The 57,671-nt window shown below is 57.1% G+C and carries 46 protein-coding genes and 1 pseudogene (1 of these 47 running past the window's edge); 31 read left to right on the top strand and 16 right to left on the bottom strand.

The window, feature by feature from the left end; all coding sequences use genetic code 11:
- The first annotated feature begins 399 nt into the window (after positions 1-399).
- Complete coding sequence (locus QP093_RS07555) at positions 400-660, top strand: integrase core domain-containing protein (RefSeq protein WP_257590358.1); 261 nt, start codon at positions 400-402, stop codon at positions 658-660.
- Between the two features lie 87 nt (positions 661-747).
- Here QP093_RS07555 and QP093_RS07560 read toward each other — a convergent pair whose 3' ends face one another.
- Positions 748-1,164, bottom strand: coding sequence for a 4'-phosphopantetheinyl transferase superfamily protein (locus QP093_RS07560; RefSeq protein WP_257525629.1), 417 nt, complete (start codon positions 1,162-1,164; stop codon positions 748-750).
- 6 nt (positions 1,165-1,170) lie between these two features.
- Positions 1,171-1,449 (bottom strand): annotated as a pseudogene (locus tag QP093_RS10065) (hypothetical protein); the annotation flags it as partial.
- Positions 1,450-1,543: 94 nt separating this feature from the next.
- Between QP093_RS10065 and QP093_RS07565 the strand changes: the two are divergent.
- From QP093_RS07565 to QP093_RS07605, 9 genes are all read left to right on the top strand, one after another.
- Positions 1,544-2,101: an ECF transporter S component gene (locus QP093_RS07565; RefSeq protein ID WP_157843532.1), complete on the top strand. Its 558-nt coding sequence runs from the start codon at positions 1,544-1,546 to the stop codon at positions 2,099-2,101.
- A 16-nt stretch (positions 2,102-2,117) separates the two neighbouring features.
- Positions 2,118-4,157, top strand: a complete 2,040-nt coding sequence (locus tag QP093_RS07570) for an ATP-binding cassette domain-containing protein (RefSeq protein ID WP_285015983.1) — start codon at positions 2,118-2,120, stop codon at positions 4,155-4,157.
- 15 nt (positions 4,158-4,172) lie between these two features.
- Positions 4,173-5,759: an AMP-binding protein gene (locus tag QP093_RS07575; RefSeq protein WP_074026238.1), complete on the top strand. Its 1,587-nt coding sequence runs from the start codon at positions 4,173-4,175 to the stop codon at positions 5,757-5,759.
- Positions 5,756-11,488 carry a non-ribosomal peptide synthetase gene (locus tag QP093_RS07580; protein WP_058237729.1) on the top strand — a complete coding sequence of 1,911 codons (5,733 nt, stop codon included), beginning with the start codon at positions 5,756-5,758 and terminating at the stop codon, positions 11,486-11,488. The genes QP093_RS07575 and QP093_RS07580 overlap by 4 nt, the downstream gene beginning before the upstream one ends.
- Positions 11,485-12,498: a saccharopine dehydrogenase family protein gene (locus tag QP093_RS07585; protein ID WP_058237730.1), complete on the top strand. Its 1,014-nt coding sequence runs from the start codon at positions 11,485-11,487 to the stop codon at positions 12,496-12,498. The genes QP093_RS07580 and QP093_RS07585 overlap by 4 nt, the downstream gene beginning before the upstream one ends.
- Positions 12,499-12,529: 31 nt before the next feature.
- On the top strand, positions 12,530-13,195 hold the full coding sequence (locus QP093_RS07590) for a class I SAM-dependent methyltransferase (protein ID WP_058237731.1): 666 nt from the start codon (positions 12,530-12,532) through the stop codon (positions 13,193-13,195).
- Between the two features lie 99 nt (positions 13,196-13,294).
- On the top strand, positions 13,295-15,007 hold the full coding sequence (locus tag QP093_RS07595; RefSeq protein ID WP_257525634.1) for an ABC transporter ATP-binding protein: 1,713 nt from the start codon (positions 13,295-13,297) through the stop codon (positions 15,005-15,007).
- Positions 15,004-16,758, top strand: coding sequence for an ABC transporter ATP-binding protein (locus QP093_RS07600; RefSeq protein ID WP_058237733.1), 1,755 nt, complete (start codon positions 15,004-15,006; stop codon positions 16,756-16,758). The genes QP093_RS07595 and QP093_RS07600 overlap by 4 nt, the downstream gene beginning before the upstream one ends.
- A gap of 297 nt (positions 16,759-17,055) precedes the next feature.
- Positions 17,056-18,906 (top strand): phosphoenolpyruvate carboxykinase (GTP), encoded by a 1,851-nt coding sequence (locus tag QP093_RS07605; RefSeq protein WP_371935779.1) that lies wholly within the window; start codon positions 17,056-17,058, stop codon positions 18,904-18,906.
- Between the two features lie 257 nt (positions 18,907-19,163).
- Here QP093_RS07605 and QP093_RS07610 read toward each other — a convergent pair whose 3' ends face one another.
- The 3 genes from QP093_RS07610 to QP093_RS07620 are packed head-to-tail and all read right to left on the bottom strand — an operon-like array spanning position 19,164 to position 21,086.
- Positions 19,164-19,925 (bottom strand): ABC transporter permease, encoded by a 762-nt coding sequence (locus tag QP093_RS07610; protein WP_257525638.1) that lies wholly within the window; start codon positions 19,923-19,925, stop codon positions 19,164-19,166.
- On the bottom strand, positions 19,922-20,875 hold the full coding sequence (locus QP093_RS07615; RefSeq protein WP_285015984.1) for an ABC transporter ATP-binding protein: 954 nt from the start codon (positions 20,873-20,875) through the stop codon (positions 19,922-19,924). Before QP093_RS07615 ends, QP093_RS07610 begins: the two co-directional genes overlap by 4 nt.
- Positions 20,865-21,086, bottom strand: a complete 222-nt coding sequence (locus tag QP093_RS07620) for a hypothetical protein (RefSeq protein ID WP_257525642.1) — start codon at positions 21,084-21,086, stop codon at positions 20,865-20,867. Before QP093_RS07620 ends, QP093_RS07615 begins: the two co-directional genes overlap by 11 nt.
- A 164-nt stretch (positions 21,087-21,250) precedes the next feature.
- Between QP093_RS07620 and QP093_RS07625 the strand changes: the two genes are divergently transcribed.
- From QP093_RS07625 to QP093_RS07635, 3 genes are all read left to right on the top strand, one after another.
- A complete protein-coding gene (locus tag QP093_RS07625) occupies positions 21,251-24,052 on the top strand; it encodes a Cna B-type domain-containing protein (protein WP_058237736.1) in 2,802 nt (933 codons plus the stop codon).
- 262 nt (positions 24,053-24,314) lie between these two features.
- On the top strand, positions 24,315-25,853 hold the full coding sequence (gene glpK, locus QP093_RS07630; RefSeq protein WP_058237737.1) for a glycerol kinase GlpK: 1,539 nt from the start codon (positions 24,315-24,317) through the stop codon (positions 25,851-25,853).
- A gap of 56 nt (positions 25,854-25,909) precedes the next feature.
- Positions 25,910-27,130 (top strand): DegT/DnrJ/EryC1/StrS family aminotransferase, encoded by a 1,221-nt coding sequence (locus QP093_RS07635; RefSeq protein WP_285015985.1) that lies wholly within the window; start codon positions 25,910-25,912, stop codon positions 27,128-27,130.
- Here the strand turns inward: QP093_RS07635 and QP093_RS07640 are convergent.
- Entirely contained in the window at positions 27,115-27,708 is a 594-nt protein-coding gene (locus QP093_RS07640; protein ID WP_058237739.1) for a methylated-DNA--[protein]-cysteine S-methyltransferase, read from the bottom strand. The genes QP093_RS07635 and QP093_RS07640 overlap by 16 nt on opposite strands.
- A gap of 64 nt (positions 27,709-27,772) precedes the next feature.
- On the opposite strand from QP093_RS07640, the gene hemH reads away from it, so the two are divergent.
- Entirely contained in the window at positions 27,773-28,804 is a 1,032-nt protein-coding gene (gene hemH / locus QP093_RS07645; protein WP_058237740.1) for a ferrochelatase, read from the top strand.
- 38 nt (positions 28,805-28,842) lie between these two features.
- On the opposite strand, the gene QP093_RS07650 is transcribed toward hemH, so the two are convergent.
- On the bottom strand, positions 28,843-30,111 hold the full coding sequence (locus QP093_RS07650) for a chloride channel protein (protein ID WP_082628653.1): 1,269 nt from the start codon (positions 30,109-30,111) through the stop codon (positions 28,843-28,845).
- 77 nt (positions 30,112-30,188) lie between these two features.
- Positions 30,189-30,806, bottom strand: a complete 618-nt coding sequence (locus tag QP093_RS07655) for a DedA family protein (RefSeq protein WP_074026239.1) — start codon at positions 30,804-30,806, stop codon at positions 30,189-30,191.
- Positions 30,807-31,179: 373 nt separating this feature from the next.
- On the opposite strand from QP093_RS07655, the gene QP093_RS07660 reads away from it, so the two are divergent.
- Both QP093_RS07660 and QP093_RS07665 read left to right on the top strand, forming a co-directional pair.
- Positions 31,180-31,503: a histone-like nucleoid-structuring protein Lsr2 gene (locus QP093_RS07660; protein WP_058237741.1), complete on the top strand. Its 324-nt coding sequence runs from the start codon at positions 31,180-31,182 to the stop codon at positions 31,501-31,503.
- 133 nt (positions 31,504-31,636) lie between these two features.
- Positions 31,637-32,374: a phosphoglyceromutase gene (locus QP093_RS07665; protein ID WP_058237742.1), complete on the top strand. Its 738-nt coding sequence runs from the start codon at positions 31,637-31,639 to the stop codon at positions 32,372-32,374.
- Between the two features lie 150 nt (positions 32,375-32,524).
- On the opposite strand, the gene phoU is transcribed toward QP093_RS07665, so the two are convergent.
- Complete coding sequence (phoU, locus tag QP093_RS07670; protein ID WP_058237743.1) at positions 32,525-33,169, bottom strand: phosphate signaling complex protein PhoU; 645 nt, start codon at positions 33,167-33,169, stop codon at positions 32,525-32,527.
- Positions 33,170-33,355: 186 nt separating this feature from the next.
- Here phoU and QP093_RS07675 point away from each other — a divergent pair, with 186 nt between their 5' ends.
- The 6 genes from QP093_RS07675 to QP093_RS07700 all read left to right on the top strand — a co-directional run bounded on the left by QP093_RS07675 (position 33,356) and on the right by QP093_RS07700 (position 40,014).
- Positions 33,356-34,531, top strand: coding sequence for a sensor histidine kinase (locus tag QP093_RS07675; protein WP_162272387.1), 1,176 nt, complete (start codon positions 33,356-33,358; stop codon positions 34,529-34,531).
- A 2-nt stretch (positions 34,532-34,533) separates the two neighbouring features.
- Positions 34,534-35,235: a response regulator transcription factor gene (locus QP093_RS07680; protein WP_058237745.1), complete on the top strand. Its 702-nt coding sequence runs from the start codon at positions 34,534-34,536 to the stop codon at positions 35,233-35,235.
- Positions 35,236-35,378: 143 nt separating this feature from the next.
- Complete coding sequence (locus tag QP093_RS07685) at positions 35,379-35,927, top strand: CarD family transcriptional regulator (RefSeq protein WP_092648182.1); 549 nt, start codon at positions 35,379-35,381, stop codon at positions 35,925-35,927.
- Positions 35,928-35,987: 60 nt separating this feature from the next.
- Positions 35,988-36,881 carry an IspD/TarI family cytidylyltransferase gene (locus QP093_RS07690; protein WP_285015986.1) on the top strand — a complete coding sequence of 298 codons (894 nt, stop codon included), beginning with the start codon at positions 35,988-35,990 and terminating at the stop codon, positions 36,879-36,881.
- A 61-nt stretch (positions 36,882-36,942) separates the two neighbouring features.
- A complete protein-coding gene (locus QP093_RS07695) occupies positions 36,943-38,391 on the top strand; it encodes an MFS transporter (RefSeq protein ID WP_082628655.1) in 1,449 nt (482 codons plus the stop codon).
- Between the two features lie 63 nt (positions 38,392-38,454).
- Complete coding sequence (locus QP093_RS07700) at positions 38,455-40,014, top strand: RNB domain-containing ribonuclease (protein WP_285015987.1); 1,560 nt, start codon at positions 38,455-38,457, stop codon at positions 40,012-40,014.
- Positions 40,015-40,222: 208 nt separating this feature from the next.
- Here the strand turns inward: QP093_RS07700 and ispF are convergent, their stop codons facing one another.
- Positions 40,223-41,014 (bottom strand): 2-C-methyl-D-erythritol 2,4-cyclodiphosphate synthase, encoded by a 792-nt coding sequence (gene ispF / locus QP093_RS10125; RefSeq protein ID WP_285015988.1) that lies wholly within the window; start codon positions 41,012-41,014, stop codon positions 40,223-40,225.
- 614 nt (positions 41,015-41,628) lie between these two features.
- Positions 41,629-42,138: an endonuclease domain-containing protein gene (locus tag QP093_RS07710; RefSeq protein ID WP_285015989.1), complete on the bottom strand. Its 510-nt coding sequence runs from the start codon at positions 42,136-42,138 to the stop codon at positions 41,629-41,631.
- An 879-nt stretch (positions 42,139-43,017) separates the two neighbouring features.
- Here QP093_RS07710 and cysS point away from each other — a divergent pair.
- The 5 genes from cysS (at position 43,018) to QP093_RS07735 (ending at position 50,632) form a co-directional block, all read left to right on the top strand.
- Positions 43,018-44,499, top strand: coding sequence for a cysteine--tRNA ligase (cysS, locus tag QP093_RS07715; protein WP_285015990.1), 1,482 nt, complete (start codon positions 43,018-43,020; stop codon positions 44,497-44,499).
- A 321-nt stretch (positions 44,500-44,820) separates the two neighbouring features.
- A complete protein-coding gene (gene rlmB, locus QP093_RS07720; RefSeq protein ID WP_285015991.1) occupies positions 44,821-45,804 on the top strand; it encodes a 23S rRNA (guanosine(2251)-2'-O)-methyltransferase RlmB in 984 nt (327 codons plus the stop codon).
- 387 nt (positions 45,805-46,191) lie between these two features.
- Complete coding sequence (locus QP093_RS07725) at positions 46,192-47,718, top strand: alpha-N-arabinofuranosidase (protein ID WP_058237751.1); 1,527 nt, start codon at positions 46,192-46,194, stop codon at positions 47,716-47,718.
- The gene (locus QP093_RS07730; protein WP_058237752.1) at positions 47,715-49,085 is read left to right on the top strand and encodes an MFS transporter; all 1,371 of its coding nucleotides are present in this window, start codon (positions 47,715-47,717) and stop codon (positions 49,083-49,085) included. Before QP093_RS07725 ends, QP093_RS07730 begins: the two co-directional genes overlap by 4 nt.
- Positions 49,086-49,354: 269 nt before the next feature.
- On the top strand, positions 49,355-50,632 hold the full coding sequence (locus QP093_RS07735; protein ID WP_285015992.1) for an adenylosuccinate synthase: 1,278 nt from the start codon (positions 49,355-49,357) through the stop codon (positions 50,630-50,632).
- Between the two features lie 109 nt (positions 50,633-50,741).
- On the opposite strand, the gene QP093_RS07740 is transcribed toward QP093_RS07735, so the two are convergent.
- The 4 genes from QP093_RS07740 to QP093_RS07755 all read right to left on the bottom strand — a co-directional run bounded on the left by QP093_RS07740 (position 50,742) and on the right by QP093_RS07755 (position 53,988).
- Complete coding sequence (locus tag QP093_RS07740) at positions 50,742-51,428, bottom strand: ABC transporter ATP-binding protein (protein ID WP_058237754.1); 687 nt, start codon at positions 51,426-51,428, stop codon at positions 50,742-50,744.
- Positions 51,428-52,642 (bottom strand): ABC transporter permease, encoded by a 1,215-nt coding sequence (locus QP093_RS07745; protein ID WP_285015993.1) that lies wholly within the window; start codon positions 52,640-52,642, stop codon positions 51,428-51,430. Before QP093_RS07745 ends, QP093_RS07740 begins: the two co-directional genes overlap by 1 nt.
- Positions 52,643-52,658: 16 nt before the next feature.
- On the bottom strand, positions 52,659-53,078 hold the full coding sequence (locus QP093_RS07750; RefSeq protein WP_285015994.1) for a DUF4418 family protein: 420 nt from the start codon (positions 53,076-53,078) through the stop codon (positions 52,659-52,661).
- Positions 53,079-53,379: 301 nt separating this feature from the next.
- The gene (locus QP093_RS07755; RefSeq protein WP_285015995.1) at positions 53,380-53,988 is read right to left on the bottom strand and encodes a hypothetical protein; all 609 of its coding nucleotides are present in this window, start codon (positions 53,986-53,988) and stop codon (positions 53,380-53,382) included.
- Between the two features lie 552 nt (positions 53,989-54,540).
- On the opposite strand from QP093_RS07755, the gene QP093_RS07760 reads away from it, so the two are divergent.
- The 4 genes from QP093_RS07760 to QP093_RS07775 are packed head-to-tail and all read left to right on the top strand — an operon-like array spanning position 54,541 to position 57,545.
- A complete protein-coding gene (locus tag QP093_RS07760; protein WP_285015996.1) occupies positions 54,541-55,284 on the top strand; it encodes a heme-binding beta-barrel domain-containing protein in 744 nt (247 codons plus the stop codon).
- Positions 55,277-56,467, top strand: coding sequence for a CAF17-like 4Fe-4S cluster assembly/insertion protein YgfZ (gene ygfZ, locus QP093_RS07765; protein WP_285015997.1), 1,191 nt, complete (start codon positions 55,277-55,279; stop codon positions 56,465-56,467). The genes QP093_RS07760 and ygfZ overlap by 8 nt, the downstream gene beginning before the upstream one ends.
- A 2-nt stretch (positions 56,468-56,469) precedes the next feature.
- Positions 56,470-56,895, top strand: a complete 426-nt coding sequence (dtd, locus tag QP093_RS07770) for a D-aminoacyl-tRNA deacylase (RefSeq protein WP_285015998.1) — start codon at positions 56,470-56,472, stop codon at positions 56,893-56,895.
- An 8-nt stretch (positions 56,896-56,903) separates the two neighbouring features.
- The gene (locus QP093_RS07775) at positions 56,904-57,545 is read left to right on the top strand and encodes a GNAT family N-acetyltransferase (protein ID WP_285015999.1); all 642 of its coding nucleotides are present in this window, start codon (positions 56,904-56,906) and stop codon (positions 57,543-57,545) included.
- Here QP093_RS07775 and QP093_RS07780 read toward each other — a convergent pair.
- On the bottom strand, positions 57,493-57,671 hold the 3' end of the coding sequence (locus QP093_RS07780) for a glycerate kinase (RefSeq protein ID WP_285016000.1). The gene runs 979 nt beyond the window's last position; the window shows 179 of its 1,158 coding nt (coding positions 980-1,158); its start codon lies beyond the right edge, outside the window; the stop codon is at positions 57,493-57,495. The two genes, QP093_RS07775 and QP093_RS07780, sit on opposite strands and share 53 nt — an antisense overlap.

Raw genomic sequence — 57,671 nt, forward strand, 5'->3', positions numbered from 1 at the left:
CATGTACACAGCGCTCAAATCCCTGACACACCGAACAAAAACCAACACCACGTACACACAATCCGGGCATTAACCCCATGACGTGCAGCCGTGCGCAATCCCCTAAAAAAGGCGTGCGGATGTGCACATACCCCTAAAAACTCTCGCCAAAATGCACATACCCCTAGATCTAACGGCGCTACATTCCACCCGAATTTCAAACATGCAGGTCACGGCGTAGTGCAGGTACCGGACGAGGCAGCACGCCCTCTTTATCTAGGGGTATGTGCACGAAAAGGCGAAGATTTAGGGGTATGTGCATCGGGAGGCCTTAAATCTAGGGGTATGTGCATCGGGAGGCGCAAATTCGGCACGCCACGCTCGCGGGGAAGTGCCGATTCACAGACCACCGTGTGCAGCGTGACGAGGTTCGAGAAGCTAGCGTTGAACGCCCATGCGTTGGCCGAGAACGTCAATGGCTCGTATGAGAACGAGTTGGTCCATACCCGCGCATGGCGTGATGTGCTCGAGGTTGAGGTCGCGACTTTCGAATGGGTGAACTGGTGGAGCCGCACCCGTCTCCACCAAGGCCTCGACTACCGCAACCCGGTCGAGATCGAGAACGACTACTGGAACATCGCGAGCACATCAAAGAAAATGGAAACCAGGGCAAACGCCTAGGAAGCAAACCCAGGACACGTCAGTTTCGCGCACCCCAAAGCCTTTTATTAAAATGAGGGTCTTTTCCTGATGGCTCTAACCGGCTTTTTAGCAATTAGGGGACATGGATGAGGCAGCAGTGACTCCGCTCATTATCCAGGCAGCACTGTGAATCAAGCCATTGGCGATGATCCAGGCTCCGTTAATGAGCGCTCTATCACGACCTTTCATCACTACACCGAAGCGACCGGAATCAATGCGGAGTGGGTCTTTTCCCTGCAGGTCTGTAGTTAACTCGCAGTCGAGGAAATCCAGGAAGCGACCGGTCGCTGGAGCATAGGCCTTGTAGGCGGCTTCTTTCGCACTGAAAATGATCCTGTCCCACGCTGAATTTTCCAGGGCTGGTGTTCTGCGAAAAATCTGGCACTCCCCGGGGGTGAGAATTCGGTCTCGTAGCCCTTCGGGTAGTGGCAACGCGCTCTCGGCATCAATTCCGATTCCTGTCACGTCCTGTGACGATGCCACGACTGCAGCACGATATTGTCCGGTGTGTGTGAGTGAACCAGTTGTCCCTTCCGGCCACTGCAATCCTCGAATAGCGTGCGCGATCAATGGCGGTCGGGACAGGCCCAGACATCTCAGGGCATCTCGTGCGCACGCTCGCACGCTGATGAATTCCTCGCGCCGTTGACGCGTCGCCCCTCGTAGATACGTGCGCTCTGACGCAAATAGCACTTCCTCGTGCATGCCCCACGCCACTCGCGCGTAGACCTGTACTGGAAAGAGGCCCTCATAGACCTGTCGGCACATTTTTAAAAAATCCTTGTTGCATAATTTTTAGGAATTAGGTTACCCTAACCTAACTATGTAAATAGTGCTTGGTTATACCGAGAGGGGTCGCTCTGTGAACGCGGAAGTAAAGAATGAAAAGAATCTATCGATAACGCAGGCACTCCTCGTCTCTGTCGCAGTTGGAGTCGCTGGGTCGATAGTTATTGTTCCGCTGACGTATCTGCAGATCTTCGCGACCCTTGCCCACACTTACCTTGTTGCCCTGACTCTGGGACTGTGGGTGATTCCTTGCCTTCTGCCCCTCGTACTTGTCAGGCGTCCCGGCTCAGCTCTGCTCGCCTGCGGCGCTATCGGCGTAATCTCAGCGGTTACAACCCCCTTTGGTCTGGCGGCAATTCCAGCTCTGCTTTTTGAAGGTTTAATTGTCGAGATTCCATTCCTGGTGACTCTGTACCGGTCCTGGCGAACCGTTCAGTACTACGTGGCCGGAGGTATCCTCGGTGCCTTCATGGGTTTCATGGTGCCCGCAAGTATCGGAATCAAAACGCCCGGCATCACGCTTCCGATCATCTGCATGCTGATCGCACTGGTTTCTGCGCTGGCAGGAACCTGGCTGTGCTTCCTCATCGGATCCAAGGTGCGTCTGACCGGCGTACTCGGCGAGCACTAGTGACGGTCCGCTGCCGATGCTTTCAGTGGAAAGTCTTGCCGTTATCTCTGATGGCGGGCAAACAATTGTTGGTCCCATCTCTTTCCAGGTCGCGCGCGGCCAGCTCTGCGTGCTCAGTGGGGAACACGGAAGTGGAAAAACTCTGTACGCCAGAGCCATGAGCGGGCTACTGCCGTCGTCATTACACGTAAGCGGTCACGTTCAGTGCGACGAAGTCGTCTACGTTGGAGAAGATGCCGACAGTCAGGTAGCGACACTGTCAGTACTGGACGAAACGGCCAGTTCGCTTGAATATCTCCTGTTACCACCGGTCGAGGTGAAAAAGCGATGCCAATGGGCACTCCGCGCGATGGAGCTGGAAGGACTTGAAGCGAGAAATCCGTGGACGCTTTCCGGCGGAGAGCGTCAGCGCTTGGCGTTAGCCTCGGCGATCGCCCGGAGACCCGACGTGCTGGTTCTTGATAACCCGTGCAGCAACATCGACAAAGCAGGTCGGGACACTGTCTACCACGTCCTGCGACAATTGGCAGATGATGGAATCGCAGTTGTCCTGTGTGAGAACCGGACCCTAAAGCCGCAGTGGGCAGACTCCCTCGTCGCTCTTCCTCGACCGCGACAGCCTCACCGCGCCCCAGAACCTGTTTCATTCGAACACGCACACGGTGCCCTGAAAGGCCCCGCCATCAGTTTGCGCAACATCACATGCGGTCACGATCCTGTCAGACTGGATGCTGTCAGCCTTGACCTTCAACCTGGACACATCTACATGCTGACTGGGCCAAATGGGTGCGGCAAGACAACGCTCATGGCCGTTATCGCCGGAGCTGTCAAACCTGACGGTGGGCAAATAACGGTCAATGGTCGACGTGTTCGCCGGCTTCCAGATGGAATGCTCGATTGGGCGCAGCAAAATCCTGAACGACAGTTTGTCCTGAACACTGTTGAAGAAGAACTGAATAGTGCCTTCGTTAGGAGCGACAGTAAGGGTCCTTTGAGTCCGCAGGATCTTGCTGTTTTGCCGCAACTTTTTGGGCTGACCGATCTTCTTGGCGAATCTCCATACTCGCTCAGTGGGAACCGTAAAAGAGCCTTGGGGATCGTACTGTGTTTGTTGTCAAACCGTCCTCTAGTTGTCCTGGATGAGCCAACGGCGAATTTCAACCAAAGCCAGGTGCTGGGAACAGTCCTGAAGGCCTATGCGCGCAACGGTGGAATAGTTGTTGTCAGCTCACACGACGAGGAACTGCTGCCGCGTGACGTCAGTGTCGATATGAGTCGTACGCACACGCGTGTGAATTCTGAAGTCAAATCCGATGAACACGGTCCTGTCCGTTCCCGTCGCCGCCCAGCAGATGCGACCGTTCCCCTGAACCCGGTCACCGCTATCGGAGTGCTCATCGGACTCATCGTTCTGGGGATTGTGCTTCCTCATGCGGAGGCTGTTGCGGCCCTCAGCGCAGGAGCTCTTCTGGCTGCTGTACCTTTCCACAGAAACTGGCGCACTTTCGTGTTCCACGCTGTCGCGGCAACGTGCGCAGGTCTGGCCTTTTCCCTCATGGCGCTGCGTGGCAGCTGGTATGTGGGAGCAACTCTTGATGTGGCGCGCATTGCTCGACACGGCGCACTGGGATCGCTGATCCTGGCTGCTTCGTTGTGGGCCGGATCGGCGACAACCGTCACCCAACTGGCGGATGCGGTATCGCAGCGGCTCAAAGTGCCGTACACATACTGCAGCATCATGTTGAGCGGCGTGTCGATTGCGCAGTATCTGCACAACACCCAGCCCTTCATAGCAGCCGCAGTACGACTGCGAAACGTCAAAGCGGGCAGCGCATTCAATGCAGCTCTGACGCGAATTCTGCTCCCTGTGCGCTATGCATTTCCACTATTCGTCGAGTCCATTAGGTACTCGAAACGTCTGAACGACACGTTGGAATCGCGTGGCTTTGGTCGATTCTCGAAAAAAACATATCGCCACACTTATTTATGGCGGCTGCGCGACCCAATAACGATTTTATTGATCTTTTTGGCCATTGTCATATCGATCTGGATTTAGAAAAGAGTATTGATTATGCGAAAATTCCTGTCTGTTTTAGAGGATCTGGAAAACGAAAAAAACAAAGGTATAACCTTTATTGTGCGCGGCGAGGAAAGTTTCCTCAGCTACTCTGATCTTTACCACCAGAGCCCGAGAGTCGCAGGGAAACTCGCTGCCCGGGGAGTGCGCCCAGGTCAGCACGTGGTCTTCCAGCTCACCGGTAATCGCGATCTTATTGATTTGTTCTGGGGCTGCATCTGGCTGGGCGCCATACCTGTAGCTGCACCGCCAGCCGTGTCCACCAACGATCAGGAACGTGTAAGCCGCATTGCCGACATGCTGCCGGACGCTGTGATTCTTACCGATGAACGTACTGCGCCGCATATCCACAGTGAACGGTGTCTGCCGGTTCAGACAGTTAACAGCACTGAAACATACGAAGAACTGCCTCTGTCTGAGACAAACGGCGAATCCATTCGGCTGGTGCAGATGTCGTCGGGATCAACAGGAGACCCCAAAGGCATCATCCTGACTGAGGAAACCCTGATGTCTGCAATGCAGGCGACCATTCCTCGACAGCCACAGCGTTTTGAGAACTGCATGCTCACCTGGTTGCCGCTCACGCACAACTTCTCACTGCTCGGCTTCCATGTCTATTCAATTTTCCGTGGTTATTCACAGGTTCTGATGCCGACGTCAGACTTCATCATGAACCCGCTGAACTGGTTCGAAGCCATTTCACGCCATCGAGCAACCGTAACAGTATGCCCGAACTTCGGGTTTGTTCATGTTTTGCGTTACCTCAAGGCGCGCGGGATTCCCGAGGGAGCCTCCTACGATCTGTCCAGCGTGCAGAAAATAATCAGCGCATCTGAACCTGTTGACAGCAGAGCAGCCCATGCCTTCTGCGAGGCTCTGGCGAAATTCGGGCTTCGGTCCAATGCCGTTGTCGTGGCCTACGGTATGTCAGAGGCCTGTCTGCAGATTTCCACCACTCAGATATATGAGCCGTTGACGGCAGTGTGTCTGGATCGAGCCCGTGTGGCGATCGGTGCGCGCTATGTCGATATTGCCCAACCCGACGGAGCGGAATTCGTATCGGTTGGTCAGGCAGTACCTGGGATGGAAGTGTCGATTCGTGATAACGCCGGTGAGCAGCTGTCCCTTGACACAGTGGGTGAAATCTATATTCGTGGAACCTCCTTGACACACGAGTCGATAGGCATGAACGGTGTTGTTGAACATGATCTCACCTCGGATGGATTCCTTGCTACCGGCGATATCGGGTTGATTCACGAGGGCAACCTTTACGTCGTTGCCCGCAAGAAAGACATCATTTTTGTTAACGGGAAAAACTACTATTCACCGGACCTGGAATCCCTGTTGATGACAAAACTGGAGATCGAGACAGTTGTCTTGGGACGAACAGACCCGCAAAGCGGTGAAGAACAGGTGGTTGTGTTTGTTCCCGTGACCGAAAAGAACGTCAGCGATAAGGACATTATCGGCGTGATGGCGACCGATGCCGGAATTCCGGTCAGCAGGATTATGCGTATTGACGCGATTCCGCATACTGCCAACGGCAAAAAGTTGCGTCGAGAGTTGGAGGTCCTCCTGTGACGGACGCACAGACTGTATGCGACATCCTTGAATCAATCGTGGATGTCACGTTTGAACCTCATGATCTGCTGCGGGCTCGTATACCCAATTCGATGATGCTGATGCAAGCTGTGCTCGGCCTTGAAGCGCGTTTGTCAGCCACCATAGATCTGTCCCGACTGGACTATGACGCAACTGTTGGTGACCTGGTTGGAATTATCGAAAAACGGGCGGAATCTGATCAGGCTGCCGATCCCGATCACGAAATCAGCCTGAGTCCGATCCAGATTGCGTATCTGCTGGGATCGGAAGAGGACATTGAACTGGGCGGGCAATCGACATTCATTTATGCTGAAGCCGCCTTTGAGACGAGTGCTCATGAAGTTGCTGCCGCTGTGCGTACAATCGCTCAGCGCCATGATGTCTTTAGCTACCGTCCCGACCTGGAGACAGGTACGCTGAAGCGCACCGACTCCAGCATTTCGATAGAAACTCAAGAGGATGATTCGCCATCAGCCCGGTCGCGCGTGCGAGAGGAGCTGATGGAGCAGGCACGGAAGTCGAATGAAGACGGGCCTTTGGTGGGAGTGCGCATTCTCGGCAACGAAAACGCTTCACTGTGTGCCTACTTCAACATGGTGATCATGGATGCCGGATCACTGTATGTCTTCTTCCGCGAGCTCCGAGACATTCTGACAGGAAAGGATCTTCCTGAAGCAATGCCCTTGAGGCAGGCTACCCGGCTCACTACTGAGCATCTTCAGGCATCTGTGCGGCAGCGTGACCTGGAATACTGGCGCACGAAAGTGCAGGACTTTCCAACGCCTACGTGTCCTGCCCACCGCGTGATGGGAGATCACCCCTGGCACACAGAGCGACTGAATAACCGTCTGGACGCGGACCTGTCACGCAAACTGGAACGCGTCGCTGAAAAGGCAGGTGCGAGCCTTTCAGCTCTGATCCTGGCTGCATGTTCTGCTGTTGTCTCACGATGGAACAATTCGCCGGGATTGATGTGCAACGTGACTGTTTCACGGCGAACTGCACTTGATCCGGGGAAGTCAGTGATGGGCGATTTTACGTCATCCATGCTGATGGGAATTGATGTCGACAATCCTGACACTATCGGTGAACTGGCATCAACGATTAGTCGAGACATGCATGACGGAATCGTGCACGGCAGCGTCAGCGGGGTGGAGGTGATGACTGAATTCCTGCGCACGGAAGAAAACCAGGAACAGGCCACAGCTTCGATTGTCTTTACAAGTTATCTGGGTGGCTCGTCCAATTCTGACCTGAAGATTGACTATCTGTACACTCAAACAGCGCAAGTCAGCCTCGACATGCAGGCAATGCCGGCGGGAAATGGGCAGATTAACCTGTCGTGGGACGTGGTGCCCGAATATTTCCCTTATGCCACAGACATGTTCGAGTGCCTTAAGTCGCTCCTGGCTCGCATCGCAGATGGTCACGATGCGTTGCCCGTGGTTGATCAGGCCACCGTCATTGAGTCCGAAAAATACAATTCGGTTCGGGCCGGCGACTCGGTGCGAACCATGCTCGACCTTGTCAGAGATTCAGTGCGGAAGTACCCGACGCACCAGGCAATCATTGCCGATCCCGGCTATACCTATCAGGAGCTGTGGGAAGCATCGGGTAACGTGGCAGCCTATCTGCGTGAAAAAGGTGCGCGCGAGAAAAGCACAGTCATTATTGAATTCGCTAAAGACTCTGCCGACGTTGTCGCCATGGTCGCGGCGTTGCGTCTCGGTGCCGCTTATGTTCCAGTTGCAGCACATCTGCCTGCATACCGTCGCGATGCGATCCGCCGCCTTATCCCAGGGTCCGTTACGATCACGACCGACGAGGCTCTGCGTGAAAGCCGCGTGAAGCGTGAATTCGTCTCAGATGCATCGCCATCGCGTGAAGATCTGGCATATATCATCTTCACGTCAGGATCAACCGGCGTTCCCAAAGGCGTGGAGATTTCCCACGGCGGTGCAGTAGGGACCATCAGTGACATCAACGATCGCTATGGAGTCGATTCACACTCGCGAATCATTGGTTTGTCGTCCCTGGGGTTTGACCTGTCCGTCTACGACATCTTCGGTTCACTTGCTGCCGGCGCCACACTTGTCATGGTTCACGATGAACGAGACGCCGACCGGATTATCGATGTTCTGCGCACTCAGGACATCACTGTGTGGAATTCCGCGCCGGCCCTCATGGAACTGGCACTGCTGCGCTGCGAGCAAACAGACAGATTCGACTCTGTCAGGACAATCATGCTCAGCGGTGACCGCATTCCGGCATCGATGCCGGCGCGTGCGCACGCCGTGTTTCCCAACGCTCAGATCTACAGTCTCGGGGGCGCAACGGAGGCCAGCATATGGTCGATTCAGTTCCCACTCGACGAGGACAGCCTCGATAACCGAATCCCGTATGGTTACCCATTGGCGGGCCAGGGAATTCACATCCTGGGATACGACCTGACGATGTGCCCACGAGGTGTGCCCGGTGACATCTGGATATCAGGGCAGGGAGTCGCTCTGGGATACGCCCGCCAACCTGAGCTCACGGCAGAGGCATTTCGTGACATACCCGGACTGGGACGGTGCTACAGGACCGGTGACATCGGGCTGTTCAATCACGAAGGATTCGTTGAGTTCCTTGGCCGTAAGGATCGACAGGTAAAGGTATCTGGACACCGGATTGAACTGGGAGAAATCGAATCAGTACTGAGCAGGTCCGGGCTGGTCATCACGTCGTGTGCGGCAATCATGGAAGGGGCGCACACCCCATCGTTGGTATGCGCCTACGTGCCGCGTGATGGTGTCCAGGGCACACAGATCCGCGACGAGCTTGCCCAGCAGCTGCCGGACTACATGATCCCGCGTGCGTTAATTCCCGTTGATTCCATACCGATGACAGTGAACGGGAAGCTCGACCAGAAAGCCTTGAAGGCTTTATTCGAAGGCACAATCAACGATAATTCGCCATCGTGTGATAGCGGGGAGAGTGTTGCCGGCACCCCCAGTGATTCAAGCCAGCTGAACATGCAAGAACTCTTCGAAGAAGTCTTGCACACCCGCGTCGAGGACCCGTCCGCCTCTTTCTTCGCTCTGGGTGGAGACTCTCTGAGATTCCAGATGCTGCTGAAATTGATTGGAGAACGAACCGGCAGACGTTTGAGGTTCCGCGATCTAATTCGCAATCCCTGTGTCCTCCAGGCGGCGCAACTGGTTGAATCGGCCCAGGCGTCTGAGCAGTCGCACAACGCTATGACTGCAATCGAACATGATCCATATGCGCCATTCCCCTTGACTGAGATGCAGATGGCCTATTACGTGGGGCGTCAGCAGGGATTCGATCTTGGCGGTGTAGGTGAGCACTTCTATATTGAATCTGTCACCCATGCTGACATGCAGCGCCTGGAAAACGCTCTCAATGCGGTGATTCAACGACATGAAATGCTGAGAGCCGTCTTTACCGATGATGGCCGTCAGCGTGTCTTGCCGGAAGTTCCCCGCTACACCGTTGACGTCAAGGATCTGCGCTGTGCCTCAGACAGCGAAATCTCTGAAGCCACAATGCGCGAACGCGAGGCGCTTAGCCACGAATGCTTTGATTTGGGTACATGGCCGCTGTTCCGACTGCAGGCACACGCGTTGCCGGATGGGACTCATCGGCTCTTCTTCAGCATCGACATGATTATTGGCGATGGGGCGAGCCAGCGTATCTTCATCAAGGATCTTGCCCGAGCGTATCGAGGCGAAGAGTTGCCTCCTGTGGCGGGATCGTATCGAGATCACGTGATCGCAATTAAGCGCATACAGGATCAAAACCGCGCCAATGCGTACAGCTCGGAAATCAAGCGCATGATGGAGGAATTCCCCCTCGGCAATGTCCTGCCGGCGAACACGAGCGTTGTCGCCAGGCCACATATGCGCAGAATGTCGTGGGACGTTTTCGAAGATCTGGTGGAAAAGATCAGGTCTTACGCCGCACAGCAGGGAGTATCCCTGTCCACAGTCCTGCTCTATGCATATGCCTCCAGCCTTGCTTTGTCTTCGAGGGAGGGCAAGATCGGCATCAATGTCACGACGTACAACAGGAATTACGACCTGCCTGGAATCGAAGAAATGTTCGGAGATTTCACGGGTATCGCCCTGATAGATTTCGATGAATCGGAGGGCCAGGACGCATTGCCACGGATCCAGCAACTCCTTCTTGAACAGATAGACGATTCCCGCTCAGGTGTACAGATGCTGGCAGAAATGGGGCGTCTCCAAGGGTTCGCAGGACAGGCCCTGGCGCCATTTGTGTTTACGTCCCTGCTTTTTGATGCGAAGAAAGCCGAAAACTCCGTGCTCGGGCACATTGAGTATGCGATTTCGCAAACTCCGCAGGTTCTGATCGACCACCAGGTTCTACCAACAGCACGCGGTTTGAACATCTCCTGGGACTTCGTTGAGCAGATCCTCGATCCAGCCCTGATGGAACAGATTTTTGCGTACTTTAAATCCTCCCTCCGTCAGTACGCTGAGTCAGGGAGCCTGAGTTCCACCGTGCCAGTCGAGGTATTGCGAACCATTCGGCATTCGTGGGCATCCACGCGAGGCGCAGATATCGACACGCGCACTCCAACGGTTCAGGCAAGCAACGATTCCACCGAACTTTCTGGAAGCATTCAGCAGATTCGCCGATGGCTTCATGAGGACTACGCGTTGGACTCGCAGACTGATCTTGATGAATCACTCTTCAACGTCGGCATCGACTCTCTTGGTTTTGTTCAGCTGGTTCAGAAGGTGCAGCGCTATGCGGGCGGCAAGATTCCACTCGCCCAGGCGCTGGCCAGTCCCACGATCCGCACACTCGCTCAGCTTTCGACCCGCGTGGTTCAACAGGATGAACGGTCTTCCTCGCTCAGCCTGCTCAGGCAGGGCGACCAGGAACTGGTCATCGTGATGGTGCACGGCGGGTTCGGAACCGTCGACATATATCGAGACCTGGCGCTGGGAATGAAGGCGGGGCCTCAGATCTGGGGATTGAAGTTTGACTACTTTGCCCGGCAATGGCCCCAGCACATCAGTGTTGAAGAAATCGCGCAGCACTACCGTGCCGAGATTGACCGACAGTTCGCCCCGTCGACGCGTTTTGTCGTCGTGGGGTGGAGTGCCGGCGGCACGTTGGGGCACGCTCTGGCGTCCCTCCTGGCGTCACGGTGCGAAGGGCTGGTGTTGTTGGACAGCCTGGCTCCGGGCGCCCATGCCCCCGTTGGAGAATTCACCCTGCAGGCCGATGAGACAGTGCTGAAACGAGCCGGTGTGGTGTATGAGAAGAAAGCAGCAGGCCTGCTGGAGCTGTGGAGCAGCGTCGAGAACGATCCGCAGGCGGTGTGTAAGATCGCCCAGACATTCTCCGACTCCCTGCTCGAAGACCTCGGTGTCTGCGCCGGCCAGGTACGTGTTCGCGACCTGTCCACCTTGCGCACCCTCATTGCTGCTCGAAACGAGTACGCGCCATCTTATTGCGCCATTCCAACCCTTATCGTCGTTCCCGACGACGGTGAAGCTTATAACTACGCGGACTGGGCGAAGTTTGCGGACTGTCGCCAGACAGAGAAAGTAGTGGGAAACCATTATTCCTTTGTCATCGGCCCAACGAGCGCTCCGACAGTTCAGGCAGTTGAAGAATTCATTACTCACACCTGTACACGCCAATCAGTGAAGGAAGCAGGCCAGGCATGAAAATTCTGGTGATGGGAGGAACCGGTGTCACCGGAACTCGCGTGAGAAAGCTGCTCGCTGACAGCGACGCCGTCGTTGACTACAGCTCGCGGCACGAAAGTGACGACCCGCATCAAGTGACGCTCAACCTGTCGGGGTCGACATCGAGAATCATCGATGTGCTCAGCACATATGACTGGGTGATCGCATGTGTCGGTCCCTTCGAAAAGATCCTCGACAAAGTAGCTCTGCTATGTATGAAAGCAGGCACCAACTACATTGATGTCAATGACTCCATCGATGCCAGGGAAGCGATCCTGGCGCTTCCTGCACGGGATGCCGGAGTGGTAATGGTAACGGGCGCGGGCCTGTGTCCTGGCCTGTCGACCGCTCTGATGATGAGCATTCCGACAGACGACATCACGCAGATTCGTGCAGAACTCACCATCGGGAAAGGGCAGCCATCCGGTGCGGCTGCCGTGCAGTCAATGATGTCGACAATGCATGGCGGCTATCGGATGATGCAGAACAGGCAAATAGTGACAATCCCGCATCAGGTACCTGCAGAACGATTTGTCGGGTACGAGTGTCCCGATATCGGTGCTGTGGGCAAAGTATTTCCCCAGGTGCAGGACTACAGCTACTTTGTTGCCTTTGAAGCACTGTCCGGGCAGATGGTGACAGCTTTGCAGCAGAAGAGGATTTTCTCTTTGCCGGTGATTTCCACCTGGCTTGCCAGGAAAGCATCACGCAGCGTGTCGAGGAAAGCCCTCGAGGCAAATCAGCCTCATCCTGCGTCCCTGTCGATCGCGATGCAGGGAAAGTCTGAACTTACCACTGTGTCGTTGTCAGGGTTGACTTCGTATGAATTCACTGCGGTGGCGGCGGCCAGCGCAGCGCGATTCCTCGTGTCGGACAAGATCAAACCAGGAGCCTACGAGGTTGCTGATCTGCCGAAACTTGCTGACTACCTGTTGGCGCAATCCCAGGAATATGGTGCGCGAATTTCCCGCACCCAGCGAGGCTTGTAAGACCAGTTCGCCAATCTTGAATGGAGAAACCGTGAAGTCGTTTTCGCAGTGGAGCATGGATCGCCCCAGAAAGCTCCGGCGGTATGAAGAGACAATCCACCCGCGTTTTCTGAAGAAGTATGCCGGTGAATCTCTGACATTTGACGAGATCTACCGTGAACTGTTGTCGCATACACCTCAGGGGTGGCAATTGCGTGCAGGTGATGTATTGCTTGATATCGGCTGTGGAACGGGCTGGTTTGCGCGAAAACTGTCGATGGAGCCGCATTGCGCTGGCACCACTATTCATGGTGTCGATATTTCGCACAACGCCCTGAACATTGCCCGCGCTAGGCAGCCAAAGCAGACCAGCGCTGCGCGAGTCACCTACACGCAGGCAGATCTGATGGATGGCTTACCTATGAAAGCCGCCCGTGGAATCTGGTTTTGCGGAGCATGGCATCAGATGGGAGATGTCAGGAAAGCTCTTCACCATGTCGCATCCGCGCTCGCAGACGACGGTCTTCTTCGTATTCAGACCTATTGCGAAGAAACGCCCAACAAACAGCCAATTGACACGGCACTTATGCGTCTTCTCGGCCACTACGTCTTCCGTCCGGGCGAGATTGCAAACATCGCGCATGCATGTGGCTGCGAAATTATCCGCGAAGTGCGCAAGGGAATGGTGACGCTATGCACCATGCGTCACGCGCACTAAAGGATCCGGGTCGTGTGGCCAGCCCCGTTCATCGAGATCCAGGCTCTTTGGTCACTGTGAGAGGAATGTGAAACATCGATGAATGTGCTGAGGGCTTGTGTGAAACCCCATCAGGGCAAGTATTTTCTTTCCGTACTCTTGGCAATAGTGGCGGTGCTGTGCGGATTCCTTCCGTACGTCGCTGCTTCTGCACTCATTGCCAGATTGCTCGCAGGACACTCGCAGGCAGGCTTTTACGTATTGTGGTGCGTGATCGCTGTTCTGGGCCACATCGCGAAAGCGCTTCTTTCAGGTGCATCCACACTTATTTCTCATCGCGCAACATTCGCTGTGCTTTCCGAAATGCGCCGGTCGCTTGCGGTCAAGCTCGATCGTGTCCCCATGGGATATCTGATCAATACTCCTTCGGGCGAGCTAAAGACGGCATTCGTTGAGCGAACCGAACAGCTTGAGGTGCCTCTGTCCCATGTCATTCCGGAGCTGACGGCAAACGTGATGGTTCCACTTGGAATAGTGGTGTACCTGTTCGCCCTCGACTGGCGAATGGCACTCGCTTCCTTGGTCACAATTCCAATCGGCATCTTCGCGTACATGATCGGCATGCGGAGCTACGCGGAAAAATACGGCCGCGTTGTGCAGGCGAAGAAACATATGGGCGCCGCCATTGTTGAATATGTAGGTGGGATCGAAGTGATCAAGGCCTTCAGCCGGACCGACTCCTCCTACCGGAAATTCACTGAAGCTGTTCAGGCTAATTCCGGTCTGATGCTGGATTGGATGCGCGCAACACTGCCATGGACTGCCATCATGATGAATGTGTGGCCGGCGGTTCTGGTCGGGGTGCTGCCGATAGGGTGCCTCCTCACAATCAACGGGACCTTGCCGGCTGCGACTTTCGTGACGGTCATCATCCTGTCGCTGGGAATCATCGAACCCCTTTTTACAGCCATTTTATTCACCAGTGATATTTCGAAGATCTCGACAGTTGCGAACGAGCTGAATTCGGTGCTTGAGCAGCCTGAGATGCAACGACCGTCCACCCCGGTCAAACTCGACGGATCGGAAATTGTCATGAAAAACGTTGAGTTTTCCTATGAAGACGAGCTGGTTCTAAAGGGGGTAAATCTCACGGTGGCTCCAGGAAAGGTGACTGCGCTGGTGGGGCCGTCCGGTTCAGGAAAGTCAACAATTGCCCGGCTGATTGCCTCGCAATGGGATGCGACAGGCGGAACAATCACAATCGGCCGGCAGAACATCCGCGACATACCGCTCAGCCAGATTTCTCAGACCATTGCCTATGTTGCTCAGGACAATTATCTCTTCAACGACACGGTTATGAACAATATCCGAGTCGGCAGGCCAGATGCCTCTGATGATGAGGTGATTGCCACTGCGAAGGCAAGCGGTTGCCATGAGTTCATCATGGGACTCGACCACGGCTACGACACGCGCGTCGGATTCTCCGGTGGGCATCTATCAGGCGGGGAGCGCCAACGCATTGCAATAGCCCGAGCGATGATGAAAGATGCACCGATCATCATTCTTGATGAGGCAACTGCCTACACGGATCCGGAAAATGAGGCGGTTATTCAAGGTGCCGTCAGCCGTCTGGCTCGAGGCAAGACCATGATCGTCATTGCGCACAGACTCTCTACGGTCATCGACGCCGACGCCATAGCGGTTGTGGATGACGGTCGCATTATTTCCTGCGATACTCACGACAATCTTCTGGCTCACTGTCCGCTCTATCACCACATGTGGGACGCGCATGAATCGGCACGCGATATGGCAACGGAGGTTGCGACGAAATGATCTCGATATTCGCAAAGTTCTTCCGTTTTTCGGGCACGCACCGACGCTCCTGGTACTGGGCAATTGCGTTGGAATGTCTACGGTCGCTGGCCACTTCCATTCAGATCGTTCCACTGTTCATGGTGTTGTTTGCACTTGTCAATGGCACAATGACAGCGCGCATCATGTGGATCAGCCTGGGACTTCTGATAGTTTCGGTCGTTCTGGCATCGGCCCTTCACTACGCCGGATACAGCCTCGAGATGCAAGCGTGCTACCTGATGCTCGATGACAAACGCATCAACATTGGCCAGCGGATGCGTTTCATGCCGATGGGCTTTTTCAACAAGCGCAGCCTGGGTAACTTGACCGCAGTTTGCACCTCGACGATGGAAGATCTGGAATCTCTGGCTGGCAACATCGTCGTGCGCGTGCTGACCGGCGTGCTTCATGCCACGATCCTCAGCTGCGGATTCATCATCATCGACTGGAGGATCGGTCTGCTGTATCTGTGCGGCGTGGCCGCCATGCTGGTAGTCAATTCCCGAATGATCGTCCTGTCGCGCAAATATTCACCTGCCCGCCTCGATGCTCAGACGAGGCTGGCAGATGCAGTGATGGAGTACATCCAGGGCGTGGGAGTCGTGAAATCATTCGGGATGTCCGATCGCCATAACACATCGATGGACACAGCTATCGGTGAGGCCGAACGTCAGAACTATCGGCTGGAAAAGGTCAGTATTCCGCCGACCATGATTCAACAGATAGTGCTCAGAACCTTCTCCGTTGCCGCGATTGCTGCATCCATATATTTCTATGTCGCAGATTCGATGAAGCTGTTTGTCTGTCTGCTCGTCATCGTTGGCGCGTTTTTTGTGTACAGCAAAATCGAGGTTGCAGGCGCTTTGTCCTTCATGTTGCCGTCGATCGACCTGGCAATGGACCGAGTCAATGAAGTGGAAAACACACCGCTGATGACTGAGGCAGGCTCCATTACGCATGCTGACACCAGTGATTTGGTCCTGAAGGACGTGACATTTTCATATGGCGAAGACGAAGAAAATGCAGTCATACACGGCGTGAACCTGACAATTCCACAGGGAACCAGTTGCGCCATCGTCGGCCCGTCAGGCTCTGGGAAAACAACGCTCATGAAGCTGATAGCCCGCTTCTGGGATGTGCAGGGCGGTAGCGTGACGCTGGGTGGGCACGACGTCCGGGAATGGTCCTATGACAGGTTAATGGATCACTTCGCGATGGTGTTCCAGAACGTCTATCTGTTCAGTGACACGGTCGAAAACAACATCACATTCGGCTGTCCGACAGCTACTCATGAGGACGTGGTGCGCGCTGCCCGACAGGCCTGCTGCCATGACTTCATCGAAGCCTTGCCTGATGGATACAGCACTGTGCTGGGAGAAGCGGGCGCGACACTGTCCGGCGGTGAGCGCCAGCGCCTGTCGATCGCTCGTGCCCTGCTGAAGGACGCGCCGATTATTCTGCTGGATGAGGCGACAGCCAACGTTGATCCAGAAAATGAAGCTGAGCTGCAAAGCGCGATCGAAACTCTCACTCGGAACAAGACAGTTGTGATGATTGCTCATCGCCTGAAGACTGTGAGGAATGCAGACCAGATTGTCGTTCTTGACCATGGGTGCGTTGTACAGCAGGGACAGCACGATGAACTGAGCAGACAAGACGGAATCTACCGTGACTTCGTGAATACCAGAGAACGAGCGATCAGCTGGAAGATTGCCACCGCATCCGACTAGGCCAGGGGACAGTTTCCATTCGGTATGAAGGCTGTTTTCAGAACGTGACAATTCGATTGTAGAAGGCGATTGATTGCCTCAGGTGCCTGCGGCGGGCAATGAGAGCGAAGCCGGCAGACCCGCCGCACCGAGGATGACAGAGTGAACCAGGTGTCAGGATCGGTGTGCCAGGCCCTGAGCCGGCGCGCGGCGCTTGGACGTGACTGTGGTCCCAGAAAGACTCTGTTGAAATCGCTATAGTTAGGATACCCAAAAGATAAAGTTGGGGTAGCCGAAATAAAGTTGGAGAGGGGTCCGATGAGGATGTGTGACGTTCAAGGAGCACTCCGCGCTGGCGGCGTGACAAATCCCTATGTGGTTGGTTTTGTGCGCGAATGGGCAGAAATCACGCAACCAGATGCCATTGAGGTGATCAGTGCCAGTGACGACGAGCGACTGATACAGGAGGCGCTGGAAGCCGGTGAGATCTTTCCGGCAGGAAAAGAAACGTACTATTCGCGCTCATACTACAAAGACACTGCGCGTTCTGAGGAACGAACGGTGGTTGCCACGCATAGGGAAAGCGACCAGGGTGTTTTCAATAACTGGCACAATGCTGATGAGGTGGATGAGCGTCAGCGGTCGCATATGCACGGTGCCCTGCATGGAAAAACCATGTACGTTGTGCCGTATCTGATGGCTCCTCCTGGCTCCGCGCTCGAAGTGTGGGCACGAGGCGTTGAGCTGAGCGACAACCGGATTGTTGTCCTGCAGATGATTCGCATGGCACGCGTCGGGGTCGAGTACGTCAACACTGACAATCAGCCTCGTGAGTTTGTGCGCGCCATCCATGTCACGGGAGATATAGAGAATCTGGGACAGGGAACTGCGGATGACCAGCGCTTGTTTGCCACCCTTGCGGATGAGCGCACCATTGAACACTTTGGTTCTGCCTATGGCGGTAACGCATTGCTGGGCAAGATCGCCCACGGCCTGCGTCAGGCTTCATACGACGGCTGGGTGTCGGGGAAGTTCCTTGCCGAGCAGTTCATGCTCATCGGAATTCACGATAAGGTGACTGATCGGACACGCTACGTGTGCGGCGGCTTCCCGTCAGCTTCAGGCAAGACAAATCTGGCAATGATGTTGGCGCCAGACGCCCTCGGCGATCGTTACGAAGTGTTCTTCTACGGGGATGACATTGTCTGGCTGCGGGTCGATCCCGACGACGGGCGCGTATACGGTATGAATCCAGAATACGGAGCATTCGGCGTTGCCAAAGACACGAACTGGAAGTCGAATCCGACCGCTATGGAGTCGATCCGTCCTGGGAGCCGTGCGCTGTTCACCAACGTTGCATACAACCCGGACAGGCAGGAAGTATGGTGGGAAGGTAAAACCCCTGACTACCCGGAGGACGTGACAGGATGGTACGACTGGACAGGTAAGCTGATCAGCGATCGTCCCAAGGAAGAGCAGCGCTCATCGCAAAAGGGCTGCGAATGGTCACACCCGAATGCTCGATTCACCACTTCGCTGCGCAACGTCCCGAACGTTGCTCCCGACTATGAAGATCCGAAGGGTGTGCCGATTGACGCAATCATTTTTGGCGGCAGGGTAGCCAACCGCGAGCCCCTCATTCGGGCAATTACAGATCTTGCTGAAGGCGTTTACGATGGTCTTACCCTGGGCGCTCAGGCAACGTTCGCGGCAGAAGGCAAAGAAGGTGTTCTTCGATACGACCCGATGTCGATGCGTCCGTTCATGTCCTATCCCGAGAGTGATTATGCAGCTCACTGGCTCAAGATCCTCGGTAAGGCGACCCACCAACCGGTTTTCGCTCACGTCAACTGGTTTGCCCGCGATGATGAGGATGGGCATTTCCTGTGGCCGGGGTATCGTGACAACCTCCGGGCATTGCTGTGGTTGCTTGACCTCAAGGATGGTCGAGTGACAGGGCGCTCAACACCCGTTGGAATCGTTCCAGAGGTCGACGAATTGAACCTCGATGGTTTTGAAGGATCGCGCGCAGACCTGGAGAAGATCCTGACTATCGACCGTGAACTATGGGTCAAAGAACTGGATAACCGCGAAGAGTATCTGAACCAGTTCCACGATCTTCCCGACGAAATATGGGAGGCGCACCGTCGAATCTGTCAGAATATCTGACAGGGCAAGGATACAAGAGCATCAGTGCCCGCTGGCGATCTGGGGTCCGGCGGGCACTGATCATAAGTTGGCCCGCATTTTCCTCCCTGGTGTTTGTCCGTGTGCTCATTGTCGTTCGTACCAGCTGTCACTGTCTGCAGATTGGCAGATGGTCTTCGCGTATGCCAGATGTCCTATAACCCGACTTCCGTTCGCCTCAACAGAAGAAACCTCGACCGCTGCGCTAGAGCAGCTCCATTTGCTGAGCGGATATAAGGTCAACGAGAGGAGACTCTGGGCGAACCCCATGTCATAGTGAGCGTGGCGAGAGCCAGAGTGAGCGCGGTGAGGCCGCAGACCACCAGAACGCTGGCGACTGGCCATGAGTCCCCGGAAAAGGAAGCGTGGACAAGCCGTGCCATGTGGTACGAGGGAGATGCGGTCAACCACTTGCGGACACCGGGTGCCAATGAATCAACGGGGAAGAACGCGCCCGATGTCATCATGAGCAGAATCATCAGCATATTCCCCAGACCTGTGGCTGCGCCGGGGCTAGGGAGCAATGCCGCCAGTGCGTAACCGAAAGCAAGCATCGCGACCTGGCACATGATGACTGCTGCGAGCAGTGCGACCGTGTTGCTCGGTGTTTTCGCCTTGAAAATCAGCACGGCGGTGATGAATGCGGTGACTGGCCCGACCATGCCGAGCACGAAATTGACAGTCATGTCGGATGCCAGGTAGGTGACGGCAGATAGAGGGGTCATGCGAAGTCGCGTGAGTAAGCCGGAGGACCGCATGAATGTGTGATTGTGAGGGATGACAGTTGTCCCGATAATGAGCGTTGACATCACCATCACACCAGGCAGCATGTAGTCGATGGGCCCTTGTCCGCCGAACTCAGGGATGCTCTGGTTGCCGAAAATAAGGCCCAGCACCAGCAAGAGTCCGGGAGAGAAGATGAGAAGAAAGAACACTGCCGCGGGTTCGCGCAGCTGCGATGTGAAGAGGGCGCGAGTGAGCGCCCGGTATCCGCGCATCATCGCCCGTCCTCCTTTTCAGTGGCGTGTGTCAGCAGCAGGAAGACGTCTTCGAGCGTGGGCTGTTTGAACGTCATGTCGGTGACGCTGATTCCTTCATTGACTAGATCTCTTGCAACCTGTGCGACCACATCCTCCTCGCCCGTAACTTCCCACGTGGTCTGCGAGTCGGATTGGCCTGCGTGAGGGGTGGCTCCATATCTGTGGAGCGTCGCGAGTGTTCCTTCGTTTAAGGGGATGTGGGTGGACAGTGTCAAGGTCTGGTGCGGCGCGTATCGGTTGATAAGTTCATTCGGACTTCCTTCAGCAAGAATGTGTCCCTTATCCATGATGGCGATCCGATCGCAGATCTGTGCGGCTTCCTCCATGGAATGAGTAGTCAACACGATGGTTTTGCCTGCCTCGCGCAGGGTGCGAAGAATGTTCCATATGGAGTGCTTCGTATGAGGGTCGAGGGCGGACGTGAGTTCGTCGAACAGCAGCAGTTCCGGCTGGTGGATGAGGGCGAGCGCGATGAGCACGCGCTGACGCTGCCCGCCGGAAAGCTTCTCCACACGTGCATCGGCTTTGTCATCGAGCAGGAGGTCGCTGATGAGCTGCGCTGAGTTGAGGCGGTGAGAGTAGAAGGCGGCGAAGAGGTCGAGGGTTTCGCGCACCGTCAGGCGAGGCGGTAGTGCCGCCTCCTGATGCTGACTCCTTAGGTGCTGAACCAGCTGCGCATGACTATCGGCAGGGTCGTAGCCTAGGACTTTCACATGGCCCGAATCAGGAGTGTCGAGGCCTTGAATCTGATTGAGCAGGGTGGTTTTTCCTGATCCATTTGGTCCAAGTAAGCCAAAAATCTGGTGTTTCTCAACGGTCAGGCAGATGTTGTCAAGAGCGATGACGTCGGCAAAGGTGCGCCGGACGTCTGTGCACACAATGGCGGGCATGGATTCTCGCTTAGGAAACATGTGGTGGTGTCTGGGGAAGAAGCTTGTTGATCTGATCGGCCGGCAGAATCGCAATGCCGCGTTCGGGGTCAGCAAGGAGAAGGACATCATCGCCCGGCTTGTATCCGAACATGTCGCGAGCTGGAATGTCGAGGGCTGTCGTGCGCCTGTTTCGAAATGTGGCCAGGGTCCGTGGCGAGTGGATGGGCTGTGAAGTCGGTAGATACCCCAAGGGAGTCCTTTTGCTCTGACGTTAAGCCAGGCTGGGTCAGACGCAAGCAATTTACCGCTATGCAGGAATTCACACACGAGAAAGGTGGAAAAGTGAGATGATCGAATAGTTTGAGGAATTTTCGCTGGGATCGGAATGACGACATGCGTAGTGTTTTAAGGCTTGTGACCAGTCTCCTTACTGTTTCCCTCGCTGTTGTACTGACACCCAGTGGGATTGCGAGGGCAGAGGAGCCCCCCTCATGGGACACAATCGTTTCCCAGGCAGCCCAGGCGACGCCAGGTGCTGAGACCACAGTCGCGATTGACAGTGATGTCAGTGCGACAGCAGACAAACCGCTCGTTGTTCCGGAGGGTGCGAGACTGACTCTCACGGGCAGTGGAACTGTCACGGGAGTGGGCGCCGACACAGTGACTGTGGCCGAAGGCGGGAGCCTCACGCTTGCCGGCCCCTCCTTCACGAACTCACGAATCGTTGTGAACGGTGGAACGCTGGACTTCACTGACGGATCCGTCCACGACACATCGCTCACCGGACCTGTCATCTTCGTCAAAGACGGCGAATTCAACATGACTGGGAGCGCTGACTTTTCGAGGAACAATGTCACTGATACCTCCGGCACCCTGCCTGAAGGGGTGAATGAGGGCCTCTACGCACCGATTACGATCTACGGCGGTGACGGTGTCAGCATTGCCGGCGGAACTCTTCAGGAGAACCACGGCTACCAGCGTGGTGGTGCGATAGGCATTTGGGGAGCTGAAGGTGCTCCTGTACCCGTTTCCTTGACCGGTGGGGAAATATCCGGCAATGATGCGGTTCATCCCAAATATAAAGGATTCGGTGGAGGCGTGTATGCGAGTTTTGCCAACGTCACGCTTGATGGAACGACAATCGCAAAAAATACCACCGAAATTGGCGGAGGAATCGCGATTGATAATGGAGATAGCTTCAACTTCACGAGCGGAACTGTCCAGGAAAACACCAACGGTGATTACGCCGGTCAGGGCGGCGGCATGTACATCCATGATGTCAAAGATGTGGAAATCTCTGGCGGCACGGTCGAAGGCAATACTGCTAAAGGTCTCGGAGGAGGGATCGCGCTCGGTGGTGGCAAAGATGTGGAAATCTCCGGCGGCACGGTCGAAGGCAATACTGCTAGTGGTCACGGAGGAGGAATCGCTCTCGGTGGTGGCGAAGCCACGATCAGCGGAGGAGAATTTGCGCACAACGTGGCCCTGAAAGCTGGAGGCGGACTCGCGTTCTACGGTGAAGCTAAGGTAACGATGAAAGCCGGCTACGTACACGACAACGTTGCGAAGGGCTTTTGGGGCGGTGGCGGTATCTACAACGATTCCGATTCGATTCTTACCATTGAGAACTCTCTGATCCGCGGCAATGCAACCAAAGACGCATTCCTTATCGGGGCAGGAAATCACCTTCCCAGCACGCAGGGTGGCGGTGTGTGGAACTGCGCAACGGGCACAACCACCTTGAACATCACCAAGGGCGTCGCGATTTTCGATAATTCTGCCCCAGATGTTGGGCGTAATAAGGAATACAAAGGTGCAGGAGACGATTTTGCAAGCGTCGCTGAGCATACTTTTGGCGCGGCTGAGCCGGAGAAAGGCCACCCTGTCTTCATAGGCGAGCGCATGCTTGGTGGTGCAGAGAGAATGTGGTACCAGGATGGCTCGATTTTCGGTAAGCGCTTGAACTGGCCGCAAGAGCAGCAAGAACCGCGATACGTGCAAGGCGGCGACAACAAGCGGGTGGAGAATAACAAACTCTACACAGTGAATAAGGCCTTTAAGTCGGTTCCGAGTGATCAGGCAAAGCGACTGGCTGAACGTCTTGCCACTGTCAGAATCGAAAATAACCTCGCCACTGACATGGGATTTAGCGGTGGAGGCATTGCCAACAACGGACAATTGTTCTTTGGTGAAGATGCCTGGAAACTCAAGATCAAGAAATCTTGGAGCAACGATGACCCGGGTGTGCGCCCAGACAGAATTACGCTGGACGTCCTCGTTGATGATGTAGAGGTCGTCAAAGGTATCGAGCTGTCGGAGGCAAATAACTGGGAAACAACTATCGATAACTTCCCCAATCCTCAGACCTTAGTCGATGCCGCAACAGGTGAACGCATCCCGCTTAAGTTCAAGGAAAGCGGCGCGGACGGTTACACCATGAAGGTCTCAGAAACTTCGGATGACAAGCAGAAGACCTACAGTGTTGCGCTGACGAACCGGATCCTCACCTCTGTGGGTGTGTCGAAGTCGTGGCTTGATGGTGAGGATGCGTTGGGTGAACGTCCTGGCAGTGTTGTGGTTGAGTTGTTGACTGGTGGGGAGCCGACTGGCACGACGTTGACTTTGTCGGCGGATAATTCGTGGTCCGGTGTGTTTAAGGATTTGCCGAAGTTTGACCATGGCGTCTTGGTTGAGTATTCGGTGCGTGAGGTTGAGGTTCCTGGGTATCGGTCGGTAGTGGCTGGTAACGCCGTGGACGGCTTCACGATCACAAACAGAGCCCTCACAGCTGTTCCCGTGACGAAGAAATGGGTGAACCACGACGGCGCAGCGCTCAGTGACGATATCCCACAGTCCATTGACGTTGAACTTGTGGCTGACGGTGAGCCAACTGGACAGAAACTCACTCTCTCAGCAGACAACTCCTGGTCAGGCACATTTGCCGACCTTGAAATGTTCAATGCAGACGGCTCCGCGCCCATCGTCTATACAGTCAAGGAAACACCAGTTGACGGCTTCAGTGCCCGCATCACAGGAACTGCGACTGACGGATTCACCATCACGAACTCGAAGAATCCGCCTCCGCCGGGTACACCACCGTCACCGCCGACCATCGTGAACACGGGGGCGACGGCTGGAGGTGCTGTAGGAGCGAGCATTTTGATGATCACCCTGGGCGCTGGCCTGCTCTGGTACCGCCGCCGAGGAATCCACTGAACTCAGGAGGTGCATCAGTTCTGAGCTGTTGAATCTCCGTGTCAGACGGGCGCGCGCTGGAAGACTCTGTGCTTCAGCGTGCGCCCGTTCCTCGTTGGCAAGACGGTTTTGGCCAGCCGCCCTCGTCGGTAAAACTGACCAGACGCGGCCTCCCTCGTCGCAGTACGGGCTGATTGCACGCGAGATGCGCTCTATCATGTATGTGCAGGCAGTGAGGCCTGAGGCTGTCACTGATAGGAAAGGGACGACAGGAAGAGACGCAATGACTGAGAAGACCGCGGAAGAACACTACGTACTTGCCATCGATCAGGGCACGACGTCCTCACGAGCCATTATCTTCAACCACGATGGGCAGATCGTGGCCGTCAGTCAGAAGGAACACGAGCAGATCTTCCCGAAGCCCGGATGGGTTGAACACGATCCACTCGAAATATGGAGCAACATTCGCATCTGCGTCGCGGACGTCCTGCAAAAAGCCGAAATCAACAGGCACGCGATCGCAGCCGTCGGCATCACGAACCAGCGCGAAACCGTTGTCGTGTGGGATAAGAACACCGGCGAACCCGTCTACAACGCGATCGTGTGGCAAGACGCGCGCACATCGCAAATCATTCGTGAGCTTGCAGGTGACGAAGGGAAGTCAAAGTACCGCGACATCTGCGGTCTCGACCTGTCGACCTACTACGCAGGCCCTGAGATCAAATGGATCCTCGACAACGTCGAGGGAGTCCGCGAACGCGCCGAAGCTGGTGACCTCCTGTTCGGCACCACCGACACCTGGACACTGTGGAACCTGACCGGCGGCGTCAACGGAGGTGCTCACAAGACTGACGTCACCAACGCGTCGCGCACCATGCTGATGGATATTCGCACACTCCAGTGGCGAGAAGACGTGTGCGAGGACTTCGGCATCCCTATGTCGATGCTTCCTGAAATCTGCTCCTCTTCTGAAATCTACGGATACGGTCGCAAGAACGGGCTGCTGATTGACACTCCGATCGCTGGAATCCTTGGTGACCAGCAGGCCGCCACCTTTGGGCAAGCGTGCTTCGACAAAGGCATGGCAAAGAACACGTACGGTACGGGCTGTTTCGTCATCATGAACACCGGTGAGGAGCCGGTCTTTTCAGAAAACGGTCTGCTCACCACCGTGTGCTACAAGATCGGTGACAACAAGCCGGTCTACGCCCTGGAAGGCTCGATTGCCGTAACAGGCTCACTGGTTCAATGGATGCGCGACAATCTGGGAATCATCAAGGACTCCAGAGACATTGAAGACCTGGCGAAAACAGTTGATGACAATGGTGGCGTGTACTTCGTACCCGCATTTTCCGGCCTGTTCGCACCGTACTGGAAGGACGATGCACGTGGCGCGATCGTGGGGCTGACGCGATACAACAACAAGGGACACCTGGCCCGTGCAGTTGAAGAAGCCACCGCTTTCCAGTCCCGCGAAGTCTTTGACGCGATGGAAGCGGACTCGGGTGTTGCGTTGAAGGAGCTGCGCGTCGACGGTGGCATGACGAATGACAATTTGCTTATGCAGTTCCAGGCCGATCAGCTGGGTGTGCCGATCGTTCGCCCGAAAGTCCTGGAGACAACAGCGCTAGGCGCCGCATACGCAGCAGGCATTGCCGTGGGCTACTGGGAGGGCGAGCAGGACGTCATCGACAACTGGTCGGAAGGAAAGCGCTGGGAACCAGGCGATGATCGCGACGAGTACGACCGCAACTACCGCCTGTGGAAGAAAGCCGTCACACGCACCTTCAATTGGGTAGATGAGGACGTCGAAAACGCCTGACCGCCATTCGCGCCTCACTTAATTGACGAGGGAGGCCGGCCGGAGCCCCATCTCAGGTGCAAACACGGGGAGAATTCGGTGAGAATCTGCTGACCCCTTCAGTGCTTGACTTCATACGGCGTGACCGTACTGCCCAGCGTCATGCAGGTGCGCCCGCACGCCACGCCATGCACCTGGCCTTTGATGCGATCCGGCAGGCGCGGCGCGCCCGCTACGTCGTGACGCAGGCGTTCACGCGCGTCACGGCAATTAACCCGATTGTGTCCGCGGGTATGCTCCCGCGGTACGCCGATATTTCGCCCGACACGCTCTCGATCGACCCACAGACCTTGACGTTCCCGCCCTCGACGGGGGCGATCGTCCTCCAGCACACCTTCGGTATCGTGGACGATGGCGCATCCAAGGTGATCGTGGATCAGGCGCACGCAGCGGACGCCTTTGTTGTTGAAGACAGCGCACATTGCGTCGGACGCATGGCCACCGATCCGCAGACGCGGCGTCCCCTCGCGGATATTTCGATTCACTCTTTCGGCGCGGAAAAGGTTTTGCCCACGAAATTCGGTGCCGCACTGTGGCTCAATCCCGACACGGTTGATGTGCCTGTGCGCCAGCTCCTCGTCCGTGCACTGACGAACCTGCCTCAGCCTCGAGTTACTCTCGACACGGCAATTCGGACCTATCGCCTGCAAGATCGCGCCTACTCTCACCTGCCATCAGGGCTCTCAGGCAGGTTGCGAAGTGCGGCTCAGGCCGCACACCTTTTCTACCCGCCAGTTGCTGACACGCAATGGCAGGGCGGATCCAACGGAAGACCGTACGCACCCTCACGCTGGGTGCTCGACCACATGAGCGAAGCACTCGCGGGTGTGGATGCCATTGAACGTGAACTGGCCGAGCGAACCGGCCACTACCTGCGTGCATTGTCAGCAATCCACACCGCCGCAACGGTCCCGGCTTCTGTCACCGCATCGATGCCGCTGATCCGCTTCCCTGTGATCCTCCAGCGCGATGGGTCCGGTCAGCCTATCGACCCAGAAGACATGTTCAGTGCGCTGCAGTCACAGGGCTTCTATCCGGGCAGGTGGTATCGGCCTCTCCTCTTCCCCGGTGTGCGCAGCCCGCGTACATACGAACTTGATTCTCACAGTGATGACCTTTCACGCACACGCCAGATCGAGCGTTCGATCATTAACTTGCGGACCCAGGAATCACGCGACCATGCTGAGCGACTGGCCGATGCGGCCGTACGCTGGCTCGCCGCTCATGAAGCGATTTGAGCGTCTTCCAGCTCAAGGAGCCACGCCTTGCGGTCAGTTCCCGCAGCGTATCCCGTCAACGAACCATCTGCCGCCACGACACGGTGACACGGGACGATGAGGGAGATGGGATTGCGCCCGACAGCCTGCCCAACAGCCTGAGGTGCCGGCCGGCCAGCCTGACAGGTCAGTTGACCAGCCTGACGTGCCAGCCCGCTGGCTCGCTGATCAGCAACAGCATCGGCCAGGTCACCGTACGTGGTCGTCTGCCCGTAGGGAATTGCGAGGAGCTCGCGCCACACACTGACCTGGAAATCAGTGCCGACCAGGCGCAGCGCAGGCACCTCGTCGGGAATGTGGCCGGCAAAGTAGGTGTCCAGCCAGCGCGTTGTGCAGGTCAGGTTGTTCTGCGTCTTGATTGACGAGGGTGGCTCCAGCTCACTGATGTCATCGGTGTGCGTCATGCCGGCGATGGTGGAGCCGAAATGCTTCGCCCCCTCACACCACAGTCCGACGAGGTCACCACCTATGAAAGCCAGTGTCCAGGTGCCGATGGGTGAACGGTAGCGTGAGAGAAAAGCCGGGGCTGTGGGGGTCATGGTCGTCAGCCTACTGTGGGGCGCGTGAGTTCGCATTGAACATAGTTTTTCCCGTACAGTACACATCGTGACGAAATCTTTAGCTGTGTCAGAAAACGCTCGAGCCGAACGACCCGCAGTGATCCTGGCCAACCTCGGAACGCCGCAGGCACCCACAGCCCGGGCTGTGCGCCCCTTCTTGCGTGAATTCCTCTCCGACCGGCGCATCATTGAAATGCCTCCAGCAATCTGGCGACCGATCCTCGAAGGCATCATCTTGCGGGTGCGCCCTGCACGGTCTGCAAAACTCTACGAGTCGATCTGGCACACCGAGTCGAACTCCTCACCACTGATGTACTGGTCGCTGCGTCAGCGCGACGAACTGGCTGCGCGCCTCGACCATGTTGCCGACGTGCACCTGGCCATGCGCTACGGCGAACCATCGATCCGCAGCGTGCTTGATCAGCTGCGTGATCAGGGAGTGCAGCGCGTCCTCATCATTCCCGCCTACCCGCAGTACGCCTCCTCATCTACCGCGCCTGTCATCGATGAAGTTGCCCGCGACATGCTGAACGCTCGCAATCAACTGGAGATCCGCACCATTCGCTCCTTCCATGACGCCCCGGTGTATATCGAGGCGCTCGCGGCCGCCCTCGTTAATCACTGGGATGCGCGCGGCCGGCCCGATTTTGAAGGTGGCGACAAACTCGTCCTGTCCTTCCACTCGATACCCGAGGCGATGCACCGCGACGGAGACGTGTACCGCGACGAGTGTGAAACGACGGCTGAACTGCTGCGATCGCGCCTCAACTTGGATCCACAGTGGGTACTCACCCGCTACCAGTCCGTCTTTGGGCCGGCCAAGTGGATTGGGCCCGCCACCATCGACACGATGGGGGAACTTGGCGCAGTGGGCACCACCAGAGTGGACGTGATCTGCCCCGGGTTTGTCGCAGACTGCATCGAAACGCTTGATGAGATCGCACGCCTGAACCGTGATGCCTTCATCGAAGCTGGCGGTTCGCAGTTCCACTACGTGCCATGGGGCAACGATCTGCCCGGATGCATCGACACGTTCGAGGAGGTCGCCCGCACCGGCTTGGCCGGCTGGGTGTAAGCCTCGTCGGCTACCCGTTTGAGTGTGAACCTCGTCGACTATGCGGTCGGGTGTGACGCCTCGCTCAGGCGCGTGAATGCGCAGGTGATGGCCCACGACAATCCGAGTGCAATGAGTGCCGGAACCAGGATAGTTGCCCCTTGATGCGTAAACTCCAGCACAAGGGCGAGTGCGGTGAGCGGCGCACGCATCGATGAGCCCAGGAATGACATCGCTCCGATCAGCGCGCAGGCAGTGATTGAAATGTCGGGGAACATCGTCGACCACGCCAGTCCACCGACGGCGCCGAATCCGGCTCCCAGTGCGATACCCGGTGTCAGCGTGCCACCCCATGCCCCTGATGCGATTGTGCCCAGCGTTGTGATGGCCTTGGCACACGTGATGATCAGGACAGGGACGAGGGCGGCCAGGGAATGCGCGTCGAATCCCGCCTGAGCAGTGGCCTGACCATTACCCATGACCTGCGGAATCCACACGGCGATGAGCCCGACGAGTGTGAAGATTACAGGCAAGGTGACTAGAAGCAGCGGGGTTGTCGGGCGCAGGTCTTCAGCGCGTTTCACCAGGCGACTGAAACCCCAGCCTGCTGTACCTAAGATCGGGCCGGCGATGAGTGCCCACAGCAGCAGTGATGGTGTTGAAGTGGGTGCGGTGACCGTGTAGAACGGTTCGGGCCGGATGGGGCCTTGGGCGACCAGGACAGACAGGCCCGAGATCAGGCATGCACACCACAATGCCCGCGGGGTCAGAGAAACGATCAGAACTTCCAGGGCGAAAATTGCTCCTGAAATGGGAATTGAATACACAGCGGCCAGCCCTGCGCCTGCGCCGCATGCGACGATCAGGCGGCGATCCTGCGCGCTCAGTCCCAACCGGTCACAGCACCATCCTGACAGGGCTGCGGATACTTCACGCGGTGCCACTTCCCGGCCGATGGACGCACCGAGCGCCACAATGACAACCTGTGTGGTCGCGTGCGTGAATGTGGTCAAGAGCGGCATTTTCGCCCCGTTGACACCCTGGGTGACGGTGACGATCCCTCGTCTGGTGTGGTGCAGCAGTGCCCAGGAAATCCCGCCGATCGCACCTGCCAGAGCAAGAAATATGACGCGTCTGGACGAATCGGTTGACAGGACAGCCTCGATGAAGGTTGCGCTCTCACCGTAGGCGAGTCTTTCGATCAGGTGAAGCAGATGCGAAAAGAACCATCCGGTAATGCCGGCAATTGCGGCCGTGAAAATGACGGCCACGATGAGGCGAACGAGCGGAGTGCGGTGAGAGCTTTCACCGTCTGACGGTACGTGCACCTATCTACCGTACGTTGGCTGCGCTTCGGTGCGCCAGCAGGGACGCGGTGAGGCGGGCGGGGCACAGGCGCGTACTGTCAGGACTGATTAGTAACCTTCGCGTGGCGGGAATGGAGGTATTGAGCAATCCGGGTCAGAATTGCTGCGCACAAAGCTCCTAAGACAATTCCGCATGCCATCGATATCAGTGGTGAAGTCGAAATACGTGCACCGATTGTTCCGCTCAGGCCGTAGATGCAAGACCAGATAAGGCAGGCGGGTGCATCGAGTAACGCAATATGGCGGAAAGGTATGCGCATTTTCCCCGCGCTGAAAAAAATCGCAATTCGCACAATGGGGACGAATCGACCCGTCGACAGGAGAATTCTCCATTGGCGCTCTGTTACTGCACTTAACCTCATATTGAGTTTCGGTAGACGACGGGACTTTTCAGGAAAGAGTCGACCGATCGTCGCCATTGTAAGGTCGCCTACAAGTGCCGCGCAGGCACAGCACACAATGAGGAATGTCAGGAACACAGGTTCACGGTATGCCGGAGTTGCCGACAGGGCGCTGATAACCGAACCAGAGGGAAGGACGGGGAAGAACCCGTCACCCCAGCATGCCAGGACGCACAGAACGAGGGAAAGCGGCTGATCGGAAAATGAAACGATGGCGGCTTCGATGCCGCTGATAAAGGACCAAAAGGAGCTCATTGCGACAGGCCTGAAAAGCTCAGGGAATGCGACAACGTCGAACAGTCTGGCGCAGGCCGGTGCTTCAATGAATTCACATGGTGATCATCGCACGGAATGGAAGTTAAACGCCATAGGGGAATCCCCTGAACAGTCCCTGAACCTGGTAGCAGGTTCTGCCCGATTTTGGTGTTCACCATGAACTTGTCAGCGATCTGAGAAAGTGCCTAATGTGAGGAAGCGGCTGATACGAGAAAACGGCTGATACGAGAGAACGGTTGATGTGAGAAAACGGTTCACGCCACATTGCCAGATGAATTCAAATAAATGAAAACCGATTGAAGTGCTACTCTTTTTATTGTCGGAATTGGATTCTGCAGAAGGAATACTTTCAATGAAAAAGACAAAGGTTTTCTTGGTCGACGACATCGATGGCTCTGAAGCTGAACGGACGATTAGTTTTGCCTTCAACGGCATTTCCTACCAAATCGATCTGAATGCTGAACACGCGAACAAGATCGAAGACGATTTCGCGCAGTGGATTCGCCATGCGCGCCGGACCGGTGGCCGGGCTGTCACTCGCCGCAGCGGTGCAACCGCCGGTGCGTCCGATTCAGCGAAGATTCGCCAGTGGGCGCAGGATGAGGGTCTTGAGGTGTCACAGCGCGGACGTATCCCCGCCAGCATTGTCGAGCAGTACCGTCAGGCGCATCAGTAAGAGCTGCCGATGAGGTGAAGGACAACCGCTCAGGCGGCGACCGGCCGTTGTTGAGTGGCTCGTATTGCCGACGCTGTGAAGTGATGTCGAAGGGTCCCGTGACAGCGGGCACGATCTTTGTGAGAATAGGACTATGACATACAAACTGGTATTGCTCCGCCATGGCGAGAGCGAATGGAATGCAAAGAACCTTTTCACCGGCTGGGTTGACGTACCCCTGTCAGAAAAGGGTCGCTCAGAGGCAACGCACGGAGGAGAGCTTCTCAAGGAAGCCGGCATCCTGCCTGACCTGCTGTTCACCTCGATGCTGCGTCGCGCCATCCAGACCGCCAACCTGGCCCTGGATGCCGCGGACCGTCACTGGATTCCCGTGGAGCGTTCATGGCGCCTTAACGAGCGTCACTATGGCGCTCTGCAAGGCAAGAACAAGAAGGAAATCCGCGACGAGTTCGGCGAGGAACAGTTCATGCAGTGGCGCCGTTCCTACGATGTGCCGCCGCCGGAGATCGAAAAGGGCTCGGAATTCTCGCAGGACGCCGACCCGCGCTATGCAGGCGAGCCGATTCCGTTGACCGAATGCCTCAAGGACGTGCTGGCCCGTTTGCTGCCGTACTGGAATGACACCATCGTTCCCGCGATTCGCTCCGGCAAGACCGTGATGGTTGCAGCCCACGGCAACTCACTGCGCGCCATCGTCAAGCACCTCGATGATATCTCCGACGACGACATCGCCGGCCTGAATATCCCGACCGGCATTCCGCTGGTCTACGAGCTTGACGAGGAAACCCTCAAACCCGTCAAGAAGGGCGGCACATACCTTGATCCCGATGCTGAGGCCAAGATCGCGGCCGTAGCAAACCAGGGCAAGTAAGTTTCATTCACGAGGGTTCCCACCCTCAAGGCTGGTGCCCCACCTCCCAAGGAGGTGGGGCACCAGCCTTTATGCGCATGTTGAAGGCGTCAGCGGGGTAATACGGTGTGTGAGCTCCGCGTTCGCCGGATATAGATTCGGCAGTTCCGCTTAGGCGGTTTGTGCGCCTTCCACGATGTACATCACCTGGTCTGCAACGGAAACAGCGTGATCACCGAAGCGCTCCAGGAAGCGGGCCGCGAGCGTCACGTCGATCACCTGAGCGCGAGTCAGATCATTGTCGTCATCGGTTGCCATGCGGCGAGCCTCGATCTGCAGGTCATCGAGAATGTCGTCATCGCGATGCATACGACGGGCCAGGTTCAGATCCTGGGTCTGGACAACCTTCTCCATCGAGTGTGCCATCTGCACGGCCGCGTCCGTCATCTTGGTGATGAGCGGTCGAGCCTGTGGGCAAATCCCCGGCTCCTGGTGGGGGTTGCGTGCGATCAAAGCCAGGTGGGCCGCAAGGTCGCCCTGACGCTCCATCGTCTGAGTCAGTCTCAGGCCCGCAACAATCAGGCGAAGATCGGATGCAACGGGGCCCTGTAGCAGCAGAAGGCTCACACAGGTTTCGTCGATGTGACGGGACAGTTGGTCGAGGCGGTCATCAGCGTCGCCTGTCTGCTCCGCCTTGATCATGTCACCTTCGCGCAGGGCCTGCGTTGCGCGTTCAATCGCGACGGTGACACCGGAGCTCATCCTCTCCAAATCGAGTCCAAGCTGCGTCAGTTCCTGTCGATATACAGTGCGCACAATGTCTCCTTCACGAAAAATCCACTGTAACTGTTTAAGTCCACCAAAGATAAGTGCCAAGTGTGTGCATATCGGGTTAATTTTTGGTTAACTCCTGCTTGCTTTTCGGGTATTGTTGCAGGAAATCTGCAGATGGCCCGTCACGAGTGGTGACGAAGAGGCAAACAGATCGATACAGTTATGTCTGTGTTGGACGCTATCACTCTCATCGTTGTCGCGCTGCTGGGTGTCCTCGTCGGCGCTGTCGGCGTAGGAGCCTTCCGGCTGTCTCAGCGTCAACAGGACGTCGAAAATGGAGTGGATCCGCAGTACACCCAGCCGCCTGTCGATCTGCTCGCCATGACTTCCGCTCTGCCCGGCATCGTGATCGTCGTTGACGCGGACAACAAGATTGTCCGCGCTGATGCCAAAGCGTATGCCAAAGGCCTGGCGCGTCACCAGGAACTGACGCACCCTGCCCTCATTGAAGTTGCCGCACGCGTGCGGGCCGAGGGAGTCCCGCTGACCACTGAGATGACGCTGCCACGCTCCGACCTTCCTGAAGCAGCGGAACTGTTCTTCCGAGTACGGGTGGCCCCGCTGCCCGGTGACCTCCTCTTGATCGTGGCAGAGGATCTGACGATCCAACGACGCAACGAGGCTGCGCGCCGCGATTTTACTGCGAACGTGTCGCACGAGCTGAAAACACCTGTCGGAGCTGTGCGACTTCTGGCCGAAACGATCGCTGAAAACTCTGACGATTCTGAAGCAGTTGCCTACTTCGCGAGCCGACTGTCGAAAGAATCGGAACGACTGTCCACACTGGTGCAGGACATTATCGACCTGTCGCGCCTGCAATCACCTGATGCTCTGGATTCGCCCGACCTCGTCAGCGTCAAGCAAGTGATCAGCGAAGCGCTCCATCAGGAAGAATTCCCCGCCGAGCAGGCACGCATCGAGTTACGCGGACCGGATCCTGCGCTCGAGGCCTACGTGTGGGGAGATAAGGACATGCTGGTGATGGCGGTCCGAAACCTCGTCGATAACGCTGTGCGGTACTCGCATCCGGATTCATGGGTGCGTGTCGACGCGGTACGCAACCAGGAACGAATCTGCATTCGCGTCATCGACACCGGTATCGGCATCTCATCTGAGCATCAGCAACGCATCTTTGAACGCTTCTTTAGAGTCGACACGGCACGCTCACGTGAAACAGGGGGGACAGGACTGGGATTGTCAATCGTCAAACATGTTGCCAGTGATCACGGCGGAACAGTGACCGTTGCATCCCTCCCGGGTCGCGGATCAACGTTCACGCTAGTGTTACCTGAAGCAGAGATCGGTGAAAATGGAGACGAGCGTAAAGACAAGGACGCAAGATAATCATGACGGCAATTTTGATAATCGAAGATGAAGCCTCCTACCGTGAGCCACTCGCCTACAACCTGCGTCGGGACGGCTTTGACGTGGGCGAAGCATCCGACGGAAATGCTGGACTCGAAAAAGCGATCGATCCGAAATGGGATCTGATCTTGCTTGACCTGATGTTGCCGGGAATGTCGGGCACCGAAGTGTGCAGGAAACTCAGAAAAGTATCCAACGTTCCTGTCATCATGGTGACCGCGAAAGACGAAGTGGTCGAACGCATCGTCGGCCTGGAGATGGGTGCCGACGACTACATCACGAAGCCGTATTCCTACCGTGAATTGCTGGCCCGCATCCGTGCAGTATTGCGGCGCCAGGCTGGCACGCTGGAGGATGAAGAAGAAGTCCTTGAAGTGGGAACGATCCGCCTGTGGGTGGACAGGCACGAAGTCACGGTGGACGACACATCCGTGTCGATGCCGCTGCGTGAATTTGAACTGCTGGAATTCCTCGCCCGCAACCCCGATCGAGTCCTGACGCGCTCGCAGCTGATGGATCGTGTGTGGGGAGTCGGAACGATCGGTGATTCAAAAACCCTGGACGTGCATGTCAAACGTCTGCGCGCTCGGATCGAGCCGGATCCATCCCACCCCGTCCGCCTGGTGACCGTTCGCGGACTGGGATACAAACTGGTGTCGAATCCGCGCGACGAAAGCAAGTAAAAACGGCGCGCAGGTGTGTGCCGGCATCCCCGTGCGAAGGGGCGTGGAGCGAGCGAAGCGCTAGCATAACACCCCCACTGACTGTGTGTGCACGATTACTGGTAGAATGGCGGTATTGTTGAATACCAGCAGGAGTTTCTTTTATGACGTTCACCATCGGTCAAACGGTCGTCTACCCCCATCACGGAGCAGCCACGATCGAGGAGATCGCCACCCGAAAGATACGCGGTGAGGAAAAAACTTACTTAACACTGCGCGTCACGCAAGGTGACCTCAAGATTCAAGTGCCAGCTGACAACGTCGACCTCGTTGGCGTTCGAGATGTCGTCGATGAAGACGGGCTGGAAGAAGTCGTCTCCGTTCTGCGAGCACCTTATGTCGAAGAGCCGACGAACTGGTCACGACGCTTCAAAGCGAATCAGGAAAAAATCGCAACCGGCGACATCGTCAAAGTCTCCGAAGTTGTTCGTGACCTGACACGCCGCGACGCCAGCAAGAAGCTGTCCACGGGCGAAAAGCGCATGCTGACGAAAGCCCGCCAGATCCTGACTTCTGAGCTTGCTCTGGCCCGCGACATCGACAAGTCAGCAGCATCGGATCGCCTCGACTCGATCCTGGCTGAATCGGCCGAAACGGATGACAGCGCCGACGATGCCGGCACCGACACTCACGAATCAGGCGACGACAAGTAGTGCCGTCAGCGTCGCGTCCTCCCGGCAGTGGCGCGGCACCTGAATTGCGACCATCCTGACATGAGCCAGCTGCGATCCCAGTCAACGACGCCATTGCAGGCGCCTGGATCCCACCACGCTGGCATCGTGTCAGCTGAACCTGCGCTGACTGAATCTGTGTCAACCGAATCTGCACGAGCAGAACCTGCACCTGTCAAGAGGCGCCTGTCTGTCCTGGCCGCAGCTGGCTCGGGCACCCGACTGGGACGGCACATGCCCAAAGCCCTCGTCGAAGTAGGCGGTGCACCGATGGTACTGCGCGCCCTTCGCGGCCTTGACTCAGCGGGAATCACACACATTGCGGTCACCGCTCCGATAGACGCCCTCGTCGATTTTGAACAACTCATCGGGAGTGCGCTGCCCGACCTGTCTGCCACCGTGCGAGTCGTCGCGGGAGGAGCGTCGCGTCAGGCGTCTGTGGCCGCAGGTTTGCGATCCCTTGAACAGTTCCGTCCTGACGCGCGCACACCTGTCCTGATCCACGACGCGGCGCGCTGCCTGACACCGCCGGCGCTCATTGACCGCGTTGCCCGAGCCATTGAAAACGGTGCCAATGCCGTCATCCCAACCTTGCCAGTAACTGACACGATCAAACCGCTTGCCACCGGCACGCACATCGACGAGGGAGACGATGCATTATCACCCCTCGACCCGAGTATTGACCGCTCACGCCTGCGCGCTGTTCAAACTCCGCAAGGCTTCACGTGGGACGTCATATGCCGTGCTCACGAGTACGGAGCCAGCAGAGCAGCCGACGAATCGAGCGCCGCCACCGATGATGCAGGGTTGGTGGAAGCACTGGGACTGACGGTGATGTCGATTGCGGGCGACACGATGGCATTCAAAGTGACCACCGAGTTGGACATTGCCCTGGCGCAAGCCTGTCTAGATCACAGGTACGCGCCCGATGCGTGATACCTTGCAATCGCAGGTATCTGTCTGCGGCGCGCGCCGCACCCTTGTATAAGGAGATCCCATGTCACAACACGAGCAGTCCTTCGAGCATGCTCCCACTCCTTCTTCCACTTCGTCACACTCGACAGGTTCCACGCCTCCGTCAGGGTCACGCCACCACTGGGTTCTGTGGAACAAGAAAGTGGTCTCATGGGCTTTGTGGGACTGGGGCTCAGCCGCATTCAACGCCGTGGCAACAACCTTCGTCTTCTCTGTCTACCTGACAACTGACGGGGTGTTCGCCCCCAAAGTTGTTGCCAACGAGAACCTGTCACTGGGACTGACCCTTGCCGGCATCGTGATCGCTCTGCTAGCTCCCATCACGGGGCAGCGTGCTGATCGGCGCGGTAAAGGGGGAGTGTGGCTCGGCTGGTTCACCGCCATGGTGGTGCTGTGCATGCTCGCCATGTTCTTCGTGGCACCTAATTCCTCGCTCGGCCCAACCGGCGCGCTGTGGCTGGGAATCGGTCTGCTCGGCTTGGGTAACGTGTTCTTCGAGTTCGCCTCCGTCAACTACAACGCGATGCTCAATCACCTGGCTGATAAGTCAGCGATGGGACGAATCTCCGGATTCGGCTGGGGCCTCGGGTACGTCGGCGGCATCGTGTTGCTGCTGATCCTCTTCGTCGGCTTCATCAACCCCGAAGTCGGCTGGTTCGGCGTGACAGGTGAAAACGGGCTGAATATTCGTGTCGCAATGGTGGTCTCAGCCATCTGGTTCGCCGTATTCTCTTTGCCGGTCGTCCTCAACCCACCCAAGCCGAAGAATGTGTCCACCAGCGATACCCATGAGTCACTGATCGATTCCTACAAGCTGCTGTGGTCCACAGTGAAGTCTCTGGCGCGCACCTCTCGCCACACCTTGATGTTCCTGATCGCGTCGGCTGTTTTCCGCGATGGCCTGGCTGGGGTGTTCACATTTGGCGCAATCCTGGCAGGGTCCGTGTTCGGCTTTTCCGCCTCCGAAGTCATCCTCTTTGCCATTGCCGCCAACGTTGTCGCCGGCCTGGCAACCATTGGCTTCGGTGCGCTTGACGACTGGATCGGCCCCAAGCGCGTCATCATCCTGTCCCTGGTGTGCATGGTGACCTCCGGGTTGCTGGTGTTCTTCTTCCACTCATTCGGCAAGCCGATCTTCTGGGTCCTGGGTCTGATCCTGTGCGTCTTTGTCGGCCCGGCACAGTCGGCCTCGCGCTCCTTCCTGGCGCGCATGATTCCGGCAGGTCGCGAAGGCGAAGTATTCGGCCTGTACGCCACGACCGGCCGAGCTGTCTCCTTCCTCTCACCTGCCCTGTACTACCTGGCCATCAAACTGGGGCGCGCCGTCACACCACCGGACGTGGACGCCACTCACTGGGGCATTCTCGGCATCGTCGTGGTACTGCTGGCTGGCCTTCTGCTGCTCATTCCGATTCGCCAGGAATCCGCGCATCTGAACATTTATCAGGACAGCACGCCGTCACAGGGGTGATACTGGAAGCACGTTCCTGGAAGCCGCGCGGTGAAGGCGCCCTCGTCAACGAAGGGAAAATACATGTCCGCTCCACGTCTGCGCATGTACAGCGCGCCGCCCTCGCAAGTCGTGCTCGCCTTGAACCACCTGCGCGACAAGACCGGGATCCCCACCGAGTTTTCCGACGAGGCGCAGCACGAAGCTGACCTTGCGGCCTCCCATTGGCATTCCAGCGGCGTTGAGCGCTTCATTGCCGAGGGTGCCCGCGACGCGCGTGACATCCCGTTCGTCACCATCGACCCGCATGGTTCCCGTGATCTGGATCAGGCTGTGGCGTGCGTGCGACTGGACGGCGACGATGACGGCGAGCGCAGCGCCTCGCGGGCAGGGCGAGCCACCTTTCGCGTTTACTATGCGATCGCCTCACTGGCAACATTCGTGTGGCCTGACGGGGCGTTGGACCATGCTGTGCGTGAGCGTGGATCAACCGTATACGCGCCCGATGAGGTCACGCCATTGCATCCGGATGTGTTGTGCCATGATGCTGCCTCACTTATTCCGGATGCCGATCGCCCCTCGTGCCTGTGGACCATTGACCTGGACGATGACGGCAACGTGGTGGAAGCGAACGTGGAGCGGGCCGTGATCCGTTCGAGGGCACAACTGGACTACGACGGTGTTCAGCGCGCAGTCGACGGCAAGGGCGACCTGCCTGATGTGGTTCCAGCTGACTTTATTGACAACTTGGCTCACGTCGGTCAGGCTCGTGAGCAGCGTGAAATCGAACGCGGCGGTATCTCGATGAACGCGCCTGAGCAGGAAATTGAGGAGCGCGACGACGGCCAGTTCGAGTTGACGTACCGCGCGACGCTGCCCGTTGAAGAATGGAATGCTCAGATCTCGCTTCTGACCGGCATGTGTGCGGCTGACATGATGCGCCGGGCAGGGATCGGTATTTTGCGTGTCATGCCGCCTGCAACCGACCGTGACATTACCCGCCTGCGGCGCGTGGCCGAGGCACTGGATCTGGAATGGCCCGCTGAGCAGACCTATCCCGACTTTGTGCGATCGCTCGATTCGGCCGATCCGGCTCACGCGGCGTTTATGAGCCAGGCGCGCACACTGTTCCGCGGCGCGGGGTACACGGCGTTTGACCGGGGGGCACCCACCGGTGATGAAGCGATCCACGGAGCGATCGCTGCGCCGTATGCGCATGTGACTGCACCGCTTCGCCGGTTGGTGGATCGCTACGGTGAGGAAGTGTGCCTGTCGATCTGCGCCGGTGTTGACGTGCCGACGTGGGTACGTGACGGTTTGCCTGAGTTGCCCACCATCATGGCTCAGACGACTCAGAAAGTGCGCACCGTTGAAAACGGAGCGGTTGCCGCGCTGGAGGCGATGGTGCTGGCTGGTCATGAAGGCGAGCTGTTTGACGCGGTGGTCACCAGTGTGAACAAGGAGCGGGCAGAGATCATCGTGTCGGATCCGGCTGTGATTTCACGCGTCGATATTCAGGGAATCGAGGATGCTCCTTCCTTGGCCGGCAAGCGCGTGCAGGTCAGGCTCGAGAAGGTCGACCCTGCCGCTCCGTCGGTGGAGTTCGCCCTCGCCATCGATGGGTCTGAGGCCGATCGGCGCTGACGGTGCCGCTAGGGTGTGCCCTCGCTGACGGTGCGGCTGAGGTGTGCCGGATATGAGCATGCCACAGATCGGTTTGAGGCCGATCGTCGCTGACGGTGCCGCTAGGGTGTGCCCTCGCTGACGGTGCCCATAGAAATGCCCTCGTTGCCGAATGACAGTCAGCTGTGGTTGTGCCGGTGCGCGCGGCGCCCGCGGCCACCCTCGTCAATCACGAATCGAATCTGTGAGCCGCTGACATTGCGTAGATCAGTGCGCTTGCCTGCGCTGCCAGCCCTTCGCCGCGTCCAGTGAACCCGAGCCCGTCGGTCGTGGTGGCCGATACGGATACAGGGGCGCCGACGATATCTGACAATGTGCGTTCGGCTTCCTTCAGGCGCGATGCCATCCGAGGACGGTTACCGATCACCTGCAGGCTCACATTCGCAACCGCAAAACCGGCCTGCGTGACCATCCGCAGGACCTCTGTGAGGAATGCGCGCCCTGATGCGCCCTTCCACTCGGGGCGGTCCGTGCCGAAGTTGGATCCCATGTCGCCCAGGTGTGCGGCTGACAACAGTGCATCGCAGATGGCATGCGCCGCCACGTCTCCATCAGAGTGCCCTGCCAGCACTGGCTCACCTGGCCATTCCATGCACGCCAGCATCAAGACGTCGGTATGCGGCTGCTCGTTGCCACTTCCGTGAATGTGCTGGGTGTCGGTTCCGCGCGCTTGCTGAGCGTCACTGGTCTGTCCTCGCTGGCTATCATTTCTGCGCACCTGCGAGCTTTCTGCAGCCTGTCCCGGCTGGCTGCCGCCAGGGTGCGGATTCTCAGCGAACGCGTGAACGTCAATGGCGTGGCCGATGCGGAATGGGCACGCCTGCGGCGCCTGCGCGTTGCCTGCTGCGGCGTTACCTGCTGCCGCGTTGCCTGCTGCCGCTTTACTTGCTGCCGTGTTGCTTGCTGCGGCGTTGCTTGCTGCGGCGTTGCGAGAATAATTGGTCCGGTGCGCGGTGCTCATAGGGTCAGCTTAGTATCCACCCTCGCCCGCGGGATGAGTTGCAGCCGTCACGAGGTATGGGCGGTGCCGGTCGTTTGCCCTTCCGCCCTGGCGCCAGCGCATACTCTGGATTTAACTTCGCCGCGTGCACTTACTCGTGAAATTGGGCCTTCCACGTGCACATACCCCTAGATTTAAACCCTCCACGTGCACATACCCCTAGATTTAAACCCTCCACGTGCACATACCCCTAGTTCTAACCTCGCCGCGTGCACATACCCCTAAAAAGTCTTGTAAAAATGCACAATCCCCTAGATTTAACGCGTGAGGCTCGAGGTCGCCGGAAGCTACTGACGGCTGACCTGCGGAAATAGGTTTTGTCCTTTTGGGGTGCCGACTTTAGCTAGGGGTATGTGCAGTTTTCGCGTTAAATCTAGGGGAATGTGCATCAAGACCGTGAAGATTTAGGGGAATGTGCAACGCAGGCACGAAGATCTAGGGTGTTGTGTTGCATCGGCGGCTGATTTGTCGCATGAGCGCACGAGAAAAGGGGTCGCGGAGACGCAGGGAGAAGAGCAAAGCGCGACACGACGCGCGAAAAAGCGGAGGTATGCCCGCTGCTGAGGAGAGCTGCACTATCCGGGCGGTGCTGAGGAAAACTGGCGATCGGCGGAACTGCTGAAGAGAATTTTGCGTGCGTACGCCCGCTCCATGTGGAGGCGAATTTCAGCCACGATGCGTTCAGGCGAGCGCAGATCCTTCCACACAAAACGCAAAACGGTGAAACCTGCGGCCTCAAGCTTTTTCTGGCGGTATTGCTGAGCTTCCAAGCTGGCGAAAATGTCGTCGGCATCAGTTCCGTGTTTCGAACGCCCATCAAATTCGATGGCGATACGAAGGTCTGGAATTCCAAAATCTGTGAAGAACGTGTAGCCGTCATGCAGCACTTTCATCTGCGTGCAGACCTCCGTGATGCCACCTTGACGCATGATCCATAGCAAGTGTCGTTCTGCAACGGATTCACACGCGGCGTCTGCACCCTCGATGATGTGCGAAAGGTGTTTCTTGTTACGAGTCCGTTCAGGCAATTTGCGTGCGAGTAAAAGTAGATCTTTGCGGACTGCATCCTCTCGCTTCCGAGACATGTCGTATTCCCGCCGGTCGAAGCGAGACAGGATGCGCAGAACTCCACACATGACGACGTGACTATTCGCCGTATCGTCTAGAACTCCAGTTGAAATAGCGGCGTCTTTCAGTGAACAGCAACGAATCCCATGAGGAAATGTGACCGGTTCGCTTAACAGCTGCCGGTGATGTCTACGCACGGTTATCGCTGGGATAACGTCGTTTTCAGACAGCTGGACCGGGGGCAGAAAACTTGTCGACGTGGTCGAATTCAGGGGCGCTGGATGCAAGAGATCGATTGTTATCAGCGAGGAGAGAGTGCTGATGCCGTGGACGACGCATGCGGCGTGGCCAATTACGATGCATTTGCTGTGTCGGTAGCGCGTGAGAATCCATGCTCGCGCCCGATTAATGAAATTGATAACTGCCCACTTGTCGGGTAGCTCCTCCAGTATGTATCGAGCAACGTAGAAACCCTTTCCCAAAGCAATGAGATTCATCGAGGTGGCTTTTTCTTGCGAGATGCGTCTGTCGCGAGATGATCGGATCAGGATCTTGTCAAAGTCGAATGCAACAGCAGGCATCGGTGCTCCTCTGGTTTGGACTGTGTACCCAAGTGAGATGTGGTTGCAATGGTCGGATTTACGGTGCTCAGGATAGAAGTAGCTCGCGCGCAAGAATAGGTCGAGGCGACAGTCTGTGGATGGCGGGCTGCGCAGGGCGGGGCGTGGATGAAGTCAGATAGGGCCAGAGACTGACGGGCGCGGGCAGCCCCATTGCGCGTGGGTTGCAGCGCGTCGGCGGAAGAGGGGCCGGTGGCGCATATGGCAACCCTCGGGCGGGCGCGGATCGCAGGGCGAAGATGAGGAATGCGCGTGGGGCGCATTACGATAAGAGGCATGACGCTGTATCTGCACGATTCGAAGAAGGCCGCATTGGCTCCGCTGGAGCCTGTCCACCCCGGACACGTCGGGATTTACCTGTGCGGTGCTACCGTGCAGGGCTCCCCGCACATCGGACACCTGCGCAGCGCGGTCGCCTTCGACACGCTGATCCGCTGGCTGCGCCGCAACGGCACGCAGGTAACCTACATTCGCAACATCACCGACATTGATGACAAGATCCTCGCCAAATCAGCTGAAGCAGGAGTGCAGTGGTGGGCGTGGGCGTCTCGATTCGAGCGCGAATTTGCCGATGCGTATGCGACCCTCGGCGTGCTGCCACCCACCTTTGAGCCGCGCGCCACTGCCCACATCCCTGACCAGATCGCGCTGGTGGAGCGCCTGATTGAACGTGGACATGCGTACGTGGACGGCCAGGGCAATGTGTATTTCGACGTTCATTCGCAAGAAGATTACGGCTCGCTGACCCGTCAGAAACTGGACGATATGCGTTCTACGGAAGATGACGCGCAGATCGACCAGGATGTCGAAGCAGGCAAACGCGATCCGCGCGACTTCGCCTTGTGGAAGGCTGCCAAACCCAGCGAACCAGCCACCGCCTCGTGGAATTCTCCGTGGGGACGAGGGCGGCCGGGTTGGCACCTGGAATGTTCGGCTATGTCGAAGCGTTACCTGGGCGAAGAATTCGACATCCACGGGGGCGGCATTGACCTGCGATTCCCGCACCACGAAAACGAGCAGGCACAGTCACACGGAGCCGGATGGGGATTTGCCCGCATGTGGGTCCACAATGCCTGGGTCACCATTAAGGGTGAGAAGATGGCGAAATCCGTGGGCAACGTTCTGTCCGTGGATGCGCTGACGCAGCAGGCACCCGCTCTGGCTGTGCGCTGGGCACTGTCAACAGTGCATTACCGTTCAGCCTTGGAGTGGGGACCCGACACGCTGCCGGCGGCTCAAGCGGCATCTGAAAAGTTCATTACCTTTGCTCTCAAGAGTGCGGAAGCTGCAGGCGAAGCAACCGTCGAAGAACTGCAGCTGGGGGAGAAAGATCTGCCTGAAGGGTTCGTCAATGCTTTGAACGATGACCTGAACGTCGCCGGCGCCCTCGCCGTGATTTACGAACACCTCAAAGTCGGTAACCAGGCCCTGGCCAGCGGCGACACAGAGGCGATTCGCCGCGAACACGTCCTCGTGCGATCCATGCTGGATCTGCTGGGCGTGGATCCCCTGTCCGATCAGTGGAAGGCCACCACTCGCGGGGAAACTGGAGCAACGACAGGCACGAACGGCAGCGGATCAAACGGCGCAATGGACGCCCTCGACAATCTTGTGACCGGTATTTTGAACGAGCGTGCGCAAGCCCGAGCAGATAAAGACTGGACGCGAGCCGACCAGCTGCGAGACACGCTGACCGAAGCCGGCATCACGGTGGAGGACGGCAAAGACGGTGCGACCTGGCACCTGGCAGCCGACTAAACCTTCTCGCCGCGCACACCAGCTCTCGCCAGCACAGCTTGGTGGGCACAGCTAAGACGGCAAGACTAGATGGCACGCGGAGCGTCGCGCTGCGGGTTCACACAGCGACGCCGGCGCCTAGCGGCACAAATGTGGCAAGGATCCACGAAAATGCACTCGAATGTGGGGCGGGCCGTACGATAAAGTGAAGGACTTGCACGGCGCGAATCGCCACATCACCAGGTGAGGCGGCTGGAAGCATCCATTGAGCACCTCACGTAGCATCCGTATGTGCAGCCGTGCTCAAGCCCGCGATCAGCATAAGAAGGCAGGAGACAACAGATGGCAAGTAATTACGGTCGACGTGGAGCCATCCGCAAACCTAACTCCAAGAAGGGGCCACGCGTAGGAACCGGCGGCCATTCACGCCGGGGTCTGGAGGGTAAGGGCCCCACTCCGAAAGCTGAGGATCGCGTCTACCACGCCGCCCACAAGCGCAAAGTTGCCCGTGAAAAGCGTGAGCAACAGGAAGCAGCGCTGGCACGTGTCCGCTCCAGGACCTCTATCAAGATTCCCGAAGGCCACGAGCTGATCTGTGGGCGTAACCCCGTTGCCGAAGCAGCTCAGGCAGGCGTGCCGATTCTGCGCGTCTTCATTTCACCGACCACAACGGCCGATGAGCGACTCGAATCCGTGATCCGCACAGCATCCTCTCTGGGAGCGCCGGTGATTGAAGTGACCAGGCGCGACCTGGACGTTGCAACGGATGGTGCCGTGCATCAGGGAGTAGCTGCCGAGGTGGACGCCTACGACTATGCGGATGCAGACGAACTGCTTGGTGACCTGCTTCAGCAGAGTGAGCCGCCCATGGTGGTGGCACTTGACCAGGTGACGGACCCGCACAATCTGGGTGCGACGTTGCGTGCTGCTGGCGCATTTGGCGCGGGAGGCGTGGTGATTCCGCAGCGCCGCTCGGCAGGTGTGAACGCCACCGTGTGGAAGGTGTCCGCTGGTGCAGCCGCGCGCGTCCCGGTTGCGCAGGTGTCCAACCTTGTACAGTTTCTGCGTGCCGCCAAAAAGGCCGGGTACTTCGTGGTCGGATTGGACGGCGGGGGTGACCAGTCGATCCGCCGCCTGCCCTTGTCGACCGAGCCACTGGTTATTGTCACGGGTGCGGAAGGGGCTGGACTGTCACGCCTGGTGCGCGACACCTGCGACCAGATCGTGTCGATTCCGATCAGCTCCACCGTTGAGTCTTTGAACGCGTCGGTTGCCACGGGCATCGCGTTGTACGAGGTGGCAGCCACGCGCGCCGACGCTCGCTGACAGGTACGCCGAGGTTATGCGGTGATGTCGCTGCCTAGAATAACCTTCGTACGTTTTTGGCGAGATCACCAATACCGGTTAATCTCCAACTGAGCAGGAGTGCGTCCCGAAGTGCTGCTTGGGCAGGGGATGCGTCGCCTCGCTTGCGATTCGCTGATTCAGCGATCGACATCGTTGACCAGTCGGGACTCATCTGACAAAGGTGGTTAGACCTGTACGGAATCCCGTAGTTATCCATCCTCAACTCGAGGATCGTCGAGAGGGGAGGGGCCTGCTGGATTTATCTGCACGGGCATGTTATCGTTAACTTCACTGGCGGAACAATGTAGATCTCCGCAGTGTATGACTCGAGAATCTAGCTCACTTCGTAAATCATGGGAGGCTTCAATGGCGCGACTACATGTTGATCCTAAGTATGTGAACGCTAACATCAATGAATTGATATGGGGATCGTTCACCGAGCACCTGGGCCGATGCATCTATGGGGGACTTTATCAGCCCGATCATGCGACCGCAGATGACAATGGCCTGCGGCAAGACGTGATCGATGAGGTAAAGGAACTTGATATAAGCCTTGTTCGCTATCCTGGTGGAAACTACGTTTCGAATTACAACTGGAAAGATGGTATTGGACCTAAGGAAAAGCGTCCGAGACGACTTGAATTTGCATGGGCAACCGTAGAAAGCAATCAATTTGGAATTGATGACTTTATTGATTGGGCGCGAAAAGCAAACGTAGAGCCGATGATAGCCGTGAATCTCGGAACCGGCACTCCTAAGGAAGCTGCAGAGCTCGTAGAATACTGCAATCATCCTGGTGGCACATACTGGAGTGACCTTCGCAGACAGAATGGTCATGAAGAGCCCTACGGTATCAAATACTGGTGCCTAGGAAATGAAATGGAAGGAGATTGGCAAGCCGGCCATCTTAGTGCAGATAACTATGCGGATAAAGCACTTGAGACGGCGAAGATGATGCGGTGGGTAGATCACGACATTAAGCTCGTTGCTTGTGGTAGTTCGTATCATGTGCTGCCAGAATACCTCGAATGGGACAAGATTGTTCTGAGTAAGCTCTACCCGCATATCGACTACATCTCTACTCACTTTTACGCATCGAGAAGCGATAGTAGTGCCGAAGAATTCATCCACTCATGGCACGAACTGCATCAGCATCTGAAAAACTCTGAGGCTGTCTTAGATTTTGTGAAGGGTAAGCGTGACGAGGATAAGGAAATCCCCATCTGTCTTGATGAATGGAATGTTTGGAATTTCTCAGATCTCAAAATCAACGGTCCGAGTGATCTTCTTGGTGCAACAGAACTCGAGGTAACTTCTGCAGAGAGATGGGAAGAAGCTCCGCCTATTCTTCAAGAGAAATACTCTCTTCTTGATGCTGTAACCTTTGCTGGCTTGGGCATGACCTTGATAAACCACGCTGATCGAGTTGAGATTGCTTGTCTTGCGCAGCTAGTTAACGCGATCGCTCCTATCACTACCAAGAATGACGGGGGAATTCTTCGACAGGCTATTTGGTATCCGCTTCATGAGCTTACCGAGCGTGGCCATGGAGAGGTTCTCTCTCATCGCTTAGAGTGCTCTAAGAGCTTGGTTAAGGGACGGGAAATCCCATCAGTCTATTCGGCCGTTGTGTACGACTCTGACAATCGTGAAATGACACTGTTCGTGTTGAATTCGAACCTCGAGAAATCGGAGCCACTTGAAATTGAAGTTAGCGGTAGCAAATTTGCAATCAAGAGTGTGCGTAGGCTTGTAGGAAAGAATTTAACGAGCGTTAATACCTTTGATAACCCGGAGGAAATTTCGATGGAGGAGCTAAAAGACTTTGACTCTTCCGTCCTTGAACTTCCTCCGGCCTCTTTCTCTGTAGTCACAGTTGAGGTGGCAAAATGACCGAAACTATCGGTAATAATTCCGCTAGGATTTACGGTTTTAAGGGTGAGATAAAAACCTGGAACCGGATAGCATATGGTGCAGGAGATATGGCTGTCAACATTACGTGGGCAGCCTTGGGAATGTTCATCATTTATTTCTACACTGACGTTGCGCTAATTCCAGCTGCTGCGGTCGGCACCTTGATGCTGTTTGGGAGAATTTTCGACGGGGTCACGGACGTGATCGTCGGTGCTTTGGTTGATAAGACTGATACAAGGTGGGGGAAAGCGCGCCCGTGGGTGTTATTCGGAGCGATACCGTTTGCTGCTTGTTCAACTCTCCTTTTCGCCGTGCCTGATACGTCAATTTCGGGAAAGCTGATATACGCTTACGTTACCTACCTACTAATGACAATTGCCTTTACTGCCGTTTGTATTCCTTACGGCACAATTAACGCGCTGATGACTCGCGACGTTAATGAACGGGCTAAGCTGAATGTTTTCCGGATGTTCATGGCTCAGATAGGCTTCCTGCTGGTCACGACGGTAACCCTTCCTTTGGTGAAGCGCCTTGGTGACGATCAACGCGCATGGGTCATCGCGTTCGCGATCTTGACGAGTCTATCGGTGCTTTTGTTTTGGTTCACTGTCGCAGGAACGCGCGAGATCAGAGCGCTACGTGATGAAGGGAACGAAAATGTGCCTTTTAATGCGCGTTTGAAAGCAATGTTTGCCAATAAGTATTGGATTCTGGCAACAGTGTTTTTCCTCGTCTTTAGTATCGGTTACGCGCTGAATCAGTCTGCATTGGTTTACTACTGCAAGTGGGTTCTTGGAAACGAGCAACTGGTTTCAGTTTTGACTTGGGCATATCTAGTCCCAGTGATGGTCGGATTCTTGTTCCTGCCAGAACTGATCAAACGATTTGGTAAGACCAAATTGATGATGGTTGGCATTTTGGTCTCAGTTGTTGGCCTCGTAGTAATGGCAATTGCTCCTGCCAGCTTTGCTGTTGCAATGGGGGCTCAAATCGTTAAGGGTGTTGGTCAAGTTCCACTTCTAGGAATCGTCTGGGCCCTGTTCCCCGATACGATCGAGTACGGCGAGTGGAAGACGGGTATTCGCTCGGAAGGTTTGCTCTACAGCTCAGGTAGCTTTGCGCAGAAGCTCGGTATCGGAATCGGAGCGGCTCTGATGAGTTGGATTCTTGCCATGGGAGGGTACGACGGTGCTGCGTCGGTTCAGAGTGGTGGCGCGTTAAGTGCGATTTTGTGGTCATTCATTTATATTCCGATCATCACTTTTGTTCTTCAAGCGGTGATTCTTTACTTCTATGACATCGACAAGAAGCTTCCGATGATTATGGAGGAGCTGAAAAGGCGCTAGGACATCCGCCTAGCACCATGTTGATTGGGGGGTTGCTTCATTCAAGCGCCCCCCAATCACGTGAGATTGTCACTTGTGCATTCGACGGTTGTCGGGCGCTGACAGGTACGCCGGGTATTTCCCGGCGCACTGCCCGCACGAACTGGACACTGGTGATGAGAACGCGTCAATCGCGATAAACTGGACGACGGTGTTTCAGCCAGGTGACCGTGAGACACCCTCGTCCATCAAGAAGACAGGCGAGCCGCCAAGTAGGGGAGCATAACCGAATGCCAGCCGTGATCGTTTTGGGCGCACAATGGGGCGACGAAGGGAAGGGCAAGGCCACTGACCAGCTGGGTCAGCGCACCGACGTCGTCGTCAAGTTCAACGGCGGGAACAACGCCGGCCATACCGTCGTCGTCGACGGAGAAAAGTACGCGCTGCACCTGCTGCCCGCAGGTATCCTGTCCAAAGGTGTCACACCGCTGATTGGCAACGGTGTGGTGGTCGACCTGAGCGTTCTTTTCGATGAGATGGAACAGATCAGCGCTCGCGGTGTGGACTGCTCGAAACTGAAGATTTCGGCGGCCGCGCACATCATCCCGCCTTACAACCGCCTGGTGGACAACGCCAGTGAGAAGTTGCTGGGCGACAAGCAGATCGGCACCACTGGCCGAGGCATCGGGCCGACATATGCGGACAAGATGAACCGCATCGGCATCCGCATTCAGGATCTGTTCGATCCGCCGACCCTTGAGCAGAAGGTGCGCAGCGCCCTGGCTCAGAAGAACCCGCTACTTGAATCTGTTGGTATGGAAACGCTCGATCCGGAGGAGGTCACGCGCGAACTGCTGTCGTACACTGACCGCGTGCGCCCCATGGTGGTGGATGCGTCATTGCTGGTCAACGATGCTTTGGATGATGGCAAGACCGTCTTGTTCGAGGGTGGCCAGGCCACAATGCTCGACATCGATCATGGAACCTACCCGTTTGTGACCTCATCAAATCCGACGGCCGGCGGCGCACTGACCGGAACAGGTGTCGGGCCTACCCGCATCGACCGCGTAGTGGGTGTTGCGAAGGCGTACACGACGCGCGTAGGTGAAGGGCCTTTCCCAACGGAGCTTACTGACGAAGTCGGTGATGAACTGCGTAAACGCGGCGGCGAATTCGGTGTGACGACGGGGCGGCCGCGTCGTACTGGATGGTTCGATGCTGTGGTCGTGCGATACGCATCGCGCGTCAACGGGTTGACTGACCTGTGCCTGACGAAGCTGGATGTCCTGACTGGATATGACACGATTCCGGTGTGCGTGGCCTATGAGGTGAACGGGCAGCGTTTGGATGAGATGCCAATGAATCAGTCAGACTTCGAGGCTGCAACACCCATCTATGAAGAGATGCCCGGATGGAGTGACGACATCTCCGGCGTGCGCACCTTCGAGGACCTGCCTCAAAAGGCTCAGGAGTACGTGCTGCGCCTGGAGGAGCTGTCCAAGTGCCGCATCTCCTCGATCGGTGTGGGAGCAGGACGCGAAGCCATCATTGTGCGCCACGCGCTCTGATCTGCAGTCGGTGCGCGCAGCTTGAATGTCGACGAGGCTGCGCGCCCCTGCGCCGAGCTGCCGCTCAGCTTTGATGGAGCTGGAGCTCAGCTTTGCTCGGAGCTTCCGCTTAGCTGTGTTCCGAGCCGGCGCTCAGCACTCCGTTGTCAATGGTGTAGGTCGTATCGGTCGCGCTCAGAGCCTGTTGGTCGTGCGTGACCATGATGACCGCTGCGCCTGTCGCGGCACTGTCGCGCAATAGCTCAAGTACCAGCGCCGTGCTGTCCGCATCAAGATCGCCGGTCGGTTCGTCAGCAATGATGATCGCAGGGGAGTTAATGACTGCGCGCGCAACGCTGGCCCGCCGCAGTTCTCCACCTGACAGTTCCGAGGGGTAGGCGTCAGCAAGAGGCGCAATATCCATCCGCTCCAGCAGTTCGCGGCCGCGCTCTTCAAGGCCGGCCAGGTCTGCCTCGCCGGCGATCTCTCCAGGCAGCAGAACATTGTCGAGGATGTTCAGGCTGGGAAGCAGTGAATGGTGCTGCGTAATGAAACCGAGCGTGCGCGCCCGAAGATTGCATAGCTCATGGTCGCTGAGGTGCGAGACTGCTTTGTTGTCAATGAGAACAACACCCGATGTGGGAGCCAACAGGCCAGCGATCAGATTTAACAGCGTGGTCTTCCCATTGCCGCTCCGGCCGACAATCGCAATGAACTCACCGGCATCGACCGTCAGGTTCACATGATCAACCGCCGCGAACACTGTGCCGCGTCGCGTGAATTCCCGGGTGAGGTCCCGAGTGGTCACGAGTGTCATTACTGCCCCCTCTGGAAAGTCGTATACGTCTCGGCTCGCGACAACTTCCATGCTGACAGGCTTGAGGCTGCCATACCGACGAGGGTGGCTGCCAACACGCTCCCCACTGCCAGACCCAACACTTGCGCGATGCTGATCTGAAGATAGGGCAGTGCCAGGGCGTCTGTAATCAGCGTGCTGTATGGGAAAACGACGAGGGAAGCCAGGCCGATTCCGATCACACCGCCAGCCAGGCCGATCAGCGCTGATTCAGTGAGGTACACGCGAACGAGGTGGGACTTGCGCATTCCCATGATGCGCAGTGAGGCAAATTCTTTCTTCCGCTCATTGACCGAGGTTAAGAACACAGCGAACAGCACGATCGCGCCCAGCACCCATACCGCGCCCACGAATGCGTAGGCATATCCCGTGATCACGTTCAGGTGAGCTTTGGTGGTCGCCGTAATTCCTCCGGGGTAGACGAAGCCGAGGCTTCCTATCCCCGTCGCCTTGGTGATGTTGTCTGCCACCTCGTGCGGGTCGACTCCATCTTTGACTGTGAGCAGGACGGCGGAGATCGCATTGCCCGCATGTTCTTCCGGAATGGCCGGATGGCCCACTTCCGCCGAGTACTTCACGACTTGAGGAACGGTTGCCGGATTGACGAACACTGAGCTGTCCAATGAGGTGCCGGTGGGTGCGAGCTGTGCTGCGACAGGGAAGTGGTGGCCGAAAAGTTTGATGTCACCGTTTGCAGACACTTTGATCTTCGAGCCTGCAATGACGTCACCGTCAGCAAGCTGTTTGTCGTATTGCGAGGACACCCAAGGCTCAATAATGAAATCGGTCTGTGGATTGAAACCGATGATCTGAACCTGGTCGTCACAGCAACTTGCCGTCAACGACGCAATATAAGTCTGCGCGGTGAGCTTTTCGATCCCGTTGGCCTTGGCCACCAACTCGGCGATATTGTTGATGAAGTAGAAGGTGGAGGAACCGGTATTGGTCAGCAGTGCTTCCGCCTGCGGACGGGAAACCTGAGGAACAACCATGAGGTCGGCACCCATGCGTTCCTGCATACTCGCCAGACCGGTCTTAAGGTTGAACGACAAGACGGTACCGCCGAAGAAGGTACCGGACAGAACGCTGACGATGAATATCAGCGCGAAGGTGCGCAGTGGTCTGCTCGATAAGTTCTTCAGCGGTAGCCGTCGCAGTAGGTTGTGACGTGTCACGGTCTGCCTGCAGAACTTACTTCTGTGAGGCGGGTGCGATTGTCTTGACGCGACTGTTCACGTACACCACAACCACCGCGTAGACAATGGTCAGGATGCCCAGAACCATCAGCGTGGGGACCATGATCATGTTGCAGTGCATGCCGGCCTTCATGCATCCGCCAATGAGAACCTTGACGATGGCGATAGTCAAAGCGCCGTTGAGGCCAGCTGCAATTGCCAGTCCTGTCTGGATGCGGGTGTCAACGAAGAACGCAATGACGCCGATGACTGCGATAACCAGACCGATGCCGAGGGCCGCCTGAGCTGACCAGTGGCACTTCATGAAGTGCCCATCTTCCATCGGAGGGCATGGCTGCGCGAAAGTCTTGGGCGCGAATGCGATGAGAAGTCCCAGAATGATTGCTGGAATCGATGAGATCAGTTTGTTTGTCATGATAACCCTTTCACAGGTGCTCGACGACCCTTCTGCCGGATCAGTCCGTCTCGCAAGAAACGCTGTTATTATGACAGCGTAAAATAAGAAAGGCAAACCTTACCTAATCGGTGAGGAGTGGATGGAAACCGCAGAATAGCGCCAACGGCGAGAGCGCAGGAGGTGTGGACCTGTGGTGCGAACCGTTAAAAAGTGAGCAAGGCGACGTGAAAGGGCCTCGAACTAAGCCATCTTTCTATCTCGTACGGTGAGCTGCTGTGCCCGGCGCTCAACCGGCTGTCAGTGCCTGGTGGTCAGATCCTCATCGAACCGCATCGATAATCGACGTCACTGTTTCATGGATCGCTTCGGCGCTTACTGGTTCGCCTGCGCTGGTGAAGTAGATTCCCAACACGAGGTTGGAGTACGCGATACGAATAAACGTATACGTCTCATGTGGATCAGGATCGGCAAGATCAGCCGTGAAGGTGACGTACTGCGCGCCGCTGACCCTGCCGTCCTCTCTGAAGTCCAGGCCGGTGACCGCCGCATCAATTGCCTCACCATCGCATCCTTTCCGATTTCTCTCCAAGTGGAGATCGTAGAATTCCTGCGCGTTGGCCTTACTGGGGAAGAGTGACAGCTCAATGAAGGCCACAGAAGTCACTCCCTCAATCAATGACGTGTGACTCATGTAATCCGGTGACGGCAGGCTGTCAAAAAGCTTCTGGCATTGAGCGCTCTTGAACTGCAGCGGCTCAACGTCGGTATAGCGGATGGGGCCCTCGACTTCATCAACGGGGCCAATGCCACTGACCGCGACATTTCGGAGTGCCTCTGTGGCTTCACTTGCAGAGAGCGGATCAGAGTGACGTGAGGTGATGAAAAGAACGCCGGCCGCAACCAGAGCGATCACGAGAACGCAGCTCACCAGCACGATAGCAATCAGGCCACCTTTGTTCCTTGGACGGGGGCGCTGCTGAGAGGGGCCCTGCAGAGGAGCGCTCGGCTGAAGGTCGCCCTGCAAAGGTGAACCGGACTGAGGGGGACCCTGCAGAGGGTACTGTGGTTGTGTCACGATGCGCTCCGTGGCACGACTAGATCAGTTTCATGTACTTGAGTACTACCGTGCCATGTCGCACTGCCACACATCAATATCTCCGGCCCCAACAATCTGTCCTTGATCATCGCAAGGTGCTGGAAATGAGGCGGGGGTGAAAGTGGCACCGGACCGAAAGCGCCTGTCGGCGCGAAGGCCGCTCGTAGCGGCAATAGTTGGAGCCCGGGGCTTAGCGGCCCGATGCCGCGTTCAGCCTAACATTGCCACCCACACTGACGCTCAGTGACCTTGCCAACTCCAGGTTCCGCCGGCGCCGTCCCCGCCATCAGTGCGCAGTGTTGCCCGCTTCGGTGATGGCGAACAAGACCAGAGAATTGCTGGTCGCCCTCGTGAATCGTCGTGAAGGCCCGTACAGTAAGAAGCATGTTTGTACTTGATGAGAACACTCCTCGAGAAATTGCACCCCTGGCGTGGATGCTGGGACAGTGGCGTGGCTGGGGCGTGATTGCCGGATCGCACGCGGCGCCCGCCACCCCCGACACGTCCGGAGAATCCGACCAGAACACCCCCGCCACCTCCGCTGACAGTGACGATGTGCCCGATCAGATGGTCATTGAAGAGATCACGTGCGAAGCCGTGGGCACACAGATGCGCATGGTGACCCGCATCTACTCGGCAAGCTCGCGCGTTCAGTCGCTTGATCCGAGTGCCTCGACCGAGGAAGGCCTGGCCGCCCTCGTCGAACAGGACCTGCTCAATGAGGAAACCGTGTACGTCAGCGTCATGCCGACGACGCAGGAGCTGCCCCCTCCCGGACAGTTCCAGACCCGAGAGCTCACTGCCAGTGGCGCGGATCAGAAAGGTCTGGCGACGCTGTGGGCGGGAGTGTCGATGGGGCCGCGCGTACGCATGATTTCCGACGCGATCGCACGCAGCCCACACGCTCAACCCGTTGAGGAAGCCTCCCGCATGTTCGGCCTGGTCGCAGGTGAACTCATGTGGGCTCAGGACGTCACAATGGTGGGTGCAGGCGAGTCGATTACCTCGATTTCCGGTCGTCTCATGCGAATTGACGAGGGGGACGCTGTCACATCAGATTCTGCAAGAACGCCGAGCAACGCTGCGGCGAACCATGGTGGCGTCGATGCGCAGGACAGCGATGACTGATCAGCTGCATTCGCCACTGTTGACCTGGCCGAAAGCTGTTGCAGGTGAGGGCGAGTGGGTCGGCCTGCCGATTCACTATGGCGACCCGATCGGGGAGCAGTGGGCACTGGCTGAATCGCGGGCCTTCACGGATCTGTCCACTCTGGCAGCCGTGTGCGTCAGCGGGCCTGATCGTCAGTCATGGCTCACGAACATGACCTCGCAGATCATCAACGGTATGACGCCTGCAGAATCAAAGGAACTGCTGGTGTTGGATGCCAACGGTCGCATCGAGCACGCCGCAGCAGTCCACGATGACGGTGAAACGACGTGGCTGGTAACTGTGCGTGACCGCGTCGACGCACTGGCCCAGTGGCTCGAGTCCATGAAATTCATGCTGCGCGTCGAAGTGGCGGAGCGCCACGACATTCGCGTGATCGGCACCGTCAGTTCTGCCGCCCAGACCGATCCGCTTGCTGAAACAGCACGCAACCTGCCGGGATACCTGTTCACGTGGGATGACCCGTGGCCAGGAGTCGTGGAAGGCGGCACGCGATACTTTGCAGGCAGCAAGCACCCGGGATCTGACACGCGTTTCCACCTCCACATTGTCGAGGGCGACGGCGCCATCACCGACATGATGAGTGTGGCGGGCGACAGCGACGGCATGACGCCTGCCGGAATGCTTGCCTGGGACGCACTGCGCATTGCGGCATGGCGTCCTCTTATCGGACGGGACACGGACGCTCGATCCATCCCGGCTGAACTCGACTGGATGCGCACCGCCGTCCATCTGCATAAAGGCTGCTATCGCGGGCAGGAATCTGTGGCACGTGTGGTGAACCTTGGTAAACCGCCCAGGCGCTTGACCTTCCTGCAACTCGATGGCTCACGCGGAGATCTGCCGGAAAGTGGAGCCAGACTGATGCGTGGAAACCGGCAGGTGGGTGTGGTCACATCAGCGGCACGGCACTACGAACTTGGCCCCGTTGCGCTGGCGCTCATTTCGCGCAACGTCCCAGAAGACACGGTCTTTGACATTGACGGGGTCAGCGCTGCGCAGGAAATCATCGTGCCGCGTGACGGTCGCAGTGAAGATTCACCCGATGAGCGCCCCGGCAAGGACCTGACGAACAAGGACCTGCGCCGGCTGGATATTCCGCCGGCAGGATCACCGCACATGTCAGGTGGAAGGAAGGCATAACAGTGCGAGCAGTACTTCAGCGTGTTACCCGCGCATGCGTGCGCGTCGATGGTGAAGTTGTCGGAGAAATCAGTGGCCCCGGCATCCTCGCCCTCGTCGCCGCCACTCACGAGGACGGCCCCGACCAGGTCGACACGGTGGTGCGCAAAATTGCGGAGCTGCGGATCATGGACGATGAACAATCGGTGAGCGACATTGGCGGCGCGGTCCTGGTCGTCTCGCAGTTCACACTCTATGGCAGTACCCGTAAAGGCCGGCGCCCCTCGTGGTCGGCAGCTGCGCCGGGCCCTGTGGCTGAACCGCTGATTGATGCCGTGGTTCAGGGGCTGCGTGAGCGTGGGCTGGAAGTGGCGACCGGCCAGTTTGGCGCCCACATGGAGGTTGAACTGGTCAACGACGGGCCCTTTACTGTGCTGGTTGAGGCGTAGACGGAACCATGGCGGAGGTGCATATTCGCCCGTACCGGTTAACGGACGCAGCTGATCTGATCTCAATCTGCATTGATACGGCCGACAGTGGCAGGGGAGCGCGGGGCAGGCTCACCGATGATGAAATTCTGCCCTACATTTACGCACTGCCGTATGTCAGTTACGCTCCGAGCTGGTCGTTTGTGGTTGATACTGGCTCACGCATCAGTGGATACATCGTGGGTGTCCCCGATGTTGCTTCCTTTGTGGACTGGTGGCGCGACCACTGGGTGCCGGTGCTGCGCGAGCGTTTCGGCGGCACGGAGCTGTGGCCAGAGGGCGAGCGTGAACTGCTTGAACGCGGCCTCAACCCTGATTCCATGTGGTCGGATCTTCGCCGCACCTATGAGGCCGAATTTCACATCGACCTGCTGTCCGATGTGCAGGGACGCGGGCTCGGTACGCAGCTTCTTGGCAGATTCACCGAGGCGGTGACCACGCGCTCGCACGCACACGGCATCGCCATCGGGGTTGACGCGGACAATTCACGTGCCATCGGCTTTTATGCCAAAAATGGTCTTGAGGTGCTGCGTGAAGACCGAGGCAGTGATGGCGCCGTCAGCGGCTACACCATGGGGATTTGCCTGCGCGGGCCATCCAGATCCGCATGACACGCGAAGCGGTGGCACGCAGGTTCCTTTCGCCCGATGACACCGCCTCATCCGTTGAACACGGCCCGGGCACGATCGGGACAGCGGCAATGATTCCGCATCGCAACAGCTCATCAGTCAGTGCCT

This window comes from Pauljensenia sp. UMB10120 (assembly GCF_030212035.1).
Lineage (GTDB): Bacteria > Actinomycetota > Actinomycetes > Actinomycetales > Actinomycetaceae > Pauljensenia > Pauljensenia radingae_A.

Excerpts from the sequence above, each read along its gene's own strand:
- QP093_RS07740 (WP_058237754.1), bottom strand. The coding sequence starts at position 51,428 with ATGACACTCGTGACCACTCGGGACCTCACCCGGGAATTCACGCGACGC.
- QP093_RS07750 (WP_285015994.1), bottom strand. The coding sequence starts at position 53,078 with ATGACAAACAAACTGATCTCATCGATTCCAGCAATCATTCTGGGACTT.
- QP093_RS07710 (WP_285015989.1), bottom strand. The coding sequence starts at position 42,138 with ATGTCTCGGAAGCGAGAGGATGCAGTCCGCAAAGATCTACTTTTACTC.
- QP093_RS07700 (WP_285015987.1), top strand. The coding sequence starts at position 38,455 with ATGTCCGCTCCACGTCTGCGCATGTACAGCGCGCCGCCCTCGCAAGTC.
- QP093_RS07725 (WP_058237751.1), top strand. The coding sequence starts at position 46,192 with ATGGCGCGACTACATGTTGATCCTAAGTATGTGAACGCTAACATCAAT.
- QP093_RS07610 (WP_257525638.1), bottom strand. The coding sequence starts at position 19,925 with ATGATGCGCGGATACCGGGCGCTCACTCGCGCCCTCTTCACATCGCAG.
- QP093_RS07640 (WP_058237739.1), bottom strand. The coding sequence starts at position 27,708 with ATGACCCCCACAGCCCCGGCTTTTCTCTCACGCTACCGTTCACCCATC.
- QP093_RS07695 (WP_082628655.1), top strand. The coding sequence starts at position 36,943 with ATGTCACAACACGAGCAGTCCTTCGAGCATGCTCCCACTCCTTCTTCC.
- rlmB (WP_285015991.1), top strand. The coding sequence starts at position 44,821 with ATGGCAAGTAATTACGGTCGACGTGGAGCCATCCGCAAACCTAACTCC.
- QP093_RS07735 (WP_285015992.1), top strand. The coding sequence starts at position 49,355 with ATGCCAGCCGTGATCGTTTTGGGCGCACAATGGGGCGACGAAGGGAAG.
- QP093_RS07615 (WP_285015984.1), bottom strand. The coding sequence starts at position 20,875 with ATGTTTCCTAAGCGAGAATCCATGCCCGCCATTGTGTGCACAGACGTC.
- QP093_RS07760 (WP_285015996.1), top strand. The coding sequence starts at position 54,541 with ATGTTTGTACTTGATGAGAACACTCCTCGAGAAATTGCACCCCTGGCG.
- QP093_RS07685 (WP_092648182.1), top strand. The coding sequence starts at position 35,379 with ATGACGTTCACCATCGGTCAAACGGTCGTCTACCCCCATCACGGAGCA.
- ygfZ (WP_285015997.1), top strand. The coding sequence starts at position 55,277 with ATGACTGATCAGCTGCATTCGCCACTGTTGACCTGGCCGAAAGCTGTT.
- QP093_RS07570 (WP_285015983.1), top strand. The coding sequence starts at position 2,118 with ATGCTTTCAGTGGAAAGTCTTGCCGTTATCTCTGATGGCGGGCAAACA.
- QP093_RS07730 (WP_058237752.1), top strand. The coding sequence starts at position 47,715 with ATGACCGAAACTATCGGTAATAATTCCGCTAGGATTTACGGTTTTAAG.
- QP093_RS07600 (WP_058237733.1), top strand. The coding sequence starts at position 15,004 with ATGATCTCGATATTCGCAAAGTTCTTCCGTTTTTCGGGCACGCACCGA.
- ispF (WP_285015988.1), bottom strand. The coding sequence starts at position 41,014 with ATGAGCACCGCGCACCGGACCAATTATTCTCGCAACGCCGCAGCAAGC.
- QP093_RS07660 (WP_058237741.1), top strand. The coding sequence starts at position 31,180 with ATGAAAAAGACAAAGGTTTTCTTGGTCGACGACATCGATGGCTCTGAA.
- glpK (WP_058237737.1), top strand. The coding sequence starts at position 24,315 with ATGACTGAGAAGACCGCGGAAGAACACTACGTACTTGCCATCGATCAG.
- QP093_RS07690 (WP_285015986.1), top strand. The coding sequence starts at position 35,988 with ATGAGCCAGCTGCGATCCCAGTCAACGACGCCATTGCAGGCGCCTGGA.
- QP093_RS07585 (WP_058237730.1), top strand. The coding sequence starts at position 11,485 with ATGAAAATTCTGGTGATGGGAGGAACCGGTGTCACCGGAACTCGCGTG.
- QP093_RS07665 (WP_058237742.1), top strand. The coding sequence starts at position 31,637 with ATGACATACAAACTGGTATTGCTCCGCCATGGCGAGAGCGAATGGAAT.
- QP093_RS07680 (WP_058237745.1), top strand. The coding sequence starts at position 34,534 with ATGACGGCAATTTTGATAATCGAAGATGAAGCCTCCTACCGTGAGCCA.
- cysS (WP_285015990.1), top strand. The coding sequence starts at position 43,018 with ATGACGCTGTATCTGCACGATTCGAAGAAGGCCGCATTGGCTCCGCTG.
- QP093_RS07655 (WP_074026239.1), bottom strand. The coding sequence starts at position 30,806 with ATGAGCTCCTTTTGGTCCTTTATCAGCGGCATCGAAGCCGCCATCGTT.
- QP093_RS07775 (WP_285015999.1), top strand. The coding sequence starts at position 56,904 with ATGGCGGAGGTGCATATTCGCCCGTACCGGTTAACGGACGCAGCTGAT.
- QP093_RS07605 (WP_371935779.1), top strand. The coding sequence starts at position 17,056 with ATGAGGATGTGTGACGTTCAAGGAGCACTCCGCGCTGGCGGCGTGACA.
- QP093_RS07575 (WP_074026238.1), top strand. The coding sequence starts at position 4,173 with ATGCGAAAATTCCTGTCTGTTTTAGAGGATCTGGAAAACGAAAAAAAC.